A 57,671-nucleotide genomic window follows, 5' to 3' on the forward strand; every position below is an offset into this window, starting at 1 on the left:
CATGGCACACTTGATGCGTTACGTGACAATCTTCATGATCTGGCTGAGCGTTATGGCAAACCTGTCAATGTAGTTGAAACCGCTTATCCATGGACGCTGGAGCAGCCGGAAGGCATTGAATGGATTTTGAATCAGGAAGATATGTTGTTGCCAGGATACCCTGCAAGTGTAGAGGGACAGACCAAATATCTGAAGGATTTATTGCAGATTATCCGCGAAGTTCCTGGTGGTTTGGGGCACGGATTCTATTATTGGGAACCTGCCTGGATACCAAGTAAAGAAGAATGGTCCGTCGGGCACCCGAATAACTGGGGCAACCTCACCATGTTTGATTTTAAAGGTCGCAAGTTGGAATCGTTTACAGCACTTGCTACTGTTGAAGAATCAGATGTCGTGACATACGTATAATTTAGCGTAATACGTATCGTCTGTGAAGTCGTTGTTATCGTTATCGTATATAAACTAAAAAAACAGTAATTAAAGCAAGGGAGTTGTCCTTATGACATACAAATTTCCACCTGTAAGTTCCAAAGCCCCGCACATGTTGCATGGCGCAGACTATAACCCGGAGCAATGGCTCCGCTATCCTGAAGTGCTGGAAGAAGATATTCGCTTGATGAAGCTTGCCAAGTGTAACGTGATGTCCATTGGTATCTTCTCGTGGGTGTCCCTTGAGCCGGAAGAGGGTGTATACACGTTCGAATGGCTGGATCAGGTTTTGGATCGTTTTGCAGCAAACGGTATCTATGCATTCCTCGCTACACCAAGTGGCGCTAGACCTGCTTGGATGTCCGCGAAGTACCCGGAAGTGCTCCGCGTATCTGAGAAGCGTGTCCGCAATCTGCATGGTTTCCGTCACAACCATTGTTATACTTCCCCGGTATACCGTGAGAAGGTTACTGCGATCAACACAAAACTGGCAGAGCGTTATTCGGATCATCCGGCTGTAATCGGCTGGCATATCTCAAACGAGTTCGGCGGAGACTGTCATTGTGATTATTGTCAGGAAGCGTTCCGTGGTTGGGTTCAGAATAAGTATAAAACACTCGATGAACTGAATCATTCGTGGTGGACCACATTCTGGAGCCATACGGTTACAGACTGGAGTCAAGTGGAATCTCCTGCTCCACACGGTGAGACACAGGTACACGCAATGAATCTGGACTGGCGCCGTTTCGTTACGGATCAGACAGCTGATTTTATCGTCCATGAAACGAAACCATTGAAAGCTCAGAATCCCGATCTGCCAGTCACAACCAACCTGATGGAATTCTATGGTGGTCTGAACTATTGGAAGTTCGCTGATATTCTGGATTTCCTCTCTTGGGACAGTTATCCGACTTGGCATGATGCAGATGACGACGCGAAACAGGCATCCCGTATCGCAATGATGCATGATATCGTTCGTTCCATCAAAGGCGGTCAGCCGTTCTTGCTGATGGAGAGTACTCCAAGTTCGACGAATTGGCAAGATGTCAGCAAGCTGAAAAAGCCGGGCATGCATCTGCTCTCTTCTATCCAGGCTGTGGCGCACGGTTCCGATAGTGTTCAGTACTTCCAGTGGAGAAAAAGCCGGGGGTCCAGTGAGAAACTTCATGGTGCGGTGGTAGACCACGTAGGAACGGAACACACACGTGTGTTCCAAGATGTCACCGACGTAGGAACGGCTCTTGAAGGTATGGAAGCCATTGTAGGAACAGCGGTTCCGGCAGAAGTTGCAATTATATTTGATTGGGAAAACCGCTGGGCCGTTAATGATTCCCAGGGTCCACGCAATATCGGTGTGAAGTATGAGCAGACCGTGGAAGAGCATTATGAAGCATTCTGGAAAAAGGGAGTCGCTGTAGACGTTATTGATATGGATGCAGATCTGTCCAAGTATAAGTTGCTGATTGCTCCAATGCTCTATCTGGTACGTGAAGGTGTCGGGGAACGCATTGAGAAGTTTGTAGAACAAGGCGGTACGTTTGTAGCAACTTACTGGTCTGGTATTGTAAATGAAAACGATCTGTGTTTCCTGGGTGGATTCCCAGGCCCCCTGCGTAAGACACTTGGCATCTGGTCCGAGGAAATTGACGGACTGCATGATCGTGATCTGAACGGAATCATTCCGGAGAAGGGCAATGAGCTTCAGCTCAATACAGCGTATGATGCAATTGAACTGTGTGATCTGATTCATCTGGAAGGCGCGAAGTCCCTGGCTACGTACCGTTCTGACTTCTATGCCGGACGTCCGGCATTGACGGTTAACCAGTTGGGTACAGGAAAAGCATATTATGTAGCGACACGTCTGAAAGCACCATTCTATGATGATTTCTATGCGAAACTAATCGCTGACCTGAACATTGAGCGTGGACTTGAAACCGAGTTGCCTGCCGGAACAACGGCACATACACGTACAGATGGTACAGCAGATTATGTGTTTGTACAGAACTACACGCCAGATGAGAAGCTGATTGAACTAGATGGACAGTCCTATACCGATCTGCTCAGTGGTGATGCCGTGGAAGCAAGTCTCAGCTTGAAGCCATATGACATTTGTGTTCTGCGCAGACCGGCTGCCCGGAAATAATATAAGTTCTATATGCTACTAAATGAATGAAGTTAGTATTGAGAAAAGATGCCCTGAACGCCTGCATTGGTGTTCAGGGCATCTTTTTTTATTTTATGTATTTGGCTGTTGAACGACTTTTTCTGGACAAGATAAAGGATAAACGTGTCCGCGTAGCGAAGACAAACACGTAACATGTAACTCAAGACTTTCAGTCTGGGAGGAATGGAAATGAATCAAAGAAATCTGGATGGTAACAGCATTATTATTCGACTGGAAATGACAACTAAGGATATCAAGTTTGGCGAAGTGGCTTCGGCCATCTCGGAAGCTGGGGGAGACATCATTGCCATCGACGTGATTTCCACCAATCAGGATGTAAGCGTACGCGACTTGACGGTCGCCGTTACAGATGCACAAGATAACAGTAAAATTATAGAAGGGGTGCGCCAGCTTAAAGGTGTGTCCATTATTAATGTATCGGATCGGACGTTCCTGCTTCATCTGGGCGGTAAGATCGAAGTAACACCAAAGACCCCGATTCAAAACCGGGAAGATCTGTCACGTGTGTACACTCCGGATGTGGCTCGTGTATGTTCAGCCATTTCAGAAGAACCCGGTAAAGCCTTCTCATTGACAATTAAACGGAATACAGTGGCCGTCATATCGGATGGCAGTGCCGTACTTGGACTTGGTAATATTGGTCCTCGTGCAGCGATGCCCGTCATGGAAGGTAAAGCGATGTTATTCAAACAGTTTGCAGGTGTGGATGCTTTCCCAATCTGCCTGGACACACAGGATACCGAGGAAATCATACGTACTGTGAAAGCGATATCACCTGGTTTTGGCGGCATTAATCTGGAGGATATCTCATCACCGCGCTGTTTCGAGATTGAACGTCGTCTGAATGAGGAATTGGACATTCCTGTATTTCATGATGACCAGCATGGCACAGCGGTTGTGTTATATGCCGGTCTGATCAATGCGCTCAAACTGGTGGGCAAGTCCATTGAAGATGTGAAGATTGTGGTCTGCGGTATTGGTGCAGCAGGTGTAGCTTGCAGCAACATATTATTGTCCGCGGGAGCCAGCCGGCTTATAGGTGTCGATCGTGAGGGTGCGATTGTACGGACACAAACCTATGAGAATGAAGTCTGGAGTGATTATGCAGCTCGTACAAACCCGGAACTGGAAACCGGATCGCTGCGTGATGTCATTCGTGGAGCCGATGTGTTCATTGGCCTGTCCCGCGGGAATCTGTTAACTCGCGAAGATGTGCAGACCATGGCAGAAGATCCAATCGTGTTTGCAATGGCAAACCCGGTACCTGAGATTATGCCTGCCTTGGTGGAAGACATTGTGGCTGTAATGGCAACAGGACGATCCGATTATCCGAATCAGATCAACAACGTGTTATGTTTCCCGGGCATCTTCAGGGCAGTTCTGGATTGCCGAGCCACCGAAATTAATGAAGAAATGAAGCTGGCAGCCGCGCAAGCGATTGCATCGGCCATTACGGATGAAGAGCGTACACGTTATTATATTATTCCGAGTGTGTTCAATGATAAAGTAGTCAAATCGATGCGCAGTCGCGTAATTGAAGCAGCTGTTAAGACGGGTGTAGCTCGGCGTATTCCTCGTGAACAGGCCCGTGAAGGCGGGGAATCGTAAGATGTCAGAGAACCCTCTTCAACCTGGCGGGAATCTGCAAGAATTAGGGCACATGCATAATATAGATGGAATAACGGCAGGAGAGGCTGTTCTGCGCGCCGCCCGATCCTTTGTTCAAGGGGACTCATCCAAGCATAGTGATGGTCATGACTGGCCGCACATTGAACGGGTAACCGCACTTGCGGTTGAACTCGCTCACCGCATGGGTGCAGATCCATTTGTCTGCGAACTGGCTGCTTTATTACATGATGTACCGGATGAGAAGCTGAATGAGAGCTTGGAAGCCGGGATGGCCAAACTGAATGACTGGCTGGATACCCAGCCTCTTGACCCGGATATACGTAATAAGGTTGTGGGTATTATTAGCACCATCTCATATGCGGGAGGCCAGCGTCCTGCGGTCAGTTCGCTTGAAGCACAGGTTGTTCAGGATGCGGATCGACTGGATGCAATGGGTGCGATTGGGATCGCGCGAACCTTTGCCTTTTCAGGCGCCAGAGGGCGCGAGATGTACGATCCGTCCCTTCCTCCACGGGAACAGATGACCCGTGAGGAATATCGCAATGGGCGCAGCACAACGATAAATCACTTTTACGAGAAGTTGTTCAAGCTCAAGGATCTGATGAATACCTCCTATGGCAAGGAGCTGGCGGAACAGCGTCATGATTATATGGTGCAGTTTGTGGACCAGTTCAAAAGGGAATGGGAGGGCACAAACCGTTAGGCAGGCATAATAAGCATGAGTATTCCACAGAGATATATTAAGTAACAGAGGCGAATCTTTGAAGTGGAGAAATCCATTTTGAAGATTTGCTTCTTTTTGGGTTAATAATGTGTATTAACATACATAAAGAAATCAATTTCATAATACCTCTGACTTATGACATGGCAACGGAAGACCTTACATGGTACAATAAATCGTTCTCCTGAATGAATTCAGGCAAAAAAAGAAATATGGGGTAATAATGAACATGATCATCAAATGTAAAATTTCAGGTTCGGTAAAGAGGAGGGGTCACCACCATGTCGTTTGGTGCACGTGTACTTAAGACGGGGATCGCGGTCACGCTTGCCTTGTACCTAAGCAGCCTGTTCTTGAACCCGCAATCTCCCGTGCCTGCCGCAATCGCGGCTATATTCGCCATGCAGCCTTCCATCTATCGTTCCTGGAAATACTTCCTGGATCAATTGCAAACGACCACGCTGGGAGCTATTGTCGCCCTGGTGGGGGGCATGGTGTTGTCCAATGAGCCAATCGCCGTTGGATTAATTATTGTACTTGTCATCATGATCTGTCTTAAATTGAATATGGGTGAGACGGTTGGCCTGACACTGGTCACGGTTGTATCCATTATGGAAGCCTCGGGTGACTGGCATTTTGCACTCAATCGTTTTCTGTTGACACTGGTTGGTATTGTATCGGCGTTTCTCATCAACATTACGGTATTTCCTCCGAAACCGAAGGTTCAGTTCGTGAAGCAGATCCATAGTGTATTCAGCGGTATGTCGTTGCTTCTGCGAACTTCGATCTCGGATGAGATCAAGGAAGTTGTATTCCGGGAGGAGAAAAGCAACCTGGGAGGTTCCATTAAGTCTCTGTCCGACAAGTATAACTTGTTCGAAGAGGAACAGAAAAAGATGAAACGTTCGAAATTCAGCGAAACTCGTCAGATGGTGGTCTACAAACAAATGCTGCTGAGTCTGCAAAAAGGATATGAGGTGCTGGATTCGGTGGAACGCCACTATTTCCAGGCACCGCGGACAACGGCCATGGATCAGTTTTTTGACTCACATCTTGAACTGGTTATCAAATTCCATGAGCATGCACTGCTCAAGTTCGAGGATAAGCTGAAACCTAATGGGGAAGAAGCCGCACAGTTTGTATTGGATAATGACCGTTTCATGGAGCAGGCGATCACCCAGTTTGATATCGACAAGGAAGGGATGTTACGATTGTCGATCGTGGCTGCTGCAATTTATGATTACGGATATCAACTGGAACGTTTGAATCGACTTGCCGAACATGTGCATAGCGCCAGTGAAGACAAAGAATCACAGGACAAAATTTTGAATTGGCTTAAGTGGCCTTAAGTGCGAGTTCAAAAAGGCTGGTTTTCAGTACCGAGAAGATGGAATGAAGCTAGAAATGGAGTAGCGGAGCGTAGGAAGACTACGTGAGCAACTACAATGTTTCCGAAGGAAACATACTTCGTAAGCGTCTGCTTATTCGGCTGAATTTCATATTCGATGCTGATGATGCCGTTAGGCATGATTCGTAATCAAAAGTAGACTTTTTGAACAACCTCTCTAAGTGCGAATTGCGCACCTGCTTGGCGATCATATACAATGTAGTTACAACATTGCCCGGACCATCGTGTCCGGGTTGTTTTGTCATACATAGGGCTGAAGCGCATGAATGATTTTTAACGAACTGAGGGATAGAGACATGATTATAGAGGAATTGGACGCTGAACTAATGGAATGGTTGAGTGGGACAAATCTGGAGTATAAACAGCATGAAGCCATGCAACTGCTAACCGTATCTGAGGATCAATGGCCGCATCAGGCGATGATTAGTATGGGAGAAGTGATTGCGATAAATCCGCAGCAGCTTAGACTTGCTTTATGGCCAGGTACACAGACCAGTATGAACATGAGCAATACAGGCAAGGCTACCTTGATTACGGTTCAAGGACATCGATTGCTGCATATCCGTATAGAAGTAGAACGGTTGCCTGAGATTGAGGGGGCTGTTCATCCGAGAGATCGTTTTGAAGCACAAGTGCTTCAGGTACGTGTGGATCACGCGCCATATGCGGAGATCACTTCAGGAATAACCTTTCAATTAAAAGATGAACTTGGAGCAATTACACGCTGGAAAGAGACGATTGAAGAATTACGAAAGTAGGCAGGAGTTGCCAAGTCAGTTGAGGACCCGGTGATTGGGTAATAATGAAGAAGAAAACAACAAAAAACGCCTCCGCTTGCATCGGGACGTTGTCACTGGTACAATAAAAAATGGTTTTCAGAAAATTAGAACTAATTAACATATAATTAAAATGTTTACTTTCTAATAATTATACCATTGCCTTTTCGGGCTTGTCAAATGGGATTTTGAGGACACAATCCGGGGAAAGAGGGGCTATTAACATATGAGTACAGATCAGCAATGGAATGAGGAACAACAACGGGTCAACACCGTGACCGATCAGATTGAACGCAAGATCACAACGTTAGAAGATGAAGTAGGCTCCTTCCGTGACGAAGTGGTTGGAATGAGAAAAGACTTTTGGGACGAAGTCACGATGAACTTTAGTGAAGCGGACGATGTCGGAGAGACATCAACCAGCATGCGGCAGCAGTCACAGGTACTATCCGATCGGGAGCGCAGCCATCTTAATACAGCGGCTGCGTTGGACAAAATGAAACGACTGCATCACTCACCATATTTCGGCCGCATTGATTTCAAGGAAGACGGGTATCCAAATGCTGAACGCATTTATCTGGGCATTGCATCGTTGCTGGATGAGAAGGAAGAATCTTTTCTGGTCTACGACTGGCGTGCGCCGATCTCTAACCTGTATTATGACGGAGCACCGGGTCCAATCACGTATCATACACCCAGTGGAGAGATCAGCGGTGATATCGAGATGAAGCGGCAGTTTGTCATTCGGGACGGACGTATCCGGTTTATGTTTGACACGGGGGTTACGATTGGCGATGAGTTATTGCAGGCCGTGCTCAGTCGAACTTCGGATGCACAGATGAAGAGTATTGTAGCGACCATTCAGAAGGAGCAAAACCGGATTATCCGTAATGACCGGACACGCATGCTCATTGTGCAAGGCGCAGCCGGCAGTGGCAAAACATCCGCGGCGCTCCAGCGTGTAGCATATCTTCTCTATAAATACCGCGAGCATCTGCAAGCGGATCAGATGGTTCTTTTTTCACCAAATCCGATGTTCAACAGTTATGTCTCCACGGTACTGCCTGAGCTTGGGGAGGAAAACATGTTGCAGACGACCTTCCAGGAGTATTTGGAGCGCCGTTTGGGTCGTGAATATCAACTGGAAGATCCGTTTATTCAACTCGAATATGTACTTACAGGGACGGAAGATCCCGATTACGATGTGCGCATGTCCAGCATTCGGTTCAAGTCATCCGAATCTTTCCTGAAGGTGATTACACGTTATAAGGAAAGCATGTTGTCAGGTGGCATGAAATTCAAGCCGGTTCGCTTCCAGGGCCGAGCGATTGTCACGTCAGAGGCTATGGCTGAGAAATTCTATAGTTTCGAATCATCCGTTAAGCTGGTGAGTCGACTAGAGATGTTGCGGGACTGGATGCTGAAAGAACTGTCTGCCTTTGGTAAAGGTGAACTGGATGCGCCTTGGGTAGACCAGCAGCTTGATCTGATGGAGCCGGAGGATCTGCAACGTGCCTATCAACGGTTGAAGCGCAAGCAAAAAGGAAAGACGCATACGTTTAATGACTTCGAGCAGGAAAGAGAAATTCTGGCACGCATGGTGGTCAGTGACCGACTCAAACCTTTGCGAAAATGGATTAAGTCCTTACGATTCGTTGATATAAGACAATTATATGCACATCTGTTCAACGATCAGGCTCAGATGGAGCGATTGTTGGGTGATGAAGCGCTGCCTTCTCAATGGGATGAAATCTGTAAGATGACCTTACGCAGATTGAAGCTTCAGGAGTTGGCATATGAAGATATTACGCCATACTTGTACTTGCGTGAGCTTATGCTTGGATTCCATATTAACTCCAATATTCGTCATGTCATTATTGATGAAGCCCAGGATTATTCTGCGTTTCAGTTGGCATTTATGAAGAGGTTGTTCCCACGGGCGAAAATAACAGCACTTGGTGACTTTAATCAGGCCATCTATGCCCACTCTTCAGTGCTGAGTGGAACAGGACCTTTGACTAACCTGTACGGTCCAGACAATACAGAGGTCATTGAGCTGACCAGAAGTTATCGATCTACTCGGGAGATCGTGGAGTTTACCCGTGGCATGGTGCCTGGTGGGGAAGAGATTATTCCATTTAACCGTAGCGGCGAGAAGCCTAAAGTGATTGTTTCTTCTGATGCCGAGCGTCATATGAACGTCATCACGACAGATTTCAAACACTTGATTGAGGAAGGGTATGAATCAGTTGCAGTGATCTGCAAGACCGCCGAAGAGAGCAGAGACGTACATGCTGCATTGAGTAAGGCGCTGCCCACAGCACCGAAGTTAATCAAGAAAACGACGCTGGCTTTTGAACAGGGTGTTCATGTCATCCCGGCGTATCTGGCCAAAGGTGTGGAATTCGATGCTGTCCTGATCTATGACGGCTCTGCGGAGCAGTATGCTCAGGAGCATGAACGCAAGTTGTTCTATACGGCTTGCACACGAGCGATGCATCTGCTACACGTTTACTGCGTGGGCACACCGAGTCCGTTCATTACCGCCCAGTCGGAAGAAAAGTATGATCTTGGCAAGGTGTCTGCTGCGCAAGTGGACTGACATAACACTTCATATGCATAAGAAGGCTTCCGTTCATTGGAACGGGAGTTTTTCTGTATATGATACATAGATCGGGAAGAAGCTAGCTTAGCGAGGGAAGTATACATGTTGAGGTTCCAGCCATATAGGTGATCGTATCGAATGAAAATACCTAACGTGAATTCGTAAGGATTGGGTTCCGTGGATAAAAATGACTTCTTAATTTGTATTCAAGCACAATGGATGTAATTTTTCTTTACACATGAAGTCCGGACTCATATAATCGTAACAATATATTTTTTTTGGATCGTTTATTAAAGGAGGCAACAAAATGAACATACCATCTTTTGAACGGCCACTTATGGCTGATTGTGTACCTGATCTGGTCGCTACAGCACGGGGAGATTTGCCAGCGACTTTGGTCATTCGGGGAGGTACGCTGGTAAACGTGATATCGGGTGAGATTTTGCCGGAGATGTCCATAGCCGTACAGGGAGCTCGAATCGCTTATGTTGGTAAAGATATAAGCCACACAATTGGAGAACATACCCGGATTATTGAAGCAAACGGTAAGTATATCGCTCCTGGTTTGCTGGATGGACACTGCCATATTGAAAGTACACAGATGAAAGTAACCGAGTTTGCAAGAGCGGTATTGCCTTCAGGCACAACCGGAGGTTTCTTTGACCCACATGAGATCTCTAACGTGCTTGGTCTGAAAGGTCTGAGACTGATGCTGGATGAAGCACGGACCACACCGATGGCAGCCTATATGCAGGTGGCTTCCTGTGTGCCTTCGACGCATCCAGGACTGGAGACAACAGGTGCTTATATCGGGCCTGAAGAGGTAGCTGAGGCTCTTTCCTGGGGTCCGGACATGATTGGCCTTGGTGAAGTGATGAACTTCCCTGGGGTAGTCTATGGGGACGAGACGATGATTGGTGAGATACAGGCGACCCTCCGGGCAGGTAAAGTGGCTGACGGTCACTTTACCTGGGCTGCAGATGACTGGCGTCTGCCAGCGTATGCAGCGAGTGGCGTTACAGGGGATCATGAATGTGTGACCAAGGAAGATGTGGTTGAACGTCTGCGACTCGGGATGTACGCGAAGATGCGCCAAGGTTCGGCATGGCATGATGTAGCCGAGACGATCAAAGCCTGCACTGAGCTTGGACTGGATACACGCCGGATGATGCTGGTGACCGATGACCGAAGCTCTGAATCCCTGCTCAAAGAAGGACATATGGATTTTGTTGTTCGTCTCGCAATCTCCCAAGGGGTGAAGCCGGTTACGGCTTTCCAGATGGCAACCATTAACACGGCTGAGCGCTTTGGTGTTGCGCGCGACATTGGTGCGGTTATTCCGGGCAATATAGCTGATATTATTCTGCTGGACGGCCGACTGGCTGATGTACGTGTGGGCATGACAATTGCTGCCGGGCAAGTAGTAGCCGAGAACGGGAAGATGACCGCGGTATGGGACAGTTTCACGTACCCGGAGGAAGCACTGAACACGGTGAAGTTAGAAGCAAATATTCAGTCAGAAGATCTGAAGCTTGCTGCACCGATTCAAGAGGGGACGATTGGTGCCAAAATCATTCATGTGACAGAGAACCATGTGGATACAAAGGAGAAACACCTGCCTGTTAGAGTAGAGAACGGCAAAGTTGTGGTTTCAACTTCAGGGGAAGTATGCAAAATTGCGGTATTGGAGCGTCACAAACAAACCGGGAATCGAGCGGTAGCGCTTGTTGGAGGCATCGGTTTCACATCCCCTGCAGCGATTGCGATGACGGTTGCTCATGATAGTCACAACCTGTTGATTATCGGTAATGATGATGCCCTGATGGCCGAAGCCGGTAACCATGTCATTCGTATGCAGGGCGGGGTCGCCCTGGTAACGGCAGCAGGTGTAACCGAATTCCCGCTGCGGATTGCAGGTTTGATGTCAACCGAGCCATTCGAAGTCGTTGCAGCGCAATCGGCAGCAGTCAGTGAAGCTTTACAGTCCGCAGGATGTACGTTGAATAATGCGTTCATGACGCTTTCGTTGCTCGCGCTGGTTGTGATTCCGGAATTACGTTTGTCCGACAAGGGGCTTGTGCGGATCTCGGCAGAAGGTATTGAACGGGTGTCACTTTTCGATGAAGTGGTTGACAATACACCGGTAGCTCCATCGGGTAATGAATGAACTGAAATGTCGACTAGACATCATTAAATAGGGTTCCATATAAAGCCGCCTTAGGGCGGTTTTTTGGTGTGTTTTGAGAGAAAACGCTTTCTAGGTCTTCTGAAGCTTGGTGTACATATGGCAATAATGACTGAAGTCATGCTGGAATAAGGATTGAATTTGAAAATAATGAATAATTGTGACTTTTGAACTATACATACAGAACTACGAATTCCCGAAATATAGTTATATGATTCTTTCGTCGTGAGTCTTGAAGATGATATTGCATATAAAAGCAATCCGAATTCGTCGTACCTAATAAGGTTCCATTAAATGAATATGAAACGACACAATTTCATCCAGATTTGCACGTCAGAGCTGATAACTTCAGAGGGAGTGTACAAATATGAAAAGCAAAAGGGGTTACCGTTTTATCTTATTACTGAGTTGTTTGGTCCTGTGTGCGAGTACAGCCTGTTCTTCCAAAGCCATTGCGGATGGTTCAGTCGACAGTTATACAACGATTCATGGAAAACTTGATGCACCGGTGAGAGCGACATGGGTGTGGGATACCACCCAGATCCGAAGTAATCCTCAAGAGGTGTTGAATTACGCTACAGCGAACAAGATCAATACGATCTATCTGCAGATGAACCGGGATATAAAAAATCCTGAATATAAAAGTTTTATCCGCCAGGCGAGAGCCAAGAATATTGCGGTGGACGTCATGGATGGAAGATCAGCCTGGGGCTTAACGGAAAGCCGGGAGCAGATTTCATCTTTCCTGGACTGGATCGAGGCATATCAGGCGCAGGCGTTGTCCAGTGAGAAATTTGCTGGTATTCATCTAGATATTGAGCCACATGTGCACCCACAATGGAAAACCAATCAGGCCAGTGTGATTACCCAGTGGCAAGGAAATGTGGAGTACATTGTTGAGCGAGCATCACGGATGAAGATGCCGGTAGCGGCTGATCTGCCTTTCTGGCTCGATAACTACAAAATTCCGGGTTCCACGATGGCCGTAAGCAGTTGGATGATACGCAAGTTTGATTCCATCACCATTATGGCTTACCGCGATACAGCTGCTGCAATCTATAGTGTAGCGAAGGATGAACTTACAGAAGCAGCTCTGCTCGGCAAGACGATCTCGATCGCCGTGGAAACAAAGCAAAGTAAGGAAGGCGACTTCATTACTTTTTATGAAGAGGGATCTGCTTATATGGAAGCACAATTAAAGTTGGTCGAAAAAATGGCTTCAGTACATGCGTCCTTTAATGGGTTCTCCGTACATGAGTACACTTCATGGAAGACGCTGAAAAAGTGAGCCCAATGTTAAGCTTCAAAGCGTAAGGCTGATAGCAGCGAGTGAGATGAGTTCTAACTGAGCCAGTGTGGCTCAGATCAGAGCGTTATCTTACTCGTTGGCTGGAAAGTTGATAAAAAAGATAAAGAAGGTGTTTGCAGCTGAATAGCTGTGAGCACCTTCTTCTTTTATACCTGAACCAAGGCAGATTCCATGGCTACGTTCTCATAGAACAATTTGCGATACTGTGATGGTGTGGTGGCTTTATGCTTTTTAAATGTAGTGATGAAGTAGCTTAGATGCTCAAAACCCACATCCATGGCGATATCAACAATTTTGTGATCCGTATTCTCAAGCTGAACGCAGGCCTGTTGAACGCGGTAATAGTTAATGTAATCAACCGGGGTTTTCTGCACCATCTGTTTGAAGAAACGGCAGAAGTGTCCTTCGCTCATATTGGCTTCATCAGCCAGTTCTTTCAGCTTCAATGGCTCAGGATAACGCTTGTGGATATAGCCGAGCACGGATTTCAGGCGCTCTACCTTGTCATGACTCCCTGTAGCGATGGTGCCTTTGAGCGGAGCAGGTCTCATATGTTCGAACATACGGGCAAATATGAGATACAGGTACGCTTTCGTTGACATTTCACACGTTTCTGTTCGGGCAGCATGGTCAGCGAATATGCGTTGCAGGTGATCCAGAATTTCTTGTCCCCAATCCTCATCTGCCTTGATATGAGAAGGGGGGATCACGGTTTTACGCACCAGTGGACCGATGAATTTCTCCTGTACCGTATCGAAGGTGCGGCTGCCAAGCAGCTCCGGATTAAATACAATGGAAGAGAATACACAGGGAATATCACCTTTCAGATAACCTGCATGAATCTCACCTCGATTGATAAAAATGGCTTCTCCAGCTTGAACCTCAATGGTGTTCATATCAATCTGAAAGACCGCACAGCCCTGAGTAACCATGGTGAACTCCATTTCATCATGCCAGTGGCAATCCAGAATGCTATCGCCGTTCAGCTGTTGTATATCGGGGTACACACTGACTGGATACATGGCATTGCCGTGAATTCGGTCTTCGCGTAATCGTTCACGTTCCATATCAACGCCTCCTTTTACTTCATTTTTAATGTAATCGTTTCCAAAGTTTGGTGTTGATGTTCAAGAATCGGATGGTTATTATCAAAATCGTGATATATTTAGTCAAAATAAGAGAAGAAATTCATTATTAATATCAATATTATTATAGTATAACCAAAGGGGGAAAGAAAACATGAAATTTACTGATGGATTCTGGATGACTCGTGAAGGGTACCAGATTCAAAACCCGACTGACATTCGTGATATTGTACAAAAAGATAATTCTTTGACCGTATATGCGGCAACTAAATATATTCGCAGCAAAGGCGACACGTTGAACGGTACATTGCTTAAAGCAACATACAGCTCACCTATGCCAAACGTTATTCGTGTAACCTTGAATCACCATAAAGGCGGAGTGAAAAAAGGGCCTGTATTTGAGCTCAACACGCAAGATGCAAACGTTGACATCTCGAAAAATGAACAAGACGCAGTTTTGAAAAGCGGTAACCTGGAAGTTCAAATCGACAAAACAAACGGTTGGGACGTTAGCTTCCTATATGGAGGAAAGCGTATTACAGGTAGTGGTCAAAGAGCGGCTGGTTATATTACAGGTCCAAGCAAGGAAGCGTACTTCCGCGAGCAGCTTGATCTCGGTATTGGTGAATATGTTTACGGACTCGGTGAGCGCTTCACACCGTTTGTTAAGAATGGCCAAATCGTCGATACCTGGAATGAGGACGGCGGTACAAGCAGTGAGCAGTCATATAAAAACATTCCGTTCTACTTGTCCAATAAAGGATATGGTGTATTTGTAAACCATCCGGAACGCGTATCCTATGAGATTGCATCTGAAAATGTATCCAAAGTTCAATTCAGCGTAGAAGGAGAGACTCTGGAGTACTTCATTATCGGCGGTGACAATCCAAAGGATGTACTTGATAATTATACGAAATTGACAGGTAAACCAGCACTTCCACCAGCATGGACATTTGGTCTGTGGCTGACAACTTCATTCACAACGGATTATGATGAAGCAACGGTTAACCATTTTGTAGATGGTATGGCTGAACGTGATCTTCCGCTGTCTGTATTCCACTTTGACTGCTTCTGGATGAAGGAATACCAATGGTCTGATTTCGTCTGGGATGAAGCGATGTTCCCGGATCCGGAAGGCATGCTTGCACGTCTGAAAGAAAAGGGCCTCAAAATCTGTGCTTGGATCAATCCATATATTGCAGAAAAATCCTACTTGTTCGATGAAGGTATGGAGAACGGTTATCTGGTCAAAACAGCCGATGGTAGCGTATGGCAATGGGATATGTGGCAAGCAGGTATGGCTCTGGTTGACTTCACGAATCCGGATGCTGTGAATTGGTATAAGAGTAAGCTCGAAGTCCTGCTTGATCAAGGTGTAGATTCCTTCAAGACCGACTTCGGCGAAAGAATTCCGACAGATGTCGTGTACTTCGATGGTTCTGATCCGGTTAAAATGCACAACTATTATACACAACTGTATAACAAAGCTGTATTTGAATTGCTCGAAGAGAAGATTGGCAAAAACGAAGCTGCTCTGTTTGCACGTTCCGCAACAGCAGGTGGTCAACAGTTCCCGGTTCACTGGGGTGGTGACTGTTCTTCCACGTATGAATCCATGGCTGAATCGCTTCGCGGTGGCCTGTCACTGGGGCTTTCCGGTTTCGGATTCTGGAGCCATGATATCAGTGGTTTTGAAAGCACAGCGAGCCCTGACGTATACAAACGCTGGGTACAATTCGGACTTTTATCTTCACACAGCCGCCTGCATGGCAGCACTTCGTATCGTGTGCCTTGGCTGTTTGACGAGGAATCCGTGGACGTTGTTCGTGATTTTACCAAACTCAAAATCAGCCTGATGCCGTACCTGTACAATTCTGCGGTAGAGTCAACGGTAAAAGGTATTCCGATGATGCGCGCTATGCTGCTGGACTTCCCAGAGGACCCAACAACATACAGCCTGGATACGCAATACATGTTTGGTGACTCGATTTTGGTGGCTCCAATCTTCAACAAGGAAGGCGATGTGCGTTATTACCTGCCTGAAGGAACTTGGACGAACTATCTGACAGGAGCGAAAGTACAAGGTGGACGCTGGATCAGTGAAAACCATGACTTCAAAACACTGCCAATGATGGTCAAACCAAACAGCTTGATCGCTGTGGGTGCGGTGGATAACAAACCGGATTACGACTTTGCAAATGATGTATCTCTGCACTTGTTCGAGCTGGCTGATGGTCAAACGGCTCAAGCTGTCGTTGTGAACCAAGCTGCTGAACAGGAGCTAACAGTTAACGTTACACGTAATGGATCAGTGCTGGATGTTCGTGCTGAAGGTGCAGGTAAACCTTGGAACATCGTGCTTCGTGGTATTGAAAGTGTATCCAGCGTTGAAGGTGGTTCCCAAATGTCTGGTGCAACGGGTGTTGTTGTTACGGCAGCAACAGGTGCAAGCGCGCTTACAATCCAACTGTAAAATGATATAGTAGAAGAAAAGGACGGTGCCGAAAGGTGCCGTCTGTTTGTCTACGATGATAGGAGATTGAATGAAATGAGTACAATGAATTCCGGTTTGCACTGCACGATATCAGCAGAGATGCTGCATCAACTGGTAGAGATTAATTTTGGAAGCGATACCAAAGTGAAGGAGTTTGGTCTCCTGCAAGGTGGACTTTTTAATACAACTTATCGGATTCACCTTGAACATACATCCTATGCGGATGTGATTTTACGTTTGGCTCCAGAGCGGGGAGAGATGGCGGCTGGTTCTGCGAGTGACCCACTCTTTTCTTTTGAACGTACGATGATGGCGGCTGAACCGATTGTGTATGAATATTACCGTAAGGCAGGCATTCCTGCTCCCAACATTATCGCCTGTGATGATAGCGGATCCATCATTCCGAGAACGTACATGTTTATGGAGTTTATTCCAAGTAAGCAGCTGGATCACGCATCAATTTCAGACATAGACAAAGAGCGATTGTATCATCAGCTTGGCGTCTATACCGCCATCATGCATCAGATCGAGGGGGCATCGTTTGGGTGGCCGCTGGGAGATGGGACGATTAGAGGCTCGGATCAATGGTCCGAGGTGCTGCACTCTTTTGCAGAAGAAACGGCACTTAAAGCGGCACAAGTCAATTATATGTCAGGTGTGGGAGAAGAGATCGCTGCTATTTTCATCCAAAATAAAGATTTATTTGATCATGTGACCCGTCCGGTACTCGTTCATAATGACCTGTGGGAAGCAAATGTGCTTGTTCATCAGGAAAAGGGTGAGCTAAACATTGCGGCCATCATTGATGGAGATCGTTCCATGTTTGCCGACAGGGAGTTTGAAGCCATATTGTCAACAGAATCAGCGGCTTTTCATGAAGGATATGATCGTCCACTGGACTCATCCGCTGAAGGACAGGCACGCAGGCTTGCGTACCGAATACTGTCTTCGTATTTTAATGCCTACGTTCATGAACATCAGGTCAATCAACCTGAAGATGGTCAGAAGTATCGCCAGCGTACGCTGGATTTACTGGAGCAATGGAAGCAACTTGGACTTCACTAATTCGTAGGAGGAATGAAGGATGAAGGAGTATCATCAATACCCGATGTGGGATGCGTCACTTTCACTTGAGGAAAGGTTGGATGACCTGATTGCACGATTGACAACGGAGGAGAAGATCAGACTAATTCCTACACGCGAAGCAGCTGTACCAAGACTGGGCATTCCAGCCTACAACGTTGGGGGCGAAGCTGCCCACGGGGTTGCATGGAAAGGGGAGGCAACGGTATTTCCACAACCGCTCGGTCTATCAAGTACTTGGAATACAAGGCTCATGCGGGAGATTGGTTCAGTCATTGGTGATGAAGCTAGGGCATACCATCACCGTGATCCTGAGGTTCACGGGTTAACATTGTGGGCACCAACGGTTGATCTGGAACGTGACCCACGCTGGGGCAGAACGGAAGAGGGATATGGCGAGGACCCGGTCCTCACGGGAGAAATGTCGGCAGCTCTCGTCAAAGGTATGCAGGGAAATGATCCTTTTTATCTGAAAATGGTCGCAACATTAAAACACTTTTTTGCCAATAATAATGAGAAAGATCGGCTGAATTGTTCATCCAGCATCGATCCGCGCAATCTGCGGGAATATTATTTAAAAGCATTTGAGACACCATTTGTGGAAGGTGGAGCCTTGTCCATGATGACAGCTTACAATTCCATCAATGGTACACCTGCCATTGAAAGTCCATATGTGAATGATGTGGTTAAGGGTGAGTGGGCGATGCCTGGGTTTATTGTATGTGATGGCGGAGACCTGTCACAGACGGTGAACTATCATGGTTATCACACCAGTCATGCCGAATCAGCAGCAGGTGCGTTGAAGGCAGGAGTGGATTGTCTTACGGATGAAGTTGATCTTGTTGTATCTGCTCTGGAAGAGGCTCTTGATCAGGATCTGTTGGAGATCGCTGATTTGAACCGAGCAATTCGTAACATCTTCGGTGTGCGAATGCGACTTGGACAACTGGATCAGTCGGGACGGAACCCGTATGCCTCCATACCCGAGTCTGTACTATGTGCACCAGAACACGCCAAACTTAGTTATCGTGCCGCTGCCGAATCCATTGTTTTACTCCAAAATGACGGATTGCTTCCCTTGAAGCCAGAAGCATTACAGAAAATTAGTGTGATTGGACCCCTTTCCGATGTTGTCTATACCGATTGGTACAGTGGCACACTGCCTTATCGTGTATCCGTCCTCGATGGATTGCGTAATCGACTACCTCATTCAGACATAACGTATTCAGATGGGAATGACCGTATTCAGCTGAAGACAACAGACGGTCAGGTTATAACCTTGGGTGCGGAAGGTACGCTCGTCGCTGTACCGGAGGATAGTGCACCTGCAGCCGCCGAGTTTGTACATCAGGATTGGGGCTCGGGAAGTCATACGCTGAGAAGTGTGAACAATCATCGATACGTTAGTTTAACCGAGCAAGGCATCTATCAGGCAAACGCACCGGAGATTGGTGGCTGGTTTGTGAAGGAAGTTGTTCGCATAGATCCTCTAACGGATGGAAGTAACACCTTGCGGACGTGGAACGGTATTCCGGTTGGACTGAGCGAATATCAGGGACAGGCTGCTGTATCACCACCACGGCCACAAGGAGAACAAACTACAGCTACAAGTACAACTCAGGACAATGTGAGTGCCTCTGGACACGCAAGTCAATCACCAGGCAATACACAGATACCTTCTGCATTCAATATTGATATTGTGACCAGCGGAATACAACAAGCCGTAGAAGCTGCACGTAGCAGTCAGGCATCTGTCGTTGTTGTTGGCAACAGCCCATATATCAACGGCAAAGAAGAAATTGACCGCCCAAGTCTGCTGCTTCCTCCGAGTCAGGTCGAGCTTGTCAAAGCCGTGTGTGAAGCCAATCCCAATACGGTGGTTGTCATTATGGGCAGTTATCCATTTGCCTTGCAGGAGTTGAAAGGTATTGCCCGCGCAATCGTTTATATGACACATGCTGGTCAGGAATTGGGTAATGCGCTTGCAGATGTGCTGTTAGGTTATTATGCCCCGGCAGGCAGATTGAATATGACATGGTATGAAGACGAATCACAGCTTCCTGACATGATGGATTATGACATCATTCAGAATGGCATGACTTATATGTATCATGAAGGACCGGTTCAATATGCATTTGGTCATGGCCTGACGTATTCCGAATTCGAATACGAAGCGATTCGTGTAAATCGTAGTGCTCCGGTGGAAGACACCACCACAGATCAATTAAAGATTGAAGTGGAGATACACAACACAGGTGAACGTGACAGTGATGAAGTCGTACAGATCTATGGATCTTCCTATACCTCCCGAGTGAAACGTGCTCAGAAGCAACTGCTTGCTTTCCGTCGTGTTCATGTCAAAGCAGGGACGCGTGTTACGATAAGTTTAGAAGTCCCTGTTCAGAAGCTGGCGCTATGGGATGTTACCCGAGATCGATACTGCCTGGAGACATCGACCTGGGCCATGCTGGCAGGGCGTTCTTCTGCAGATATACGTCAGTCGGCTGATATTGAAATTGAAGGTGAGACGATTCCGGATCGTCCGCTGCACTTGCTTACCTTTGCCGAGAATTACGATGTTTGTAGAGGTGTTCTGTTGGATGAATGTCTGGAAGGACGTTCGGCAGTTCGGGCAATTAACCAGGAAGAACCTTTATATCGAGATGGTCAGTCATCCTGGATCGCTTTCAACCATAATGCTGTTCAGGAAGTACAAGGATTTGAAGCCAGAGTGGCAGCTTATGGGGAAGAGGGCAGACTTGAGATTCGTTCTGGAGGACTGGAGGGCGAACTGCTTGGTGTGTGTGAGGTTTCTGGACCTGGTGGCAGTGTGAATGGAAAAGATATCAAGTGGACAACGGTCCAGTGTTCGCTTGAGGCGCCCCATAAGGTGAATGAGCTGTATATTATTTTCAAAGGTGGAGCAGCGTTGCGCCACTTTAGATTGTTGTAGTTGTAGACATCATGAACCAAAGGAGCTGTCTTGCATAAATTCGTGCAGGCAGCTTATTTGTGTGAACAAGCGGTAACATCCAGCATGTCCTGAATAATCAACCTCCGAAACAAGCACAATAATGCTGTTGTGTGTAGAATCTGTAAAGGTGGTTGTGGTATGAACGATAAAAAGTGGGACCTCGTCGCACTTGCTTCCATCCCTTTAATTATGACCTTGGGTAACTCCATGCTTATACCGATCCTGCCACAGATTGAACGTGAGTTGAAGGTATCTGCATTCAAGGTCAGTATGCTTATTACAGTCTACGCTGTAGTTGCCATTCTGCTTATTCCACTCGCAGGATACTTGTCGGATCGTTTTGGCAGAAAAGCAGTCATTATTCCCAGCCTTATCATTGCAGCCGTCGGGGGTGCTGTAGCTGGTGTGGCTGCATGGATTCTGAACGGAAATATAGCTTACTGGACCATATTAGGTGGCAGGTTATTACAGGGGGTTGGAGCAGCGGGGGCATTCCCGATTGTGATACCTTTGGTTGGGGACATGTTCAATGATGAAGATCAGGTATCTAAAAGTCTGGGAATCATTGAAACTTCGAATACATTTGGCAAAGTGTTAAGTCCAATTCTGGGAGCAGCACTGGCTGTGTGGTTATGGTACCTACCATTTATGGCTATTCCCGTTCTATGTGTTCTTTCGCTGATCCTGGTTATTTTCTTGGTGAAAACACCCAAGAAAAAAGAAAAACCGCCCACCTTTACAGAATTTGTGGCTTCCATTAAAGATGTACTAAAAGAAAAAGGACGATGGTTGTACGCCTTGTTTGCGATCGGTGGAATTTGTATGTTTATTCTTTTTGGTGTGCTGTATTATCTTTCCGAGACATTGGAGAGCGAGTTCGCCATGAAGGGCATTGTAAAAGGTCTCGTGCTTGCCATTCCGCTAGCGGCACTGTGTCTTTTTTCCTTTTTCGCAGGAAAGTGGATCGGAAAGAGTAAGCCTCGTATGAAGTGGATCGGATTTGCAGGTCTTTTTCTTGTAACTGTTTCGCTGGGTGTTATTGGAGTTTTCGATAATATCTACGTTGTCGTAGGTCTATTCACATTGGGAAGTGCGGGAATAGGGGCAACCTTACCATGTCTGGATGCTCTAATTACTGAGGGTGTGGACAAAAAGCAGCGAGGTACGATTACGGCTTTGTTCAGTAGCATGCGATTCATCGGTGTATCACTCGGCCCACCTGTTGTTTCTTTACTCATTGGCAAACAACATTTTTTGCTTTTTGGTGTGCTTGCCGCTTCTGCAGCTGTAGGAGGACTACTTACATTATTTGCAGTTAAGCCGGATAAGGGAGACCAACCTACTTCAGGAAGCGGACAGAAACAGGACGAACGACACATCGAGCGAATCGAGCCAAGTAGAGGGTATGCTCCTATAAGGCGCAAGAAAAGTCCATTTTAAATAGAAGGTTCTGTATGCTACGTTCATTCCCAAGCTGTCGTAAGCTTATTAGATCTTCAGATCTGTTCCAATAAAAAACGCGTTTACGCCTAAGAAAGCGGATGAATTTGCTTTCTCGGTGTAAACGCGTTTCTCGTTTCTATGAGCAGAATGACCTTAACCAATCATTCGTGTTTACTTATATTCGACTGGCTAGTTTCGGTGTTTCCAGCTCCAGATTCTGAATCCTTGTTCTGATCTTGAGGTGGTTCCGTTGCAGGGATATGAGTATGAGCGAGCAGAGCATGAGGTTCAATGGAGAAGCTGCCGCTTCGTTTTCCCTGAATCAGATATATAAGCAAGAACAGAATCATAAACATCACGGAATAACGATACATATCGGTATAACTGGTCATCGCCGCAATGGCGCCGAGAAGAAGGGCACCGGTCGCAATCCCCAGATCCAGCGAGTTCAAAAACATGCCGTTAGCCATACCCCGTTGAGTAGGAGATACAACTTGAATCATCCAGGTCTGCAGAGACGACTGCATGGAACCATAACCGATTCCGTAGATAAAGGCAGCGATGAACAGGACAGACATGGAGGTTGCATAAGAGAGCAGAATGAGGCCGACAGCAACGAATATTGCTCCTGGAATGAGCAGTGCTTTTGGACCTTTATTGTCATAGATCCGCCCTGCAAATGGTCTAACCAATAACACGGCGAGTGCATTGAACAAAAAGAACAGCGCAGGATTGGCCAGATTGGCTTCCTTACCATACAAAACGATGAATCCGACAAGCCCACCATAGGTGATGGATAATAGGCAATTCAGCACACTGGGCAGAATCAGCTTGCGGTTGAAAGGGGTCTTCTGTTTCGGGTTGGACCCTGAAGCACTTGTTGTGGCTTGTGGCATGATGGTTGTACTGTTATCGGTTCTGACTGCTTTTTTGCGTGTCAGCGAATAACTCAGTGGATAGATCACAGCGAGGACACCCGCAGTACATAACATCAGGGTTACAAATCCAGCGCCCTGGAGCAGAGTGACCCCAATGATTGGCCCCATAGACATAGCCAGACTAGTCGATAGACCAAAGTAACCCATACCTTCACCCATTCGTTTGACGGGCACAATATCCGAGGCCATCGTTGGAAAAGCGGTACTGCTCATACCAAACCCGATACCAAACAACATTCTCAGCAACAAGAGCACAGCTATACCGGCAGCAAAATAATAGCCGAGTGTTGCTAGCAGGGCTACGGACAGACCTATATAGATCATGGCGTTACGAAGACCCTTCTCCAGTGCTTTCGCGGAATAGAGACGGGCTGCTATGGCACTTAGTGCAAACAGACAGGTGAATAAACTTACTTCAAACGCATTGGCGTGAAATCGCTCCTGAACGTAAGACGGAAGCGGAGAGACAATCATGTGCAGTTGCAAGAACAACAAGAAGTTGCACAGCATCAGCAGTATAAAATCGGTAGTCCATAGTCTAACTTGTTGTGTAGATTGTTCTTTCATGATGATGTATTCCCCCTGAGTTGTGATTCATTACAAGTTGCGGTTAATGAGGGAAAGAGTATGTTTAAATGCTTCCATCTGGTCTTCGGATATACCTTCAGCAAGTTCTTTATTCATTTCTCTTTCAATCGGAACGAGGATATCAATTAACGCTTTGCCTTCCGTGGTGAGATATAACAGATAGGCTCTGCGATCCTGTTCGCTGGTCCGGCGTTCTACCCAGCCTTTTTTCTCAAGCAGATCAATGATCCGCGCAGTGGTGGGTTGGTCTTTGAAGACACGTGCAGCGAGTTCCTTCTGATTAACACCTTCACCGCGGTCAACATTAAAGAGAACAGAAAATTGCTCTGTCGTAATATCATAAGGTTTGAATCGTGTTGCAAGTAAAGCTACAGCTTTACGATGTGTGAAACCCAGCATGAATCCAACAGATTGTTCCAGTGTATAGTCCATGTGATTGCTAGACCTCGCTTCCATAATAAAATGTCCCAATTAATTAGTTGTTATAACAACTATATGTCAAACAAGTATTTTTGTCAAAATGAAATATTCTCATATCGAACTTACAGGTGCGCTGTGCAATGATCCAAAAATCCTGTTAGAATAGTGATGAAACCGCTTTTATATAATCGATTTCCAGCGTGCTTGAAGGATGGAGAAAACCAATTTGCTCTAACTGATGTTGGAGATGAACAAGGAGAGCTGTGTATGCTAAAGAATATACCCGCAATAATACCTCCAGAGTTACTCAAAATCATGTCCGAAATGGGTCATGGAGACGAGTTGGTTCTGGCGGATGGCAATTTCCCCGCAGCCAGTCATGCCAAGCGACTGGTACGCTGTGATGCACTGGGAGTCGTTGAACTGCTGGATGCCATCCTGCAATTATATCCACTGGATACCTATGCTGAGCGTCCCGCTGCTGTCATGCAGGTTGTGAAAGGGGATCAGGTGATCCCGATCATATGGGAAGACTACCGCCGATTGATTGAAGAATACGAAGGCATTACGGATGCTTTTGATCATGAAGAACGATTTGATTTTTATAAACGGGCTTCGAATGCCTATGTGATTGTTGCAACTGGTGAGCGAGCGCAATACGCCAATCTGATTTTGAAGAAAGGCGTCATTTTCCCCGATGCTGATCCTGGTCAGGAACAGCAGAATGCTGAATCGAACTGAATAATTACGGCGACGGAGCAGTGGATGCTTTGGTCGCCTTTTTATTTTTACCAATACGGAGTTAATATAACAAAACGTACAGAATTGGCATGGACTAGATAAGCACGATGCAATCTAGAAGCGCGCATGAACGTTTGTCAGATCACTGCTGAAGATACTACAAACTTTGATGCAGATGATGAATGGGGAAAATGAAAGGACTGTTTTACAATTGGAAGAAATACAAACGAGGAGACGATGGTCTCTATCCCAGAGGAGTTGAGTGAAATGCAGCACGGAATCAGACAAGCGGGTCTTCCTGATTGTAACGAAGTGGGACAATTGTTCAATGAGTACAGGATGTTCTACAACCAAAATGCTGACATTGAGGCAGCACATCAGTATATTAGAGAACGAATGGAACGCCATGAATCGGTGATTTTGGTAGCAGAAACAGATGCCGAAAGTGATCATGGGACAGATGAAAGTAATGGTATGTCACTCTCGAATGGCTTTATTTGTACAGGATTCGTTCAGCTGTATCCCAGTTTCAGTTCGGTATCGATGGGGCCTGTCTGGGTGCTTAATGATCTATATGTGCATCCGGATTATCGTCAGCAAGGCATTGCCAGGAAGCTCTTGCAAGCAGCCAAACAATTGGCATCTGAGCGAGGAGTTCTTCGTATATCACTCTCAACCGAGTTAAGTAACAAACAAGCACAAGCTTTATATGAATCCGAAGGATATGCACAGGATACCAAATTCATGTATTATGAACTTAATGTATAGGAGGTTGCTCAAAAAGACGCACTATATGAATGAATGGCACACTCGTGTCGTCGGCAACAAGGGAGGGGAGTCACAACATGATGCAGTGGATTGCCATGATCACAATGTTAATTGATCATATAGGGGCTGTCTTTTTTCCACATATTATAGAGTTGAGGATCATAGGTCGTATCGCTTTTCCAATTTATGCTTTTGCAGTGTATATCGGTTATAAACATACACGAGACGTACAAAAATACATATGGCGGCTGTTCTGGATTGCAATCATATCACAGGTGCCGTTCATGGCGGCGTTTAATCATTATTCTCTGAACGTGGTATGGACATTGTGGTCAGCCCTGTTGGTATTATTCGTTATCGATAAAATGCCATCCAAACTACTGCGGATTCCGATTGTCATTGGAGCAGGATTGTTTATGGAAATTAGCCAGATGGATTACGGGATGTACGGGTTGTTATTGGTTCTGTTATTCCGTTATTTCCAGGGTCCTGTACTTGTCGTGGCACATGTCTTGTTAAATGCACTATATCTTCTGCTGCATAACAGCTCTGTGCAAATGTATAGTGTGCTCGCAACCGCCGGCATTGCTATTGCTCAGTATTACCAGGCGGGTTTCCGTATGAAGGGGCCGCGTTGGGTCTGGCGTTATTTCTATCCAGCTCATCTTGCCATCATTGCAATTATCCGATGGGTCTAAAAGAATGACTCGAAAATGCGAAGAAAAGAAGCCATCTTATCGTCAGTGAATGATGATAGATGGCTTCTCTTTATGTGACCTTATTTATTAATTAAATGCTAGTGATAAAGTGAACTTACTCCATTGCTGTAGAAGTGCCGTTATGGCGCCGGATTGCAGACGGGAAATATCCAATCTGAACGGCATAGTCTAACATGGCGGAGATGAAGTGATCATCTGTTTTTGCACATGAGATGCCAGCAGGTTCCACATAAGCTGTTGTGACAGGGCAAGCATAGACATATGCTGAGTCCTTCGCGCCGTCGCCTTCAAGCTGTGCAATAGCCAACTGAAGAGCTTCCGGCTCTTTGCTGATGCTGGCATCGAACAACCAACGTGTGTAATCCGCGAATGGTAGCGTTTCAACTTCGTAACCAGCCCGATTCACAGAAAGGATCAGCTCATCATAGCGGATGGGCTCCGGATTACAGATGTGGAATACACGACCGGCGGTATCCTGACGTAAGGCCAAATGAACGATAGCTTCACTTGCATAGTTGATCGGTGTAAAATCAACCATCCAGTCAGCCGCAGGAGCCTTGCCGAGCAATAACATCGCTTTGATCATACGATAAAAGGCGTTGCTATCAATATTGGACTGGAAGCGTCCAGTTTCGGAGTGGCAAGTGAGATTACCTGCACGATAGATGCTGACAGGTACACCTTGCTCGGCGGCAATCATGAGCACTTTCTCGGCTTCAAGCTTACTGTCCGAATACAGGTTGTCCACATGCAAATCAGCCGGGAACCGATCATATTGCAGGGAAGATTCCCATTGTCCGCTGAGTGCCAGATCTTCCGGAATACCCATCGTGGATACATGGTGGAAGGAAGCACCAGGTTTGCTGCGAATCAGATCCAGTAAAGCCACCGTTCCTTCCACGTTTGTTTTGGCGAACTGATCGGCATCGCCAAAATGACGTACGTCTGCAGCGCAGTGGATGACACGGTCAATTCGATCCTGAACATAAGCCGTTTGTTCAGCGGACAGACCGAGATTAGGTTGTTCGAGATCCCCTTCAATAATCTCCACACGAGTGGAGAGCTGGTCAGTCAGTTGTTTGCCGAAATAACCTTCCAGCACGTTAGTCAAACGTTCCATTGCAGTTATTCCATTGGATGGTCGACGAACGAGGGTGTAGATTCGTGTACTGGAATTCAGAATTAACTGTTGCAGCACATGAGAGCCCAGATAACCAGTCGCTCCGGTCAGTAACACATGCTCAGGTTCACGAATGAGTGGATACCCTAACTGGGTTGTTAACTCCACAGGGTGTTCGGATAATTGTGTAATCATACCATCGGTCACCACTGAATCCGTAACTTCTGCAGCACTGAGAGACAATACTTCCACACGACGAGCGAGAGCGCGGACTGTTTTCTCGGCAAAGAAGTCGGCAATTTTCAGCTGTGGATAATGTGGCTTCAGAATGACCAGTACATGAATGACCCGGAGTGAATCACCACCAATATTGAAGAAACTGTCTTCGACACCGAAGTCATCGTGCTGAAGGATTTCTTTCCATGCGTCCAGGATAATGGATTCCGTCTCCGTCTCAGGCATGACCCGGTCAGGGCGATCTTCATATCGTTCCACATGAGGCAGGGATACCATCGCTTTGCGATTGATTTTTCCAGTTGGGGCAATCGGCATTTCATCCAGCTGACAGATCCACTTTGGTACAAAATAAGAAGGTAGTTTCTCCGTCAGTTCTGCTTTGATGTCCGAAACAGAGAGGGTACTGCCATCTTTCGATGTAAAGTAACCAACCAGCATATTTTGTCCATCGGATTCTTTCTTCGGAATGACGGCAACGTTCTGGATCTGATCAAGCCGTGCAAAGTGATCTTCAATCTCCCCGATCTCAATCCGGTGACCACGAATTTTTAGCTGTGAGTCACTACGACCGACATATTCCAGTAACCCGGTATCCAGCAATTTGGCAATATCGCCAGATTTGTAGATTTTCTCACCTATCGCAAACGGGTTCTCAATGAATGCTTGCTCTGTACGTTCTGGCTGATTCAGATAACCTTTGGCCAATGCAGGGGTAGCAATATATACCTCACCAGGTACACCTGCCGGACAGAGCTGTTGTTCTTCATTCACAATGTATACTTTGTAGTTATGAATCGGTTTACCGATAGGGATGTTCACCACATGTTCGGGAACCTGCTCACTGATGCGGTGAGTAGTTGTGGCTACTGTACATTCGGTAGGTCCGTACACATTGACAATATCAATCTGGTTTCCGAATTTGCGCTGGAAGGCACGAACTTGTTCACCATAGAGCGCTTCTCCGGCTACAGTAATGATTCTGACTTTGGCCAGCTTGTGGAAACCTTCATCGGATAAGTAGGAAGCAAGCTGATTGAAGAAAATCGTAGGCAGTATCGTAATGATGTTTGTTCCTGTCCGTTCAATTGCACTTGCGAATTCTTCTACGGATACCCGTTCTTCCGCAGACAACAGATATAATTCTGCTCCATAGAACAAGGCGCCAATGGTATCCCACACGGAAGCATCAAAGCTGTATGTAGCAAACTGAGTTAATACATCACCTGGTTGAATGTCACAATCACGCTGAACCACACTGCCAAGATTGGTTACACCCCGGTGGGCAATCAGTGCACCTTTGGGTTTACCGGTCGACCCTGACGTGTAGATAATATACGCAAGATCATCTGGCTGAATATCCAGATTGGGATTACTTGCTGCAAATCCGGCTAAACGACCATCCACAGCGAGAATCTGACGGACCGTAGCTATACTGGAGAATAAGCTGGAAGCTTGGGCATAAGAAGCCTCTGTTGTCAGCACGAATGAGGACGCCGTATCTTCCACGATATAACTGTTACGTTCTTGTGGATGCTCAGGATCGATCGGAACATATGCACCACCTGCCTTCAGAATACCAAGAAGGGAGATGATGGTCTCCAGACTTCGATCCATAAAGATACTCACGAATTCACCTTTCTGCAATCCATTGGATAACAGAACACGTGCAACCTGATTAGCTCGTTCATTCAATTCCCTGTACGTATAACTTTTGGATGGCGATGTTATCGCCGGTGAATCCGGATATGCCGCGGCCGTTGCTTCGAACCAGCCATGAACCGTCTGATTCTCTGGTTCGAGAACGGAAGTATCATTCATTTCACGGTAAAGCAATCGATCTGAGGCGGAAAGAATATCTACAGTACCGATTGCTTTCTCACCGTCACGCACAAGGGCGAGTAGAAGAGTCTGATAATATTCTGCATATCTCAGCACGGTAGACTCTTTTAACAGTGAACTATCATAGAACAGATCGAGGATGAGCATGTTTTGATCACCTCGAACGTTCCAATTTAATATTTGAGGAGCTTGAGGCAACTGAACACTATTCAGCATAAAAAACGATTCAGGGTATCCACCGTTTTGCAACGTGTATTCAATCTTGAGCTGCTCTGAAACCTGATGACATAGTTGGCTGAAGGTCAATTTCCCCTGAATCTGTAATGAAAGATAGGATGCTGCCTGATCGGGAGAAAGTATACCTATGGCAAGTTCCTGTTCAGCTGACAATCGGAATAACAAGGCTGCATAAGCTGAGAGGAGTACCGGGTACACCATCTGTTCTCCATACTTCTGTTTAAGTTCACGGCTCAGAGAAGCATGTAATGTGATTTGAGCAGACTGATAAGAGAATGATTGTTGACGTCGCCCAAAATCCAGTGGAATCTGCAGAACGGGCAAGCTAGATTCCATGGAATGGGAAGAAGATGGTTGGTTTTCAATCACTTCAGTTATTCCTCCTTGGTTCAAACCGAATGTTTGTGGATTTGAATTATTGTTTGCTTACATTGAAATGAGAGATCAATTCTTGGAGTTCCTCAGACATGGTATTAAGACGTGTGGAGGAGTCTACCAGTGTAATCAAAGATGCTTTTTGCTCATCAACAGATGAGGAAATTTGTTCACTGCTGTTTGCTGTCTTACTTACGCTTGAAGACAAGTCGTCCGCTGTAGCGGTCATTTCCTCCGTACCCGCAGAGATTTCTTCCGTCGCGCTTGATACTTCCTGAATCTGATTAGATACTTTTTTCGCTGCTTCTAAAATATCTTCGAAAAGTTGTCCTGTTTGATCGGCTACGCTGAGTCCTGTATCTACTTCTGACGTACCTTGTTCCATTGCACGTACAGCTTGTTTAATTCCAGCTTGAATCTCTTGGATCAATACGCCAACCTGGCTGGTCGCTTGTTCAGACTGCTCGGCAAGTTTACGTACTTCACCTGCAACAACTGCAAATCCTCTTCCTTCTTCACCAACACGAGCTGCTTCAATGGAAGCATTAAGAGCAAGCAAGTTAGTCTGGCTGGAGATACCCGAGATGATATTGAGAATATCACCGATTTCCTGTGAACGACTCTCCAGAACCTCAATGGCAGAAGCGGTATTCTTAACTGATTCCGTAATCAGATTCATCTGTTCAGATACCTGACGGACAACGCTGTTACCTTGTTGTGAACGACGTTCCATCTCATAGGCTTCATCCGCTACACTTGCCGAGCTGCTGGCAATCGTCTGGATTACGGTAGCCATCTCGGACATGGCCCGTGCACTATCCCGGGTTGCCTGTTCCTGTGAACGAATGTTGGAAGTGATTTGAGTCACATTATTATTGATAGAATCTGCATTCTCACTGTTGCGCTCGGAAACTTCATATAGCTCTTTGGCAGACTGATTTACTTCTTGTGATGTGATTTGCACTTTAACGATAGTATCGTTGATTTTGCGAACCATGGTGTTGAACTTCTCATTAACGAGTCCCAGATCGTCTTTTCCTGTCGGAATGTTGACATTCAAATTACCCCGACTCACGTCATCAATTCCTTTGATCAAGTGACGGATAGGGGAGAGTGTGTTTTTAACGACAAGGTATTGGATAATCAGGAATAACAGCAAGAAGGCCACAAGGATGATAATTCCGTTTTTGAGCAAGGAGTTTAGTCCCGCGGGTACGGCTGATGCATCTGCATCAATGGCAAAATATGAGAAAATCTTACCGTTGCTGTCTTTGATTGGATATGCAATGGTTGTCCAAGTTCCGAAATCATCGGAATAAAATGTTGTGAATGTTGGGCGATCCGTATTAAGCATTTCTTTCAGTGCATTGGCTACAACGACCGGCTGCTCATACATGTCACCAATATTTACGTTCTCACTTTGAAAAGCCTCTCTTAGGTTGGTCGGCATCGCTACAAGGGAAGTTAATCTCTTGTTATCGCCACCGAGCTCAACACCGAAGATGTAGGCTTGTGCAATGTTAGGATAATATTCTTGCATCTCATCGAAATACGCTCGTAATTTCGTTTGTGTTGCTCCATCATAGCTACCTTCCGCAATAGCAGCTTGTACCTCGGTAGGATTGATATCTTCAGCCCACTTTTTGGTAATCTGTTCCACCTGTCCATGCAGTTGATCAACAAGAACTGTTTTTTGAAAATAGTAACTGCTTGCGATAAGTGCTACCCCGATGATAACGATATTCGTAAATGAGAGTAACAAATTTTTGGAGAAAAACGACATGCTTTTCCAACTTAATGATTTCACTAAATTCCACTCCTGATCTTCTTTAAATTAAGAAACTTTAGGGTTGCATTGGTACAGTGAACTAGATCATTCCGTGATCCCCTCCAAAGGAAATTTATGCGACCATGGTCTTGGTTTATCAGTCGCTTTCGTAGAGACTTATGTACCGTATGAACCATAGGTGTCTAATTATTAAAACACATCTATAATTAATATGTCGTATAAAATGTCGTTAAATTGAATAGTATCGTTAAATTTTTTTTAATATTTTACGTATTTATGGACATATCAGATGGTTTATAGGTATTTAGAACTGTTTATTTTAAAATTTCCCATTTTTTAGCTTCATTCTGTATTCTATAACATGGTGGGTAAAAATACATCCTTCAACAAAACAAAAATATGATGCAAAGATGCAACATAAGGCACGGATATACATCGGAAGCGGTTTTATCTATAATAACTACATATGCATTTCTCAAATTATGAGCAGCGGGGGTTTATAGATGAATCTTAAACAGATAGCAGCAGAGCGTGCGGCAGAATATGTTGAAGATGGAATGAAGGTTGGATTGGGTACAGGTTCAACAGCTTATTATGCCATCTGCCGGATCGGTGAGCGGGTACGTGATGGATTAAACATTCAAGCGGTTGCCACTTCAGAGGCTTCGGACAAGCTTGCCCGTGAATGGGGGATTCCCATTGTCCCATTTGACCAGATTGGACGTCTGGATCTGACCATTGATGGCGCTGATGAAGTGGATCCCGAATTTAACCTGATTAAAGGGGGCGGCGGGGCTCTTTTGCGTGAGAAAATCGTGGCGGCCAATAGTGACAAATTGATTATTGTAGCGGATGGCAGCAAAGCCGTGCAAAAGTTGGGGAAATTCCCGCTTCCAGTTGAGGTGGTTCCATTTGCTTCGGAGTGGACCTTCCAGGCGCTCGAAAAATTGGGGTGTCAACCACAGTGGCGGATGGATGGACAGCAACGTTATCTGACAGACAACGGAAACCTGATAGCGGATTGTCATATGGAAGCGATTGATCGCGCTGCGAACCTTAATGTTCAATTGAACATGTTACCAGGTGTTGTGGATAACGGACTATTTGTGGATATGGCTAGCACAGTCATTCTTGCCAACGCGGACGGCAGTATCGAAGAGCTTCATCGTTCTTAATATGGAAGAGGGTGCGTTGCATTTCATGAAAGAACTACCAATCGTGGATGGTGAACTTGTACTCAGGTGTGTGGAGAAACAGGATCTGAAAGAACTCTATGAATTGATCTATAGTGATGATGTACCTGAATGGAAGCAATGGATGCACCCTATTACCCACTTAAACACGAAAGTTATGAAAGTTTTGAACAAGGTATGCTCAAACGTATGGATGTAGATGCAGGCGATTCCAAACCCGTTTCAATCCGTATTATTGAATCCGACAGACAAATTGTGGGTACAATCAGCTATTACATAGAAGATGAGTTATCCATGTGGCTGGAAATGGGGATTGTAATATACAGATCTGTCCAGTGGGGACGCGGGGTTGGCACACGCTCACTTGTCATGTGGTCAAGTCATTTGTTCGAACAGATGCCTTTGGTTCGGGTTGGATTGACTACTTGGTCTGGTAATGAACGTATGATCCGTGCGGCTGCAAAAGCCGGATTACAAGTAGAGGGGCGAATGCGGAAGTGTCGTATCGTTCGCGGGCAGTACTATGATTCAATTCGTATGGGGATGCTCCGTGAGGAGTGGGAGCAGAGGCTGGCCCCTCATACGAGCCTAAATGTAAACAACTGATGGAGGATTATTGAAATGCCGAACACGGAGGACAACCGGGAACTGTCTTTACAATTATTTGTGGTTCTTGCTCGTGCCTACAATTCTGTGACCTCACGTTCCAATCGGGACATCCAGAGTCATGGTCTGAATACGACAGAATTTGGCGTGCTTGACTTGTTATATCATAAGGGACCACAGGCATTGCAAAAGATTGGTGAGAAGGTGTTAATGTCCAGTGGTAATATTACCTATGTTGTAGATAAGTTACAAAATAAAAATCTGCTGTTTCGTCGGCCATCCAAGGAAGATCGGCGTGTCATTTACGCTGAATTAACCGAGGAAGGAAGACAGTTGTTCACACAGATATTTCCTCAACATCACCAGGTTATCATTGATGCTTTGGAGGGACTTGACCCTTCCGAGAAAGTGGATGCGATTAAGATGTTGAAGAAGCTGGGACTGGCGGCAGAAGGGAAAACTGACTTGCGTTCATAACGCAGGTCAGTTTTTTTGTGGAACCTTAAAGTACAGTATACTGGCTGACTTACTTGCAAGGCCCTCCATAATATAGGAAGATTATTCTATACATGCATGGCGTTAAACACATGATCATCAGGAATTCATGTATAATGGAACAGAACTTTTAAGAGCGGAATGGATGGATTGGAACAAGTAGAAGAACCTATCCCGATTGCAAGTGAGCTAACATCGATCTCATTCTGGATTAGTCACGAATGATGATGGAGATGTGATGCGGGTAGAGGAGGGGTGCATCTATGAGTCATCAAGAAGCAGGAGAACGTTTACTCCAGGAATCGGGGAACTTAGCTGACAAAATAACGGAGAAACAGTATCTCAGACAGCCCGATTTACTTGAGCGATTTGGTGAGAACGGAAAAATGCGAACCAAACAGGATTCTCAGTATAGCTTGAACTATTTGGCAGAAAGTGCACTCGTACAGAGTCCAGGCCTGTTTACTCATTATATTGCCTGGCTGAAAGTTCTACTTGAAGGTTATAAGGTATCACAAGAAGACCTGGCGATTAATCTCAATCTGATTAGAGAGACATTGGAAGAAGAATTTGACCATCCGTCAAAGGCGCTTCTGCTCGATTATCTGGATATGGGAATATATAGAACAACACAATTGGAGTCACAGGCGGGTTACATCAACGAATCCATGCCATATGGAGATGCTGCGCAATCGTACTTGCAGTGTTTGCTTGAGAATAAACGGAAAGAAGCATTCGAAATCATTGAAGCTCAGTTAGAAGCTGGGGTGACGATTCGTGATATTTATCGATATATTTTTCAGCCTACCCAATATGAAGTTGGGCGATTGTGGCAATGCCATCGAATCAGTGTGGGGCAAGAACACTTTTGTACGGCAGCGACTCAGTCATTCATATCACGTCTCTATTCTCGCTGGTTGATTCATACAGGTCAGGGTAAAAGGTTGGTTGCCACCTGTGTAGGCAGTGAACAACATGAGATCGGACTGCGTATGCTCACAGATGTGTTCGAGATGGAAGGCTGGGATACGCACTATCTGGGAGCCAATGTTCCTAATGGAAGTGTAGTCGAGGCTATAGAGCGCTATCAGGGGGATGTTGTTGCGATTTCAGTTACGATGACGTATCACCTTCATCTGGCCAAAGAATTGATTCAACTTATTCGTCATCATCCGGCAACGGCACATGTGAAGATTATGGTCGGGGGATATCCTTTTAATATTGATCAGGATTTGTGGAAAACGATAGGAGCCGACGGTTATGCTCCGGGAGCCGATGAGGCAGTTGCGGTTGCAGAACAATTATTGGCTCAGCCAGCTACATGCAATCATCTGGATCTGGATATGGTTAGGGATTAGGAGAGGGATGATGTGATGTCTAATGAGAGCGGAGAGATACAGAGGCTACGCAGAACGATTGAGCAGTTATCGGATCAGATGATCCGAAGCAAAGAGCAAGAGGAACGGACACTTGCGGAATTCTCGGAGATGAATAATGAACTGGTGACACTCCATCGTCTGCTTGCAAAGAACAATAACAGTCTTGAAGCTGCACGTCAGCAAGCAGTAGATGCAGGTGATTCAAAAATCGCATTTATTGCAGGCATCAGTCATGATTTTCGTACGCCATTAAATGGCATATTGGGGATGGCTGAGATGCTGAAGTTGTCTCCATTGTCTGAAGAACAGGAAAATTCCGTTTCCGTTATACAGGATGCTGCCAAACTGCTGCTTAAGCTGATTCAGGATCTTCTGGATCTGTCCAAACTTGAGGCGGGGCAGATGCGACTTGAACTGGGAGAAGTGGACCTTCAAGAGACGATAAACTATATTGTTCGTTTGCTCGAACCCCAAGTCAGAAAGAACGGAAATCAGTTATCGATAGACTGTGACCCCAGAATCTCTACTCTTCTTGAAGGGGATTCAACGAGGATTACACAGATACTGATCAATCTGATTCAGAATGCGAACAAATTCACATCAGAAGGAACGGTGCGGATACGAGTCACCCTTATGAAAGATGATGAGATTACACAAATGATCCGACTTGAAGTCGAAGATACGGGGATTGGTATCTCGGAAGAAGATCAGAATCAGTTATTTCAACCCTACGTGCAGACTGAACGAGGTCGCTCAAGTGAGTATGGAGGAACGGGCCTTGGATTATCGATCTGCAGGTCGCTCGTTACACTGATGGAAGGTCAGATTGGAGTAGACAGTCAGGAGGGTGAAGGATCAACATTCTGGTTCGAACTTACACTTGGTAAGAAAGACGGTAACCAGTCCGCTAACCAGTTTGTTGCTTCCGCTCAAGAGCATCAGGGGCGTGATATGGATGATGAAGCTCCTTCTATATCTGTATTGCTAGCCGATGATAATGTTATCAACCGGCAGCTTGTTATGTTGCAACTCAAAAAACTGGGAATAACCCAAGTGGACGCTGTAGTGAATGGGGAAGAGGCAATAGCTGCTTTTCTCAGCAAAAAATACAGTTTGATTCTCATGGATTATATGATGCCATTGATGGACGGTTTACAGGCAACACGCAAAATCCGCTCGATAGAAATGGATGAAATGCGTCATACCACACCAATCATTGCAATGACAGGTAATGTCATGCAGGGAGAGAAAGACAAGTGTATGGAAGCCGGGATGAATGACTTTATTGGCAAACCCTTCACGCTGGAAATTCTGAGTAAGATGATCGAGAAGTGGCAGCAATCTTCCGAACCGACCGAGGTACTAAATATGAGCATCGTACATGAGATTGCGGAATTAAACACCGATGGTGATCGTACACTCCTTGGTATGTTGTTGGACATGTATCGTACCGATACACCTGGTAAAATTGAGGTGCTGCGCAGACATATTGTGTCCGGTGACCATGTTGCTGCAACCGAGGTAGCCCATGATCTGAAATCAGGGAGCTTGAGCCTAGGGATTCGTTATTTATCAACTTTGTTTGCCCGGATAGAGCAGTTTGCGAAGGAAGGTCAATCACGGAAGGCAGAACCATTGCTGGATGCTTTGTTACCCGCCTATCAAGCAGCATGTGAGTCACTTCAACGAGTAAGTAAAGATTGAACATATCTTAATAAGGAAAGAGGGTAGAACTCGTTCATGTTATTCTACGTACTTGCAGCACTAGTACTGATCGTTCTTGCTCTTTTATCGGCTGGTGGGCTTTATTTTTTCAAAACGGCCATTCGCCGTACCCCAAAAACGTTTTTGGTGGATAATCCAAATCTGATGCCTGAACCGGACAATGAAATCATCAGTAGTGCTTCTGATCTGAAGTGGCTGGATGCTCAGCCTACAGAAGAGATATCTCTTCAATCACATGATGGATTAAAACTGTATGGTACATGGGTCGGTTCCAATAAAGGGTCGGATCAGACGGTTATTCTGGCACATGGTTATTCGGGGAAAGGTAGAGAAATGGCTGGTTTTGCCCGATTTTATGCTGAAAAACATGGGTATAACGTGTTAATGCCGGATGATCGGGGTCACGGCCGCAGCGAAGGTGACATCATCGGTTTTGGCTGGTTAGATCGGAAGGATTATGTCCAGTGGAGCAACTGGGTGCTTGAAAAAGTGGGTACAAAAGGGGAAATCTTATTGCACGGCATATCCATGGGAGGAGCAACCGTACTGATGACAGGTGGTGAAGCCCTGCCGACTCAGGTTAAAGCGATTGTGTCTGATTGTGCATATACATCCGTGGAAGAAGAACTGACGTTCCAGTTAAAGCAATTATACAAGCTTCCTGCATTTCCGTTTATACCTGTCACAAGTCTGATCTCCCGGTGGAAAGCAGGGTATTCCTTCAGAGAGGCTTCGGCACTCAAGCAACTTGCCAAAGTTAACGTTCCCGTGTTATTCATCCACGGTGAGGCTGATACGTTTGTACCGACCGAAATGGTATACAGGTTGTATGAAGCTTGCCCAACCAAAAAGGAATTGCTGACCGTCCCCCGTGCGGGTCATGGCACAGCGTTTCAAGTTGATCGCACTGGATATGAGGCGGCACTGGAATCCTTTATGAAGAAAAATCTGTTGCCTTCGTGCTTCGTACCTGAAAGTTCAGAGGCCAAGTAATGCGATGACCTTGTGTTTATAGGTATGCCCATGATCAAGGGGGCGCGGCGTTTAATTGATTTTTTTGTGACAATCTGGGTATTAAGTAGAAGATGCAAATCATTTACTAAACGATGGGGGTATCTTGATGGGAAACGAACAATTTGAGGCTGCACGAAAAGCAGAGGCAGGTTATCATTCCAACTTCTATCAGAATAATGAATTATTCGCCTCCGGTACCTGGATGTCGAGGCCCATGCCTATGGTGATGGATATGCTGGAACGTTTACTTACTCACAAGGAGGAATTGCGTGTCCTCGATCTGGGATGCGGAGTTGGGAGACATACGATACCGATTGCACAGCGCCTTGCAAAAACGAACAGTGAAGTCATCGGTGTGGATTTACTGGATGAGGCCGTAGATGGACTTCGCAAGTATGCGAAAGAATATCAGGTTGATCATATCGTGCAGGCAGTGAAAGCAGATGTTGAACATTATGCTATGGAGCCAAACTATTTTGATTATATCGCTGCTTGTTCTTGTCTGGAACATGTTTCCAATAAGCAAGCCTTTATGGAAGCGATAGACCGGTTACAGGCCGGAACTCGTACAGGGGGCATTCATTGTATTACCATGAGTACCAATGTGGAGGAAAAAGAAATCAATACAGGCAAGGAGATTAAACCATTAATTGAGCTGAACCTGCCCACAGCCGAGGCGATTGCTATACTGGAGGATGCCTACAAAGGCTGGAATATTCTGCTTCAGGAACATGTTACACAGACGATTGAAGAGGAAAAGTATGATGAACCGACACAATTTCGTTGTGAACTGCTTCGTTTCGCTGTGCAAAAGCAATAAATTCTCTGCCGGGACCTGACAAAGGACCCGGCACTCTTAATGTGTGGTCTGAAGGGAGATGGTTAAGGATGAATACATATGTAATAGGGATGGATGGAGGAGGGAGCCACACGCGTGTGGCTGTCGCAGATCAGAACGGGAAGATTTTATCCTATGTACAAAAGAATGGTTGCAACCGCTATCACGATACCAATGCTGAGCAAAATGTGCTGGAGGGTATCGCTGAAGCGATAACTGAAGCCGGGCTCAAGTCGAGTCAGATCGCCTCCATTCAGGCAGGGATGGCAGGCTTGAATGAGCCTGAAGATACAATTTGGGCTGAGGCATTGCTCGCTCGTACGGGGATTACAGGCAGGATCAGTGCGGTAAACGATACACACATCGCACATACAGCGGCCTTCGACGGTGAGCCAGGTATTGTCGCCATTGGAGGAACAGGATCTCTGATCCTTGGCAGAACCGAACAGGGAGCTTGGCTCCGCAATGATGAGTTCGGACATTACGCGCCGACAGCAGCACGTTTTTTAGCTTACGACACAGTGCATTCCATCCTCGCGGGTCGTTATGGGCCGCAGGACCAAGCTTGGATTGAGCAGGTGTTGAAATATTGGAATGTTGCCTCAATTCGAGAGCTCGCTGCGCTGGGGATAGTCGGTTTTGCCGAAAATAAACAGGCGACCAACCGGAAATTTGGTCAGATGGCGTCTATGGTGACTGAAGCTGCTGATCGGAATATTCCCCTCGCAGTTAGGGTGTGCGACTCGGCTGCTGACACGGCCGTTGTGGGCATCCTGATGCTTGCATCCTGTTTTGATCAGCCCGCAGTGTCCATGACGCTTACCGGAAGCTGTCTGAGTTCACCATATATGGTGGAAGCTGTTCAGAAAGGACTGGATGTTACTTACAGGCCCGATGGGAAAAGAATTCAGTACATAACCAGTGACTTGTTGGCAGTTGGGGGCGCACTGCTGGATGCTTATCATTTGGCGCAGATCAACGTATCGGATAACATCTCAACTGTGCTTCAATCGGAGCTGAATCGGCACACGACTTGAACTTTTAGAGGCTAACGACTACAATACGATAACGGAAACAAGCAAGGTATAGGAGGAATCAAGGTGTTAATTAATCTGAAATCACGCATACGGGAGCCGGAAGTACAGGAACTGTTGTCCTATTCGGTCTTTCCTGATCCGGATCACTTGAACCGTGCGTTGCAACAATATGTAGAGAAAGACGAACTGCAAATGGCCGGTTACGAAGATGAGGGACAATTGATCGGTCTCATTGGATATGAGAAGACAGGAACAAGTGAGGTTACCATTCATCATATCTCGGTTTTGCCTGAAAACCGTTTTAAAAATTATGGACGTGGTATGATCTCACAACTGTTGGCAACATACAATCCCGATAGACTGATCGCTGAGACCGAGCTGGAAGCCGTCGAGTTTTATCGGAATACGGGGTTCGTGGTATATAGTCTGGGTGAATTATATCCAGGTGTGGAGCGATTCCGTTGTGTGCTTGAAAAAGAGGAAGATACAGACGAAGAGTAGCACAGAGGCATTTTATTACTTTAAGAAATATATGGATTATAATCATTACAGGATGTTGGATTTGGCAATAAGCTGAGTCGGACGTCCTGTTTTTTTGTCGTTTTCATCTAAAAAGCAGGAAAAAAGTATTGCTTTGTGAGATTGTTTCATTATAGAATAGTTTCACAGAAGAATAGTTCGTTAAGTGAACTATATAGATTCGGGAAAGGAGAATGAAAAATGAATACACCGGATGCTAAAAGTTTGGTGAACCGCTATTTGGATGCTTCCTTTCTGGTCAATAAGCGGTTTGATACCCGGATACGTGAACAAGTGGGGCAGACCATAACGACCGATCAGTTCTGCGCACTTCGTCTAATTGAAGAGAAACCTTCCTGCACACCCTCTGATCTGGCAGAGCTTCTGTGCATAGGCAAGAGCAGCATTACCGCTTTGGTCAACAAGCTGGTGGATCGCGATCTGGTCCATCGGGCAGGGGATGAACGCGACCGCCGCGTTGTATATCTGACACTGACGGATACCGGACGACAGGTATACAGGGAAACAGAACAGGAAATACAGCAGATTCTGGAGCCGTATCTGGTTCATTTTAAACCGGAAGAGGTTCGAATTTTCATTGAATCTTTTGAGAAGCTTGCAGCTTTGCTAACGCATGAAGGAGGTCGGGAGAACGAATGAGAACGATACTAAAAGCAAGATGGTGGTTAATGGGGCTATGGGTTGTTGTAGCTGCCGTGTTGATGTTTACCGCCCCTAACATGAGTGAACTGATTCGGGAAAAGGGACAGTTTTCGGTTCCGGAAGGGTACTCTTCCACCCAGGCAGCAGCAATTTTGAATGAAGCTGCAGCGCAAAAGGGAGAACAGCAAGGCAGCCAGATCGCTCTTGTATTTTATAATCCGGAAGGTCTGGGTACCACGGGGAAACAAGAGGCAGAGAAGGCTGTTAAAAACTTGGAGGCCGACAAGGAGAAGCTGGGCATTCTGTCCATTCTGGAACCTTTCTCTCAGCCTGAACTTTCAGAGAAGATGATCTCAGCTGATGGCAAAACGATTCTAACATCGCTATCCATTGATCAGGGAGATCGTACGGTCAAGGAAATGCGGGAAGACCTGAATGAAGCATTGAAGTCCGTCAATGTGGAGCACTACATAACCGGTAAAGGTCTGATTGATGAGGACACCATTGAGAGTTCCCAAGAGGGGCTTAAGAAATCGGAATATATTACCGTTGTCTTTATTTTGCTCATTCTGTTCCTGGTCTTCCGTTCGTTTGTAGCTCCGTTTGTCCCGCTGCTGACGGTGGGGATCAGTTACATTGTATCGCAACAGATTGTTGCATTCCTGGTGGATGGGATGGACTTCCCGATATCCACATTTACGCAGATCTTTATGGTCGCCGTCATGTTTGGGATTGGTACGGATTACTGCATCCTGTTGATCAGTCGGTTCAAGGAAGAACTGGCTCATCATGAGAATACGTGGGATGCCATCATTGCGACCTATCGTACTGCCGGTAAAACGGTACTCTTCTCAGCACTGGCTGTGCTGGTTGGATTCATTGCGATCGGATTTGCCCAGTTTATGTTGTACCGCTCTGCGGTTGCCGTAGCTGTAGGTATTGCTGTGATGATGCTTGCCTTGGTGACCATCGTACCATTCTTCATGGCGGTGCTGGGCAAGAAGTTATTCTGGCCGTCGAAGGGTTCACTTGAACATGCGGAGAGCAAGATCTATGGTGCAGCTGGTCGCTTTTCACTTAAACGTCCATGGGCTGCGTTGCTCATCGTTGCAGCGGTCTGTCTGCCTCTTCTGGCAACCTACGATGGCAAACTGTCGTTCAACAGTCTCGATGAGATTGGCGAGAAATATGATTCCGTAAAAGCATTTAACATTATCTCTGACAGCTTCGGTCCGGGTGAATCGCTGCCGGGTCAGATCGTCATCCAGAACGATGAAGCGATGGATAATGCAAAGTATATGGCTGTTGCCGAGAAAATTAGCCGGGAAGTAGAGAAAGTAGCCGGAGTCTCTGGTGTCCGTAGTATGACACGACCTACGGGGGATGAGATTAAAGATTTTGAAGTTACACAGCAAGTCGGAACATTATCGGATGGACTGGGTGAAGGCAAGACGGGTCTGGACAAAATCCGTGATGGTCTGAGTGAAGCCAGCAGTCAGCTAAGTAAAAATGAACCACAGTTAAAAGAAGCTGCTGATGGAGCAGGTGAACTTACCAAAGGAACCTCCCAGTTGCAATCGGGTATCACGCAACTCAGTCAGGGACTTGGGCAGATTGAAAAAGGCATTCGAGATGGTTCCGCAGGTGCAGGGGATCTGAAAGCAGGACTCCAGCAAGCGAAAACGAGTGCAGATCAGCTTGCGCAGGCGAACAATCAGTTGCTTGAAGCCTATCGTCAGGCGGGAGCAGGGGTCGCTGCATTGGGGGATGGAACCCGCGAACTGGAACAACAGCTGAACGGGGTTTCAACAGCTCTAACCAGTCTGTCTGAATCCTTCACAGCACTTGAAGAGCGTTATCCTGAATTGCAGCAAGATGCTGATTACCAGCGTATCAAAGGCACGATTGGTGAAACCGGTTCTGGCACAGCGCAGCTTGCTCAAGGTTTGGGTCAGATTAAGACCAAGCTTGGAGAAGCCGCAGCTGGAATTAACCAGGCCAATGAAGGGTTTGCCTCCGCAGCAGCCGGACAAAAGGCACTTTCCGATGGCCTGAGCCAGATTGTAACGGGAATCGGTCAGTTGCAATCCGGTCTCAAACAGGCTGCGGATGGTCAGGGTAAAGTGATTAGCGAAATTCCTTCCATTCAGGATGGACTTGGCCAGCTTCAGGGTGGTCAGGAGAAAATTCAGCAAGGCTTCTCCGATCTGAGTGGTCAGCTGACACAACTGACAGATGGATTGAATCAAAGTGTCGATGGTATTAAACAGGTATCCGGGGGACTGGATTCGGCACAGGATTATCTGACCCAACTGCAAAATTCACCTGATTCGGATCTGGCAGGCTGGTACGTTCCTGAAGAAGCACTGAACAACAAAGACTTCACACAGGTGTTTGATACGTATCTGTCCGAAGATCGGAAAACGATGACGATTGATGTTATTTTCGCCGAAAATCCATACGGCACAGAAGCCATTGATCGTGTTCCTGACATTGAGGCGGCAGTACATCGCGCGGTACAAGGCAGTACGCTTGAAAAAGCAGACATCGCCGTAGGTGGCGTTACGAGTACGTTTGCAGATTTGCAGGAGATCTCGAATAACGACTATACACGTACTGTAATGTTGATGCTGGCGGGTACATTCATTATTCTGGTTGTGCTGCTTCGCTCGGTCATTATGCCATTGTATCTAATCGTTTCCTTATTACTGGCTTATTTCACATCGATGGCGTTAACCGAAGTGATCTTTGTTAATATCCTCGGATTCGCAGGCATCAGCTGGGTTACTCCGTTCTTCGGATTTGTCATGCTGATTGCACTTGGTGTGGATTATAGCATCTTCCTGATGGACCGTTTCAATGAGAACAAAGGCATGAAGGTACAGGATGCGATGTTGTACGCGATGAAGAACATGGGAACCGTCATTTTATCAGCAGCGGTCATTCTGAGCGGTACATTTGCTGCGATGTATCCATCCGGTGTTCTCTCGATGATGCAGATTGCCACAGTAGTCCTTAGCGGACTGATCTTGTACTCTCTGCTGTTCCTGCCATTCTTCGTCCCAGTGATGGTGAAGATGTTTGGCCGGGCCAACTGGTGGCCGTTCCCGAACAAGGAACAATCAGATTCCGTTGATTCGGATCGAACCATAGGCATGTAATGCATTGCAATGGAGTAGGCTCTGCCGCGTTATGCGGCAGGGCTTTTTTCTTTTTCTTCCTCTACAGAGAAGAAATATGGTTTTATGCAGCAAAAGAAAGGTACATGCCTAAGGACACCATCCCGCGCCTTGTCTTGCCTCTCATCATAAGATATAGAGCAGTTCATTATTGTTCAGAGACATCACAGCAGAGAGGGGCGACGGGATGGTATATCGATATGTGGCTATAGGAGATTCATTAACGGTAGGTACAGGAGCGTTGCTGGGCACCGGCTTTGTTCCTTTATATCGGCGAATGGCAGAAATGAATGTTCGTACGTTTGTATCCATGGAAAATATGGGCGTAAATGGACTGACGTCGGGGGAAATGTTGCAGATGATCTCTTCGCATCCCCGAGTGCGGCAATCGCTCCGTGAAGCGGATATCATTACCATATCTATTGGCGGGAATGATCTGATTCGTACGTTCAAAGCAAGTAATGGCATTCCAAATGCCAGCAAAATGACACAGGTGCTCGGAGAAACCCGCAGTAATGTATCCCAGATCATGCGGCACATTCGGCAGTTAAAGGGTAACCATGAGTATATGGTCCGATCCATCGGATTGTACAACCCGTATCCACAAGCGACGGAAGCTGCCTACTGGGTGCGCCAATATAATTCGTTTTTGAATGGAGCGGGATCAGGCAACTATGCGTGTGCTCAGGTGTATGACAGGTTTGAAGGTCGTGAGCGTGAACTGTTGTTCTGGGACAGAGTACATCCCAATGCAAGAGGATATCGTGTCATTGCAGAGCAGCTTAATCGGACGGGATATTATCCGTTCTCTTGATCACTTTGGAACAGAACTAGACCGAGCGATGGACTTCCTTTAAGATAAATAGAAGACAGTTCCATTTTGTGAGATAAAGGGGTTAATTTTTGGTGCAAAATATCGATTCCGGTTCCCTCCATCCTTCAGAGCAGCAACGTATATCCGAAGTGTTGGCCTCATATGGTTTCACATCGGACTGGAAAGGTGAGCGTGGAAAGGGTGGGATGAATAATTCTACCTACATGCTCCATATAGACGGAACGAGTTACGTCATGAGACAATATGAGACACATAATGATCCGATGAAAATCACCTTTGAACACGAGGTGTTGGAAGCCCTCCAACATTCGAACTTTAAGTTTGATACTCCTTCACCTGTTAGACGGTTATCTGGCGAGGGAGATACATTCCTTCCTGTAAAAGATCCCCTCACAGGTCATACCAAAATTGCAACGCTGTTTCATTATCGGGAAGGTGTCAATCCCATCTGGCATAAGCCAGACCAATTATTTGGCCTCGGTAAAGCGGCGGGGGCCCTGTCTTCTGTTATGGCAACGCTGGATATACCCCTTGATCCTGTATATCCACCGTACTATCGAATTCAGGATTCGTATCCGCTCTGTTCACCAGAACGATTATTACAGCTATGTGCATCGCCGCCGGAGCAATTGGTCGCATGTGCGCATGAGCTGAAACAACTGAGGGATGGGCTACCAGGTCTGTTTGAAGCTCTGCGGGGAATGGAACAGTTGCCGCATCAATTGGTCCATGGAGACGTGAATGCTTCGAATGTATTGGCAGATCAGCAGGATGGTGAAATCTGTGCCATTTTGGATTTTGAATTTGCGACATGGGATTTGCGGGTCATGGAGTTAGCTGTTCCAATGTCTGACCTTCTGACCATGGACAAGAGTGAAGATTGGATGTGGCAGGCACAGGAGGGACTGATCAGGGGATTTCGGGAACAGGTCAGCCTGGAACCGGAAGAGTTGCTGGCCATACCTCGATTGATTTTGCTGCGCAGTCTGGATGTGGTCATGCATTTCATCAGTCGGATGTTTGAAGGTACAGATGAGCCGGAAGTGGCTGTGGAGCAGATTGTGAAACTCAAACTGCGGATGGACTGGATGCGTCTTCATGAAGAACGACTGCGTGAGATATTGGTGTATTAATATCGTTGTTAAGAATAAAGTGCACTGGTTCTGCTCATACGAGGGCAGAGATCAGTGCACTTTTATTGGTTAGCAGAGTGATATATGCAAATTACAGCGCATAGCGGATGAAATTATAATCCACGTTTGCGGAACCAACTGCGGACAGCCCAGCGGCGCTCCTGACGTTTCTTGTATTTGGGTAACGAACGATAGACGTTCAACGATTGCTCGTAAGCCTGCTTCGCGTCTGCATTGCGCCCAAGGGAACGGTGAACCGAGCCAAGCAGATAATAAGCTTCACTGGAAGAGGAATGAATCTCCTGAAACTGATGCACATAATCCAGCGCTTTGTCCTCATGCGTATCTTTGAAGGCTCCAGCAAGGGTTAGGTATGGACGTCCGTACTTGACTCTGGGGTTGATCTCGAGGGCTTGCAAAATATGACGTTCGCCTTTTTCGATGTTGCCCAGATGAAGCTCAGTCGTTCCTAGTGCCTCCCAATACTCAGCCGATTGTTCGTATGGGCGCTCCAATTCAAGCAATAACGTATGTGCCTCATTGTAACGCTTGCGCTCAATCAGCAGGCGAGCCAGCTCCAGCTTGGAAGAAACTTCATTGGGGCTCATAGCAAGTTGTTGCCGAAGCCGGGAGATGTTACGCATACGTTTCAGAGGTTTCGTGAAGCTTGGGAATACGCCAACATAGCGACGATCCAGGAAATACAGTATAACGAGTAAAATGAGGATGGCAATGAACGGATTACCTACAATCCGCCATAGAAGGCCAAAGATAAGAAATTTAATAAGCACAGGTTCAACTCCATTTATGATGTAATCGCGTTTCGTACACTTAAAATATACTTCGATTGATCCAGCGGGTTAACTCCTCTGCGCTTGCGAGCATGAGTCACATCCGTAGGACAATCCTGATATCCGGCAAACGAAGTCGTAAGCACCCCGCGGCCACTTGTCTCGGAACGCAGTTTCACCGGATAATCCATTGAGGCGGCAAGAGGCATAACTCCTTCAATAATACAACGTCCGCTACCAATGACGGGGGCTTCGAAGGTTGCCCGCATATGTACCAGATCGCTAAGGGCCTTACCACCGTATTCTTCGGGGACCGTCAGCCGGAACTGAAGAAGGGGTTCCAGCAACGTGGTACCTGTTCTCGACAATCCATCCATGATTCCCATAGGCGTGGCTACAACAAAATCCAGCGGATGTGTATGCCAGACATGATGTTCCCCTTCTACCAGCGTGATGCGCAGATCGGTTACTTCCCAACCGAGCATACCTTGAGACAAGGCTTCCGGAATACGTCGTTCAACTTCATTTTGATAACGTAATAGCAGATCGTCTGTCCTTACGGTCGAGGCATAGATCAGACCGCTTCCGCGAGGCAAAGGTTCAATCTTGAAGCGGAGGATGGCCCAGCAGGGCTTAGGCATCGTATAGGCGATGTAACCTTCTCCGGCTGTACGGGGTGTCTCCTTATAGATGACGGATGGCGGATCAAACACGACATCCAATCCGAAACGACTCAGCAACAGGCTGGATAAAATCTCAAGCTGAATGGTTCCCATGACCTTGAGATGCAGTTCTCGTTCCTCCGGCAACCATTGCAGGTCGAGTAAGGGATCTTCATCCGTCAACTCTTGCAATGCTGCAACAAGATCGGGGTACTGTGCCGGGTCCTTGCCATGTACTTGTACGGTCAGCAAAGGTACAGCCATCTGTGGCAGAGGAGGTACACCCTCAGGATTGCCGATAATGTCACCCACATGTGTGTCACTCAGTCCGTACAGCACAGCAATCTGTCCCGCGTGAACGGCACCGGTATCCGCCCATTTCCGTCCATCCATGCGGCGAATCTGTGTCACTTTCTCTTCAAGCTCCCGCGTCGAATTATGGATGGTATCCCGATTGTGTAAGCTGCCACCATACATACGGACGTAAGCCGTACGTCCCATCGTGCGATCACGTTCAATTTTGAACACAACACCGGATACGGGAGAGTCCACTGGTTGTGCAGGTGCAGGCAGGAAGGCAAGGACCGTGTCCAGCAATGCCGTGACGCCAATTCCTTTGCCGGAAGCCCCATAACACACAGGGAACATCTCACCCTGATGCACATACCGCAGGAATGCTTCATTCAGATCCCTTTGCGATAACGGAGTCTCCTGGATGTAGGCTTCCATGACCTCTTCGTCCAGCTCGGCAAGTATCTCGACCAGACCTGGAATGGAAGGTGTCCCATCGGACAGAGAATCTTGATTCGGGTTCCATAGGGAGTCGATGCCATGAAATGAATCTTCATGGAGCTGATATGCTTGGATTTCACATGCGAAAGGGGACAGGGTGGAACGAATCTGCTCCATTACCGCTGGGGCAGACGCGCCAATCCGATCCATTTTATTAATATAAATGATGGTTGGGATGCGAAGTGAACGAAGGGCATGCCAGATGGCTTCACTCTGGGACTGAATGCCTTCAACTGCCGACAGAATGAGAATAGCGCCATCCATTACCCGTAGCGTTCGTTCTACTTCGGAGCTAAAATCAATGTGACCAGGCGTATCAATGAGGTCAATGATGGTGTTCTTCCAGATCAGAGAGGTCATGGCTGCCTGAACGGATATGCCACGTTCTTTCTCAATGTCCAGGGAGTCTGTGGCTGTTGTTCCATCATCTACACGTCCCGGACTGCGGACGACACCACTCTCAAATAACATATGCTCGGTGGTTGTTGTTTTCCCCGCATCCACATGGGCGAAGATGCCAATATTCCTGCGATTCAATTCGTTTAACATGGAATGCTAAGCTCCTCTGACAACGGAATGCAATGTTTCCGACAAGTAATAATCCAGATTATCATACCACATCTTCCATATGGAAGAATATGTGGATATATATGATTAGATCCAGGAACCTACGTCCAGTCTGGTTCTATTTTAACGAGAACTGTTCATGGTTCTGCGGTATGCTGCGGGCGTTGTACCGGTTAATTTTTTGAATTGACGGTAAAAATGGGGCAGACTGTCGAACCCGCAAGCATCGGCAACGGCTGCCATCGTCTCATCACCTTGGACCAGATGCTCTTTCGCCATAATAACCCTTCGTGCTAATGCATAATCCGTTAGAGTCATACCCGTGTATCGTTTGAATGCACGACTGAAATGGGCAGGGGATACAGAGGCGTACTGCGCCAGTTCAGGGAGGGACAGGCTACTCCGAAGGTTATCGTCAATATGAGAGATCGTAGAAGAGAGCCATGAGGGACCCGGAGCGGATTTACCAGGATTCGCAGGTCCCGCTGCTTCCAGACGTTCCAGAAAAATGAGTAACAGTTGCAGCCTTAACAGGGCCGCATGTGCGCTTAGATGATGACCGAGCTGGAATTCGGTCTGAATATCATCAATGAGGGCGGCCACCTCTGATTGCTCCTCTGTGTTCAAATGTCTCTTATACACACGTTGTTTACGACAACGTTCAAACAGGCTTAGCAAGGAAGAAGCAGCGCCTCCGGCGGTCGATGCCAGTAAGCCCGGGCTGAAGAACAATGCGGAAGATGTGACAGGATTGCCTGCATCCGGCAGGGCTCGATGAACCGTGCTGCCCGGTATAATGAACAGATCGCCTTCCTGCATATTCTCAAGTCCTGTATCAATAAAGATGCTTCCCTGTCCACGATATACATAGATAATTTCATGCCAGTCGTGAAGGTGATCTGGCAACTCGTTCTGAGGGGATTTGGTGTCGCTGTACACCAGGCGGAACGGAATACCGGATTCTGCTTGAATAGTCGTACGAACAGGTGAACGTTCCATAAAGCTCCTTTCCAGACGATCGTCTTCAACGAGATGTTATACCTGGTCATGAGAGAGTATATTTACCGCAATATAAGCAATTTAATTTCCTTTTATTGATGATACAATGAATTTAAAGCGTTTACAATAAAAGGGTGCAGAGCCTTCGAGCTGCATTCCGACAGTACAAATAATCGATGAGGTGAGTGTCCATGTCGGCAAGCACGAAACGGCCAAGGTTGAAGCTGAATTTACTGGGGAGCGATGGTCAGCGCAAGTGCAAGGAGATTATGGAGCGTCCCGTGAAGGTTTTGCAGATTGGAGAAGGTAATTTCTTGCGGGGATTTGCAGACTGGATGCTTCATGAGAGTGCCAGACAAGGCAAATTCCATGGAAGTGTAGCCGTTACCCAACCACGACCGGGAGGCAAAGCCAAGCTGGAGCAGATTCGTGATCAGGACGGATTATATACGATGATTACGCGTGGTCTGTCTCAAGGAAAGCCGGTTGAGCGGACAGAGTTGATCTCCATTTTCTCACAGTGTATCAATCCGTATGAGGAATGGGATGCCTTTCTGAGCTTGGCGGAACTGCCTTCACTTGAGTTCGTTATTTCCAATACAACCGAATCAGGATTGAAATATATGCAGACAGACTATATCGAGGGTGAACCGGTCCAATCATTTCCGGGGAAATTAACGGTTTTCCTGCATCAGCGATATTTGAAATTTGATGGTGATCCATCCAGAGGTTTGATTCATCTGCCATGCGAGCTGCTTGAAGGCAATGGTGATGTGCTGCGCAGTTGTGTCCTCCGTCATAGTGAGGATTATGGGTATTCGGATGGCTTCCGTTCATGGATCGAGAACCATAATTACTTCTTGAATAATCTGGTAGATCGAATCGTAACAGGTGCGCCGACCCAGGAGGAAGCTGATTCCCTGACAAATCGCTGGGGGTATGAGGACCAGTTGATTAATACGGCAGAGCCATATCATTTCTGGGCCATTCAGGGTGATGAATCATTGGACAAAAAACTTCCTCTCAAGCAGGCAGGTCTTAATGTACATTGGGTGAAAGATCTGAAGCCTTTTCAGGTACGCAAGGTTCGTATTTTGAATGGGGCGCATACCTTAATGTCATCCCTCGGCATTCTGCAAGGCAAGCAGCATGTGAGAGAAACAATGGAAGATCCGTATTTTGGCTCATGGATCAGGGAAGCTGTTCATCAGGAGATCGTGCCTGCTCTGGATATGCCCGATCATCAGCTGGACCAGTATGCAGAAGAAGTGTTCGAACGGTTCCTTAACCCATATATTGATCACAAATTGCAAGATATTGCTTTGAATACGATCGGAAAATTCAAGGTGCGTGTGCTGCCTACACTTTTGTCTTACGAGCAAAATCAGGGAAGTTGGCCAGAACGTTTAATTCATGGATTTGCTGGATTATTGTGTCTCTATCGTCCGGTAAATACGCCAGAAGGTTACAAGGCACAACGACTGAATGGGGAAGATATTCTGCTGCGGGATGACCCGGATGTCCTGGCTGCTTTGGCTGCACACTGGGAAGGTTATGACACGCTTAACAGGAATCAGAAGCAACTGGATGACCGGGTAGCGGCTGTGTTGTCGGATACCTTGATCTGGGGCGAAAATCTGGATGCAAGAGAAGGACTGCGTGCAGCACTTGTTAATGAAATCGGTTTGTTGGAAGGTGAAGGGAAATGAACACAACAAGTACAATCAATGATTGGATTGCCATTCAACCACAGGATGACGTCATTATAGCGCTTCGGGATTATGCCAAAGGAGAACAAATTACACTACCAGAGGGAGTTTCTTTTAATTTGCTGGATGACGTGCCCAAAGGGCATAAGATTGCTGTGCATACGCTGGCACCGGGCGATGATGTGATGAAGTATGGTTTCTCCATCGGGATTGCCCAAGAGCAGATCGAGCAGGGAAGCTGGATTCATAGTCACAATCTGAAGACGGGTCTGCACGGATTGCTTGAATATGAGTACCAACCGGGAGTCCAGATTCAGACAGACATGCCTCCGGAACATCTGCGCTCATTCGATGGATATTTGCGTCCCAATGGTGAAGCAGGTATCCGTAATGAGATCTGGATTGTCAATACGGTCGGGTGTATCAATAAAGTGTGTGAAGCTTTGGCACGTATGGGTCAGTCCCAGTTTGGAAGCCGGATAGATGGTGTATTTCACTTTCCACATCCATTCGGGTGCTCACAGCTTGGTGATGATCTGAAGTATACACAACAGTTGCTGGCCTCCTTGGTGGAGCATCCGAATGCAGGAGGCGTGCTCGTCATCGGTCTGGGCTGTGAGAACAATCAGGTCGATGAATTCCGTGAGTGTATTGCTCCGGAATACCGCGGCAAAGTACGGTTTCTCAAAGCACAGGAAACGGATGACGAGCTTGAGGAAGGGCTTCGACTGATGGAAGAACTTGTGGAGATCGCTGAACATGAACAACGGCAGCCGCTTCCGCTCAGCAAACTCAAAATTGGTTTGAAGTGTGGTGGTTCCGATGGTTTATCTGGCATTACAGCCAATCCACTGGTCGGTGCTGTTGCTGATATGTTGGTTGCTGCCGGGGGTACGGCTATTCTGACGGAAGTTCCGGAGATGTTTGGTGCGGAGACGATCTTAATGAACCGAGCTGCCAATGAGCAGGTATTTCACGATTTGGTGGACCTTGTGAACGGCTTCAAGCAATATTTTGTTAACCATGGCCAGAACATCTATGAGAATCCTTCACCTGGGAATAAGGCTGGTGGCATCACAACACTAGAGGAAAAGTCACTTGGATGTACGCAAAAGGGAGGACGTTCTTCCGTTGTCGACGTTCTGCGCTATGGCAAACGTGTAACTCAAACCGGTCTGAACATTGTAGAAGCACCTGGTAATGATCTGGTGTCTGTAACGGCACTGTCTGCGGCGGGTGCCCATATTGTGCTCTTCACAACAGGGCGGGGGACTCCCTTCGGAGGTCCGGTACCTACCGTCAAGATTGCGACCCAATCCGATCTGGCGAATCGCAAAAAACACTGGATTGATTTCAACGCAGGCCAGCTGTTGGAGGGGCAGACGATGGATGAGGTGAAAGTACAGCTGTTCAGCCAACTGATTGACATTGCTTCCGGACGGTCACACACACTCAGTGAGCAGCATGGATTCCGGGAAATTGCCATATTCAAGGATGGCGTAATTCTCTAAATCCATTGTCGATGGGTGCTGTTAATCGTCTGGGTTACATTATATGGTGAACCACAGCCAATTCCGGTTGAAATTTGCACGACAACCGGAATTGGCTTTATTTAGATTCCACGGATGCCAAGTGCTTTGGTAATACTTGATAATGGGGCGGATGATGCGTGTTGCTGCAGTTGCGTAACCAGCAGTTCACGTGCTTCTACTGCGCTGCCTTCAAATGGCTTAATGTCATGACGTTGCATCCAGTGATCTGCGGTTTCATATGCGGAGCTGTTCCATGCAACTTTGCCTTCTGCGAGCCCCTCTTTTTCTTTGGTTCCACTGATCACAATGGCTGCACAGCCCTGAAGGTCCAGAAGTCCACGGTCAAATGTTTTTTTGTCCTCTTTTGCCCCGAAACCGGCTTGTGATCGCAAGGCACGTCCATCAATGCCTTCCTGTTCTGCAACTAACGCATGGAGTTTGAACGCTTCACGGGAGAGCAGACCCGCTTCATACTGTTCCTTGATGGTTCTGGAGTCAGCAAGCAGTCGGTGTACCCAAGGGAAGTATTCAGATGAGACAAGAAGCGCTTTCTTTTTGATAAATTTTCCATATGCAGCAATGCCCTCCTCAGCCAGGCGTGAACGCCATAACCAGGGATCGAATTCATCATCCTTGTGCCAATTTTCTTTGGGGGTTAGCGATGATAGAGAAGGATACTCGGCAAATAGTGGAGCCAGAGGCAGCAGCCCTATAGACTGGATACGCTGTACTGCTTCTTCGTACGTTATAACGGCTTCATATGTCATGATATCAGTAGGCTCCTTTTTTTGTGTAGTCAAGCTACGACTTGCTTGAAGCAAGGTATCTCCGGCTTACTTCCTCGGCATGCTGACGAATCTCACTGCGAAGTTGGAGGGGTTCGATCACTTCGGCTTCACGTCCCAATCGGTAAAAGAATCGTACGGCCCAGTCCCATTCCCCTGGAGGACAAAGGAATGATAATTCCCAGAGATCCGGGGCAATTTCAATCATCTTTTCACCAATATGCTCGTCCTGTTCGGCTTCAATCATTCCCCGATAACTCAGTTGTGCCTTAACCAGGGTTGGCGGCTGTTCTGGAGGGATCGGCTTGCTCTGCTGTTGATCCACCTGTTCGTTAAGCACCTGTGCATCCTTTGGTTCGATCGCTTTGACATCGATAATTCGGTCAACCCGGAACAGACGCTGTTCACCATGTTCGAGGGAATATGCTTCACAGTACCAGAAGCCGGAGGAAGCATATACCCGTGTGGGACAGATATGCAACCATCGCTGACGCGATACGGAGCGATACAGCACACTGAGCCACCCGTGTTCGGGTATGCATGCCAGCAATGCGTCCAGATGAGGAAGAATGTAATTGCGGTCTGGAATATGATGATGCAGCTGTTTGAGCATGGGATCAATTCGCGACATAATATCATCCGGAATGATGGCCTTAACTTTGTTCATCAGGGTCCAGCGTTTCTCATGAAAGGGTGTGTCGGCGTAGCGACTTAGACCTTCAAGAGCGAATAGGAGCGTCGCTGCTTCTACCGGGTCCAGCTGTAATGGGGGTAATACGTAACCCTCCATCAGTCTGAAACCGCCTCCCGGACCGGAAATGGCAATAATGGGCACATTCATCTCGGAGAGGGACTGAATATCCCGAAGAATCGTGCGACGGGAAACTTCAAATTTCTCACCTAATGAGTGTGCCGTTTCGTGACCATGCTGTAATGCCATTACGATGGCAGCAAGCCGATTTGTTCTGTTCATGTCAGCCACTCCGTTTCGATCTGCGCCGCCGGAAAGTGAAGTCGTAGTTATATTTCTATTGTAACAAAGAATAAGTGACATCATGAGTGTCACCAATATTTGAACTGTTCATTATTTTATAATGGATCAGCATCAGGATTCACAAGCATGTTCCGGCAGGCTTTGTTAAAATGTGTTTCTCGTCCAATTCGCTTTGCATACTGATATTTCCTTCTATCAAAAATACCACAGATCATGCCAAAAACCCGCATCCGGTGTAGACGGATACGGGAAGTAGCAGCTTTTGGCTTACAGAAGACGATAAAGGTCTGAAATCTATACCAATATCCTCGCTGAAGACAATAACAAGTATAAAAGGAATGAATATGTGACACTTTGTATCACGGGTATTTCTATCACATTATATTATTCTGAATGATTTCAATGAAGTGAAATCGCTTATTTCATTTCGAGCAGTTGCACTCCTCGGGCTTCAATCTCAACACTTCCCGAAAGCTCACGATTGGTGAGCAGATCATGTGCTTTAGCTGTTCCCAGATCATAGGATTGCGTGGTTGCGTTATGGTTCATGACAAACAGGTACGGTTTACCGTCTTTGGTTCGTGCGCTTACTTCAACACCTTCTGGTGTCTCAAGCAAGGACTCTACGTTCTTGGCTGCTGCAAGCTGTCCCAGCAAACCATCCAGGAAGCGCTCATCCGGGTCGGATGCAACGTACCAGGCTTCACCTTGACCAAAGGTATTACGTGTCACAACAGGCATGCCTTTATAAAAGTCGTCTCCATACTCCGCGATGACTTCGGCTCCTTCACTGTGCAGCAGGTCACACAGCATGCCGCAGCCATACTCTCCTTGAAGATCACCGTACGTTTCTTTGAGGACAATGCGGTTCTTTTGCTCAGGCAGCAAGGCATCGATCTCTTCCACCCAGATTCCGAGCAGTTTACGGAGTTCTCCCGGATATCCACCTGTAGTCACGAGATCGTTCTCGTTCACAATGCCACTGAAGAAGGTCGTCAGGAATGTTCCACCTGCTTCAACATACTTCTCCAGTTTGGTGGCAAACCCTGGTTTTACCATGTAAAGGACAGGGGCAAGGACAATGTCGTATTTGCTTATATCCGTATCCACACTGATGATATCTACCTGGATGTTGCGACGGAAGAAGGCTGCATAGTATTTATGGATCTGATCCACATAGTTCAGGGCAACCGTAGGTCCGCTTGATTTTTCGATGGCCCACCAGTTATCCCAGTCGAACACAATCGCTACTTTGGATTCAACAGATGCATCCAGCGTGGTATCTCCAAGGATCTGCAATTCCTTACCCAACTCAGCGACTTCGCGGAATACACGTGTGTTCTCATGCCCAGCATGCTCAATAACTGCACCATGATACTTCTCACAGGCACCGATGGAGCGGCGAAGCTGGAAGAACATAATGGTATCGGCCCCGTGCGCAACAGATTGATAACTCCACAGACGCATGACACCTGGACGTTTCAGTGAGTTATACGGCTGCCAGTTCTGCTGACTTGGTGTTTGCTCCATCAGCATGAACGGTTGACCATCCTTCAGTCCGCGCATAAGGTCATGAGCCATGGCCGTGAAGCTTACAGGTGTTGCGAGACCGGGATAGCTGTCCCAGGAGACGATATCCATATGTTTTGCCCATTTGAAATAGTCCAATTGCTTGAAGAATCCCATCAGATTGGTCGTAACAACGGAGTCCGGAATGTGTTTTTTGATCGCATCGTATTCCAACAGATAACAATCCAGCATGCTGTCGGAGTTGAAGCGAGAGTAGTCCAGCGAGATGCCCTGGAACGTTGAATTATTGTTACCCCAATGTTCGCTCAGGTTGCTTGGTAATACAATCTCGTCCCAATCGTAGAAGGTATGCCCCCAGAAATTTGTGTTCCATGCTTTGTTGACCTGTTGCAGAGTCTGATAGCGTTCTTTCAGATACACGCGGAACGCTTTCTCACAGTTGTCACAGTAACACTCACCGCCATATTCATTGGAGATGTGCCATACGAGAACTGCGGGGTGATCCTTGTATCGTTCGGCCAGTTTATCCGCAATCTTTTCAGCGTATTTGCGATAGGTCGGGCTGTTGGGACAGGAATTATGTCGCCCACCGAATTT

General features: G+C 46.7%; 44 protein-coding genes (2 of these 44 cut by a window edge). 33 read left to right on the forward strand and 11 right to left on the reverse strand.

The features are described 5' to 3' along the window. From F0220_RS10685 to F0220_RS10725, 10 genes are all read left to right on the forward strand, one after another. On the forward strand, positions 1-408 hold the end of the coding sequence (locus F0220_RS10685; protein ID WP_105598153.1) for a glycoside hydrolase family 53 protein. Its footprint begins 678 nt before the window's first position; only the last 408 of its 1,086 coding nucleotides appear in the window; its start codon lies beyond the left edge, outside the window; it ends in the stop codon at positions 406-408. 91 nt (positions 409-499) lie between these two features. Then, entirely contained in the window at positions 500-2,572 is a 2,073-nt protein-coding gene (locus tag F0220_RS10690) for a beta-galactosidase (protein ID WP_091017430.1), read from the forward strand. Between the two features lie 26 nt (positions 2,573-2,598). Next, on the forward strand, positions 2,599-2,745 hold the full coding sequence (locus tag F0220_RS32860; RefSeq protein ID WP_206759552.1) for a hypothetical protein: 147 nt from the start codon (positions 2,599-2,601) through the stop codon (positions 2,743-2,745). A gap of 37 nt (positions 2,746-2,782) precedes the next feature. Further along, positions 2,783-4,222 carry an NAD-dependent malic enzyme gene (locus tag F0220_RS10695; RefSeq protein WP_091017428.1) on the forward strand — a complete coding sequence of 480 codons (1,440 nt, stop codon included), beginning with the start codon at positions 2,783-2,785 and terminating at the stop codon, positions 4,220-4,222. Between the two features lies 1 nt (position 4,223). Beyond that, on the forward strand, positions 4,224-4,946 hold the full coding sequence (locus tag F0220_RS10700) for an HD domain-containing protein (RefSeq protein ID WP_105598154.1): 723 nt from the start codon (positions 4,224-4,226) through the stop codon (positions 4,944-4,946). Positions 4,947-5,245: 299 nt separating this feature from the next. Continuing rightward, positions 5,246-6,313, forward strand: coding sequence for an FUSC family protein (locus F0220_RS10705; protein WP_017689291.1), 1,068 nt, complete (start codon positions 5,246-5,248; stop codon positions 6,311-6,313). Between the two features lie 355 nt (positions 6,314-6,668). After that, complete coding sequence (locus tag F0220_RS10710; RefSeq protein ID WP_105598155.1) at positions 6,669-7,130, forward strand: hypothetical protein; 462 nt, start codon at positions 6,669-6,671, stop codon at positions 7,128-7,130. A gap of 244 nt (positions 7,131-7,374) precedes the next feature. Next, positions 7,375-9,750 (forward strand): RNA polymerase recycling motor HelD, encoded by a 2,376-nt coding sequence (helD, locus tag F0220_RS10715; protein WP_105598156.1) that lies wholly within the window; start codon positions 7,375-7,377, stop codon positions 9,748-9,750. 310 nt (positions 9,751-10,060) lie between these two features. Continuing rightward, positions 10,061-11,920 carry an adenine deaminase gene (locus F0220_RS10720; protein ID WP_105598157.1) on the forward strand — a complete coding sequence of 620 codons (1,860 nt, stop codon included), beginning with the start codon at positions 10,061-10,063 and terminating at the stop codon, positions 11,918-11,920. 385 nt (positions 11,921-12,305) lie between these two features. Beyond that, entirely contained in the window at positions 12,306-13,226 is a 921-nt protein-coding gene (locus F0220_RS10725) for a hypothetical protein (protein ID WP_105598158.1), read from the forward strand. Positions 13,227-13,393: 167 nt separating this feature from the next. On the opposite strand, the gene F0220_RS10730 is transcribed toward F0220_RS10725, so the two are convergent. Further along, positions 13,394-14,314: an AraC family transcriptional regulator gene (locus tag F0220_RS10730; protein ID WP_105598159.1), complete on the reverse strand. Its 921-nt coding sequence runs from the start codon at positions 14,312-14,314 to the stop codon at positions 13,394-13,396. A 172-nt stretch (positions 14,315-14,486) separates the two neighbouring features. On the opposite strand from F0220_RS10730, the gene yicI reads away from it, so the two are divergent. From yicI to F0220_RS10750, 4 genes are all read left to right on the forward strand, one after another. Continuing rightward, positions 14,487-16,805: an alpha-xylosidase gene (gene yicI / locus F0220_RS10735; protein WP_105598160.1), complete on the forward strand. Its 2,319-nt coding sequence runs from the start codon at positions 14,487-14,489 to the stop codon at positions 16,803-16,805. Between the two features lie 75 nt (positions 16,806-16,880). Then, positions 16,881-17,891: a phosphotransferase family protein gene (locus tag F0220_RS10740; protein WP_105598161.1), complete on the forward strand. Its 1,011-nt coding sequence runs from the start codon at positions 16,881-16,883 to the stop codon at positions 17,889-17,891. 19 nt (positions 17,892-17,910) lie between these two features. Beyond that, complete coding sequence (locus tag F0220_RS10745; protein WP_105598162.1) at positions 17,911-20,862, forward strand: glycoside hydrolase family 3 C-terminal domain-containing protein; 2,952 nt, start codon at positions 17,911-17,913, stop codon at positions 20,860-20,862. 159 nt (positions 20,863-21,021) lie between these two features. Continuing rightward, entirely contained in the window at positions 21,022-22,323 is a 1,302-nt protein-coding gene (locus F0220_RS10750) for a bacillibactin exporter BcbE (RefSeq protein WP_105598163.1), read from the forward strand. A 164-nt stretch (positions 22,324-22,487) separates the two neighbouring features. Here the strand turns inward: F0220_RS10750 and F0220_RS10755 are convergent, their stop codons facing one another. Both F0220_RS10755 and F0220_RS10760 read right to left on the reverse strand, forming a co-directional pair. Next, positions 22,488-23,831: an MFS transporter gene (locus F0220_RS10755; RefSeq protein WP_105598164.1), complete on the reverse strand. Its 1,344-nt coding sequence runs from the start codon at positions 23,829-23,831 to the stop codon at positions 22,488-22,490. A 30-nt stretch (positions 23,832-23,861) separates the two neighbouring features. After that, positions 23,862-24,284: a MarR family winged helix-turn-helix transcriptional regulator gene (locus F0220_RS10760; RefSeq protein ID WP_017689281.1), complete on the reverse strand. Its 423-nt coding sequence runs from the start codon at positions 24,282-24,284 to the stop codon at positions 23,862-23,864. Positions 24,285-24,539: 255 nt separating this feature from the next. On the opposite strand from F0220_RS10760, the gene F0220_RS10765 reads away from it, so the two are divergent. From F0220_RS10765 to F0220_RS10775, 3 genes are all read left to right on the forward strand, one after another. After that, complete coding sequence (locus F0220_RS10765) at positions 24,540-25,013, forward strand: RbsD/FucU family protein (protein WP_036609525.1); 474 nt, start codon at positions 24,540-24,542, stop codon at positions 25,011-25,013. Between the two features lie 267 nt (positions 25,014-25,280). Continuing rightward, complete coding sequence (locus F0220_RS10770) at positions 25,281-25,781, forward strand: GNAT family N-acetyltransferase (RefSeq protein ID WP_091017402.1); 501 nt, start codon at positions 25,281-25,283, stop codon at positions 25,779-25,781. A 77-nt stretch (positions 25,782-25,858) separates the two neighbouring features. Next, positions 25,859-26,479, forward strand: coding sequence for a TraX family protein (locus F0220_RS10775; RefSeq protein WP_244660935.1), 621 nt, complete (start codon positions 25,859-25,861; stop codon positions 26,477-26,479). A gap of 115 nt (positions 26,480-26,594) precedes the next feature. Here F0220_RS10775 and F0220_RS10780 read toward each other — a convergent pair whose 3' ends face one another. Beyond that, the gene (locus tag F0220_RS10780) at positions 26,595-30,269 is read right to left on the reverse strand and encodes a non-ribosomal peptide synthetase family protein (protein ID WP_197997759.1); all 3,675 of its coding nucleotides are present in this window, start codon (positions 30,267-30,269) and stop codon (positions 26,595-26,597) included. 79 nt (positions 30,270-30,348) lie between these two features. After that, positions 30,349-32,091 (reverse strand): methyl-accepting chemotaxis protein, encoded by a 1,743-nt coding sequence (locus tag F0220_RS10785; protein ID WP_091017767.1) that lies wholly within the window; start codon positions 32,089-32,091, stop codon positions 30,349-30,351. 509 nt (positions 32,092-32,600) lie between these two features. Here F0220_RS10785 and rpiA point away from each other — a divergent pair. The 14 genes from rpiA to F0220_RS10850 all read left to right on the forward strand — a co-directional run bounded on the left by rpiA (position 32,601) and on the right by F0220_RS10850 (position 46,713). Beyond that, on the forward strand, positions 32,601-33,272 hold the full coding sequence (rpiA, locus tag F0220_RS10790) for a ribose-5-phosphate isomerase RpiA (RefSeq protein WP_105598166.1): 672 nt from the start codon (positions 32,601-32,603) through the stop codon (positions 33,270-33,272). 25 nt (positions 33,273-33,297) lie between these two features. Beyond that, complete coding sequence (locus F0220_RS33315) at positions 33,298-33,489, forward strand: hypothetical protein (RefSeq protein WP_308737354.1); 192 nt, start codon at positions 33,298-33,300, stop codon at positions 33,487-33,489. Further along, entirely contained in the window at positions 33,468-33,896 is a 429-nt protein-coding gene (locus F0220_RS10795) for a GNAT family N-acetyltransferase (protein ID WP_308737356.1), read from the forward strand. Before F0220_RS33315 ends, F0220_RS10795 begins: the two co-directional genes overlap by 22 nt. Before the next feature lie 15 nt (positions 33,897-33,911). Further along, entirely contained in the window at positions 33,912-34,373 is a 462-nt protein-coding gene (locus F0220_RS10800; protein WP_091017397.1) for a MarR family winged helix-turn-helix transcriptional regulator, read from the forward strand. A 281-nt stretch (positions 34,374-34,654) separates the two neighbouring features. After that, complete coding sequence (locus F0220_RS10805) at positions 34,655-35,749, forward strand: cobalamin B12-binding domain-containing protein (protein ID WP_105598167.1); 1,095 nt, start codon at positions 34,655-34,657, stop codon at positions 35,747-35,749. Between the two features lie 15 nt (positions 35,750-35,764). Next, positions 35,765-37,474, forward strand: coding sequence for an ATP-binding protein (locus tag F0220_RS10810; RefSeq protein ID WP_105598168.1), 1,710 nt, complete (start codon positions 35,765-35,767; stop codon positions 37,472-37,474). Positions 37,475-37,510: 36 nt separating this feature from the next. Continuing rightward, positions 37,511-38,488, forward strand: a complete 978-nt coding sequence (locus tag F0220_RS10815; protein WP_105598169.1) for an alpha/beta hydrolase — start codon at positions 37,511-37,513, stop codon at positions 38,486-38,488. Positions 38,489-38,615: 127 nt separating this feature from the next. Then, entirely contained in the window at positions 38,616-39,329 is a 714-nt protein-coding gene (locus tag F0220_RS10820; protein WP_105598170.1) for a class I SAM-dependent methyltransferase, read from the forward strand. 89 nt (positions 39,330-39,418) lie between these two features. Beyond that, positions 39,419-40,384 (forward strand): N-acetylglucosamine kinase, encoded by a 966-nt coding sequence (locus F0220_RS10825; protein WP_223199910.1) that lies wholly within the window; start codon positions 39,419-39,421, stop codon positions 40,382-40,384. A gap of 63 nt (positions 40,385-40,447) precedes the next feature. Further along, complete coding sequence (locus tag F0220_RS10830; protein ID WP_091017388.1) at positions 40,448-40,885, forward strand: GNAT family N-acetyltransferase; 438 nt, start codon at positions 40,448-40,450, stop codon at positions 40,883-40,885. A 219-nt stretch (positions 40,886-41,104) separates the two neighbouring features. After that, positions 41,105-41,563, forward strand: coding sequence for a MarR family winged helix-turn-helix transcriptional regulator (locus F0220_RS10835; RefSeq protein WP_017689266.1), 459 nt, complete (start codon positions 41,105-41,107; stop codon positions 41,561-41,563). After that, positions 41,560-44,727 (forward strand): MMPL/RND family transporter, encoded by a 3,168-nt coding sequence (locus F0220_RS10840; protein ID WP_105598172.1) that lies wholly within the window; start codon positions 41,560-41,562, stop codon positions 44,725-44,727. The genes F0220_RS10835 and F0220_RS10840 overlap by 4 nt, the downstream gene beginning before the upstream one ends. 205 nt (positions 44,728-44,932) lie before the next feature. After that, positions 44,933-45,559 (forward strand): GDSL-type esterase/lipase family protein, encoded by a 627-nt coding sequence (locus F0220_RS10845; protein ID WP_017689264.1) that lies wholly within the window; start codon positions 44,933-44,935, stop codon positions 45,557-45,559. A gap of 92 nt (positions 45,560-45,651) precedes the next feature. Then, a complete protein-coding gene (locus F0220_RS10850; RefSeq protein WP_105598173.1) occupies positions 45,652-46,713 on the forward strand; it encodes a phosphotransferase in 1,062 nt (353 codons plus the stop codon). Between the two features lie 113 nt (positions 46,714-46,826). Here the strand turns inward: F0220_RS10850 and F0220_RS10855 are convergent, their stop codons facing one another. The 3 genes from F0220_RS10855 to F0220_RS10865 all read right to left on the reverse strand — a co-directional run bounded on the left by F0220_RS10855 (position 46,827) and on the right by F0220_RS10865 (position 50,524). Continuing rightward, entirely contained in the window at positions 46,827-47,504 is a 678-nt protein-coding gene (locus tag F0220_RS10855; protein WP_091017381.1) for a tetratricopeptide repeat protein, read from the reverse strand. Positions 47,505-47,518: 14 nt separating this feature from the next. Continuing rightward, positions 47,519-49,507 (reverse strand): elongation factor G, encoded by a 1,989-nt coding sequence (locus F0220_RS10860; protein ID WP_105598174.1) that lies wholly within the window; start codon positions 49,505-49,507, stop codon positions 47,519-47,521. Between the two features lie 141 nt (positions 49,508-49,648). Then, positions 49,649-50,524: an AraC family transcriptional regulator gene (locus F0220_RS10865; protein ID WP_091017378.1), complete on the reverse strand. Its 876-nt coding sequence runs from the start codon at positions 50,522-50,524 to the stop codon at positions 49,649-49,651. Positions 50,525-50,715: 191 nt separating this feature from the next. On the opposite strand from F0220_RS10865, the gene F0220_RS10870 reads away from it, so the two are divergent. After that, entirely contained in the window at positions 50,716-52,233 is a 1,518-nt protein-coding gene (locus F0220_RS10870) for a tagaturonate reductase (RefSeq protein WP_105598175.1), read from the forward strand. After that, positions 52,230-53,744, forward strand: coding sequence for a UxaA family hydrolase (locus F0220_RS10875; protein WP_179198556.1), 1,515 nt, complete (start codon positions 52,230-52,232; stop codon positions 53,742-53,744). The genes F0220_RS10870 and F0220_RS10875 overlap by 4 nt, the downstream gene beginning before the upstream one ends. A 101-nt stretch (positions 53,745-53,845) precedes the next feature. Here F0220_RS10875 and F0220_RS10880 read toward each other — a convergent pair whose 3' ends face one another. The 3 genes from F0220_RS10880 to F0220_RS10890 form a co-directional block, all read right to left on the reverse strand. Next, entirely contained in the window at positions 53,846-54,565 is a 720-nt protein-coding gene (locus F0220_RS10880; RefSeq protein ID WP_223199911.1) for an AlkZ-related protein, read from the reverse strand. Between the two features lies 1 nt (position 54,566). After that, the gene (locus F0220_RS10885; RefSeq protein ID WP_105598177.1) at positions 54,567-55,523 is read right to left on the reverse strand and encodes a helix-turn-helix transcriptional regulator; all 957 of its coding nucleotides are present in this window, start codon (positions 55,521-55,523) and stop codon (positions 54,567-54,569) included. A 438-nt stretch (positions 55,524-55,961) separates the two neighbouring features. Continuing rightward, positions 55,962-57,671: the 3' portion of a beta-galactosidase gene (locus tag F0220_RS10890; RefSeq protein ID WP_105598178.1), read on the reverse strand. The gene runs 318 nt beyond the window's last position; the window shows 1,710 of its 2,028 coding nt (coding positions 319-2,028); its start codon lies off the right edge, out of view; it ends in the stop codon at positions 55,962-55,964.

The sequence above is a fragment of the Paenibacillus sp. 37 genome, from assembly GCF_008386395.1.
Classification (GTDB): Bacteria; Bacillota; Bacilli; order Paenibacillales; family Paenibacillaceae; genus Paenibacillus; species Paenibacillus amylolyticus_B.

What these genes read in the sequence shown, in the direction of transcription:
- F0220_RS10820 (WP_105598170.1), top strand. Translation starts at nt 38,616, where the DNA reads ATGGGAAACGAACAATTTGAGGCTGCACGAAAAGCAGAGGCAGGTTAT.
- F0220_RS10765 (WP_036609525.1), top strand. Translation starts at nt 24,540, where the DNA reads ATGCTAAAGAATATACCCGCAATAATACCTCCAGAGTTACTCAAAATC.
- F0220_RS10725 (WP_105598158.1), top strand. Translation starts at nt 12,306, where the DNA reads ATGAAAAGCAAAAGGGGTTACCGTTTTATCTTATTACTGAGTTGTTTG.
- F0220_RS10865 (WP_091017378.1), bottom strand. Translation starts at nt 50,524, where the DNA reads ATGGAACGTTCACCTGTTCGTACGACTATTCAAGCAGAATCCGGTATT.
- F0220_RS32860 (WP_206759552.1), top strand. Translation starts at nt 2,599, where the DNA reads ATGAAGTTAGTATTGAGAAAAGATGCCCTGAACGCCTGCATTGGTGTT.
- F0220_RS10800 (WP_091017397.1), top strand. Translation starts at nt 33,912, where the DNA reads ATGCCGAACACGGAGGACAACCGGGAACTGTCTTTACAATTATTTGTG.
- F0220_RS10805 (WP_105598167.1), top strand. Translation starts at nt 34,655, where the DNA reads ATGAGTCATCAAGAAGCAGGAGAACGTTTACTCCAGGAATCGGGGAAC.
- F0220_RS10710 (WP_105598155.1), top strand. Translation starts at nt 6,669, where the DNA reads ATGATTATAGAGGAATTGGACGCTGAACTAATGGAATGGTTGAGTGGG.
- F0220_RS10740 (WP_105598161.1), top strand. Translation starts at nt 16,881, where the DNA reads ATGAGTACAATGAATTCCGGTTTGCACTGCACGATATCAGCAGAGATG.
- F0220_RS10770 (WP_091017402.1), top strand. Translation starts at nt 25,281, where the DNA reads ATGCAGCACGGAATCAGACAAGCGGGTCTTCCTGATTGTAACGAAGTG.
- F0220_RS10730 (WP_105598159.1), bottom strand. Translation starts at nt 14,314, where the DNA reads ATGGAACGTGAACGATTACGCGAAGACCGAATTCACGGCAATGCCATG.
- yicI (WP_105598160.1), top strand. Translation starts at nt 14,487, where the DNA reads ATGAAATTTACTGATGGATTCTGGATGACTCGTGAAGGGTACCAGATT.
- F0220_RS10695 (WP_091017428.1), top strand. Translation starts at nt 2,783, where the DNA reads ATGAATCAAAGAAATCTGGATGGTAACAGCATTATTATTCGACTGGAA.
- F0220_RS10690 (WP_091017430.1), top strand. Translation starts at nt 500, where the DNA reads ATGACATACAAATTTCCACCTGTAAGTTCCAAAGCCCCGCACATGTTG.
- F0220_RS10835 (WP_017689266.1), top strand. Translation starts at nt 41,105, where the DNA reads ATGAATACACCGGATGCTAAAAGTTTGGTGAACCGCTATTTGGATGCT.
- F0220_RS10860 (WP_105598174.1), bottom strand. Translation starts at nt 49,507, where the DNA reads ATGTTAAACGAATTGAATCGCAGGAATATTGGCATCTTCGCCCATGTG.
- F0220_RS10760 (WP_017689281.1), bottom strand. Translation starts at nt 24,284, where the DNA reads ATGGACTATACACTGGAACAATCTGTTGGATTCATGCTGGGTTTCACA.
- helD (WP_105598156.1), top strand. Translation starts at nt 7,375, where the DNA reads ATGAGTACAGATCAGCAATGGAATGAGGAACAACAACGGGTCAACACC.
- F0220_RS10875 (WP_179198556.1), top strand. Translation starts at nt 52,230, where the DNA reads ATGAACACAACAAGTACAATCAATGATTGGATTGCCATTCAACCACAG.
- F0220_RS10745 (WP_105598162.1), top strand. Translation starts at nt 17,911, where the DNA reads ATGAAGGAGTATCATCAATACCCGATGTGGGATGCGTCACTTTCACTT.
- F0220_RS10840 (WP_105598172.1), top strand. Translation starts at nt 41,560, where the DNA reads ATGAGAACGATACTAAAAGCAAGATGGTGGTTAATGGGGCTATGGGTT.
- F0220_RS10795 (WP_308737356.1), top strand. Translation starts at nt 33,468, where the DNA reads ATGCTCAAACGTATGGATGTAGATGCAGGCGATTCCAAACCCGTTTCA.
- F0220_RS10705 (WP_017689291.1), top strand. Translation starts at nt 5,246, where the DNA reads ATGTCGTTTGGTGCACGTGTACTTAAGACGGGGATCGCGGTCACGCTT.
- F0220_RS10720 (WP_105598157.1), top strand. Translation starts at nt 10,061, where the DNA reads ATGAACATACCATCTTTTGAACGGCCACTTATGGCTGATTGTGTACCT.
- F0220_RS10755 (WP_105598164.1), bottom strand. Translation starts at nt 23,831, where the DNA reads ATGAAAGAACAATCTACACAACAAGTTAGACTATGGACTACCGATTTT.
- F0220_RS10870 (WP_105598175.1), top strand. Translation starts at nt 50,716, where the DNA reads ATGTCGGCAAGCACGAAACGGCCAAGGTTGAAGCTGAATTTACTGGGG.
- F0220_RS10785 (WP_091017767.1), bottom strand. Translation starts at nt 32,091, where the DNA reads ATGTCGTTTTTCTCCAAAAATTTGTTACTCTCATTTACGAATATCGTT.
- F0220_RS10810 (WP_105598168.1), top strand. Translation starts at nt 35,765, where the DNA reads ATGTCTAATGAGAGCGGAGAGATACAGAGGCTACGCAGAACGATTGAG.
- F0220_RS33315 (WP_308737354.1), top strand. Translation starts at nt 33,298, where the DNA reads ATGAAAGAACTACCAATCGTGGATGGTGAACTTGTACTCAGGTGTGTG.
- F0220_RS10825 (WP_223199910.1), top strand. Translation starts at nt 39,419, where the DNA reads ATGGATGGAGGAGGGAGCCACACGCGTGTGGCTGTCGCAGATCAGAAC.
- F0220_RS10750 (WP_105598163.1), top strand. Translation starts at nt 21,022, where the DNA reads ATGAACGATAAAAAGTGGGACCTCGTCGCACTTGCTTCCATCCCTTTA.
- rpiA (WP_105598166.1), top strand. Translation starts at nt 32,601, where the DNA reads ATGAATCTTAAACAGATAGCAGCAGAGCGTGCGGCAGAATATGTTGAA.
- F0220_RS10775 (WP_244660935.1), top strand. Translation starts at nt 25,859, where the DNA reads ATGATGCAGTGGATTGCCATGATCACAATGTTAATTGATCATATAGGG.
- F0220_RS10845 (WP_017689264.1), top strand. Translation starts at nt 44,933, where the DNA reads ATGGTATATCGATATGTGGCTATAGGAGATTCATTAACGGTAGGTACA.
- F0220_RS10885 (WP_105598177.1), bottom strand. Translation starts at nt 55,523, where the DNA reads ATGAACAGAACAAATCGGCTTGCTGCCATCGTAATGGCATTACAGCAT.
- F0220_RS10815 (WP_105598169.1), top strand. Translation starts at nt 37,511, where the DNA reads ATGTTATTCTACGTACTTGCAGCACTAGTACTGATCGTTCTTGCTCTT.
- F0220_RS10780 (WP_197997759.1), bottom strand. Translation starts at nt 30,269, where the DNA reads ATGGAATCTAGCTTGCCCGTTCTGCAGATTCCACTGGATTTTGGGCGA.
- F0220_RS10700 (WP_105598154.1), top strand. Translation starts at nt 4,224, where the DNA reads ATGTCAGAGAACCCTCTTCAACCTGGCGGGAATCTGCAAGAATTAGGG.